A 51,870-nucleotide genomic window follows, 5' to 3' on the forward strand; every position below is an offset into this window, starting at 1 on the left:
GACGGCCTTGAAACGCGATAGCGTGGGATCAGAAGCCCAGACCTTCGTATTTCTTCTTGAATTTCGACACACGGCCGCCCGCGTCCATCAAGCGCGACGAACCGCCGGTCCAAGCCGGGTGCGAGGACGGGTCGATTTCCAGGGCCAGCTGGTCGCCCTCGGCGCCCCAGGTGGATTTCATTTGAACCACGGTGCCGTCGGTCATCTTGACGTCGATGATGTGGTAATCGGGGTGGATGTCTTTTTTCATGGGTCCGCTCCTTACGCTTCGGCCTCGGCGTCAGCCTTGGGCTTGTAGTTGGTGACCTCCGCGATCCGGGCCGATTTGCCGCGGCGCGAGCGCAGGTAGTACAGTTTGGCGCGGCGGACGCGGCCGCGGCGGACAACGGTGATGCTGTCGATATTGGTCGAATACAGCGGGAACACGCGTTCCACGCCTTCGCCGAACGAAATCTTGCGGACGGTGAACGAACCGGCAATGCCATTGCCGTTCTTGCGCGCGATGCAGACGCCTTCGTAGTTTTGCACGCGGGTGCGCGAGCCTTCGGTCACCTTGTAGCCGACACGGATGGTGTCACCGGCTTTGAAATCGGGGATCTCTTTCCCCAGGGCGGCAATCTGTTCCGCCTCAAGCTGTGCGATCAGGTCCATCGCAGGTACTCCTATCTGCTCGTGGTTGGTCCACGAAGTTGGCACGGCCCGAGAGCTCTTGGTCTTCCCCGGGTCCCGCTTGCGCAGCCCGCCAGAGATCAGGTCGACTGTTCCTTCCGTGCGGTTTCGTGTGCAGCTTCCCCGATCCGAAGAAAGCCGGGTGCGATCCTGCGACACAAACCAAAACACCGGAGTCGCCGCAGGGCGCCACCGGATTGCGCCCGTTTAGGCAATTCGCGGAGGTAGATCAAGCCCGATTCACCGGGTTTCACTGGCGCAGCGGTGAAAATCCGCCGCCGTGGAACGCAAATGTTGCGATATTCGGGCACTCAGGCATGCTGGTGATGATCGGGCAACGATATCTGAGGCAGGACGATAGGATGCGCAAAGTCATACTCGGTGTGGCCATCGGCCTGTTGCTGCTGTCTTGCGGACGCCGCACGCCCGCGCCGCAGGTGACCGACCTGCCGGCCGGGTACGACCGCTCGGCGCCGCAGGCCCTGTATCCAGCCTTTGCCGATGCCGATCCGCATGACTGGGACCGCCGCCGACCAGAGCATTATCCCGTTCACGGGCTGGACGTGTCGCGCTGGCAGGGCCAGATCGACTGGCGCCAGGCCAAGGCCGCGGGCATCAGCTTTGTCTTCATCAAGGCGACCGAGGGCGGCGACGTGGCCGACCCGATGTTCGAAAACCACAGCAGCGGCGCGGCGGCGGCGGGTGTGCCCTGGGGCGCCTATCACTACTACTATTTCTGTCGTCCCGCGGCCGAGCAGGCCCGATGGTTCATCCGCAACGTGCCGCGTGGGGCCGACCTGCCGCATGTGCTCGACATGGAGTGGACGCCGCATTCGAAAACCTGCACTTTGCGCCCCGACGGCAAGACCGTCCGGGCCGAGGCGCAGCGGTTCCTTGATATCCTCGAACGTCACTACGGCCGCCGGCCGATCGTCTACACCACGGTCGATTTCTACGCGGACACTAGCATTGGCCGACTGCCCAAGACCGAGTTCTGGCTGCGCTCGGTCGCGGGGCATCCGCGCAATGTCTATCCCCGGGCGGTCTGGCGGTTCTGGCAGTACACGGGCACCGGGCTTGTGCCGGGCGTGCAGGGGCGGGTGGACATCAACGCCTTCAACGGCTCGCCCGATCTGTGGACGCGGTGGAAGACCGGCGGGCCCTAGTCCTCGCCCTGTTCCTTGCGATAGGAGGCCCAAAGATCGGGGCGGCGTTCGCGGGTGATCTGTTCCGACATCTGCTGCCGCCATTCGGCGATGCGGCCGTGATGGCCCGACATCAGGACGTCGGGGATCGGGCGGCCTTTCCATTCGGCCGGGCGGGTATACTGCGGGTGTTCCAGCAGCCCCGAGGCAAAGCTCTCCTCCTCGGCCGAGGCCTGGTTGCCCAGAACGCCGGGAAGCAGCCGGACGGTGGCGTCGATCAGCGCCTGCGCGGCGATCTCGCCGCCGGTCATCACGAAATCGCCCAGCGAGACCTCTTGGATGCCGTAGTGCTCCAGCACCCGTTCATCCACGCCTTCGAACCGGCCGCACAGCAGGGTCAGGCCGTCGCAGCGGGCGAAATTCTGCATCATGCGCTGGTCCATCCGGCGGCCGCGCGGGCTGAGATAGACCAACGGCCAGTTGCCCTGCACGCCGTCCATCGTGTGTTCGATCGCCGCGCCCAGCACGTCGGCGCGCAGCACCATGCCGGCGCCGCCGCCAGCGGGCGTGTCGTCGACATTGCGATGCTTGCCGATGCCGAACTGTCGCAAATCGACGGTTTCCAGCTGCCAAAGCCCGTCTTGCAGGGCCTTGCCGGTCAGGCTTTCGCCCAGAACACCGGGAAAGGCCGAGGGGAACAGCGTGATCACCTTGGCCTTCCACACGCCGTACAGGTCCGGCGTCGGCGTCAACAGCTCGCGCGGCTTCAGGGTGGGGCGGATGGCCTTGCGGCCGTGGGATTTGGCGGGTTTGTCCGTCATGGCTGAGGGGTCAGGCTGTTCCGGGCGTCTTCGACGATGCGGGCCTTCTGCCGGACCAGCGCCGCCTCGTCCAGCCCCGATCGGTTCAGATCCAGCATCGCCTTCAACGTGGCCTCGGGCAGGGCGGGGTTGGACCGGGTCGGCGTGATCAGCTGCGCGGCCTTTTCGCGCGGCAGGATCAGGAATTCGGCGAAGGGCGTGCCGGGGCCAAACGGGCGTTCGCGCAGTTCTTCCAGCCATTCCGTCTGCACGCGGACCGAAGGCAGCCGGTCGCGGATCGCTTCGGCGGTCTGCTGGGGCGAGGGCAGGTCGGCCAGCTTGTCGCGGAAGGCGTCGAAATCCAGAACCAGCCGGGTGCGCTGAAGGTCGTGTGCCCACAGGCTGCGCAGCCAGCTGCCGCGCTGGCGCAGCGACAGATAGACGGTGATGTCCAGCGGATCCCCCGCCAGCCGGTTGCGCACCATGTCCACGATGCAGGCCGCCAGTTCGGGCGCCGCGTCATAGCCCACCGCCGGATTGCGACTAGGCCGAAGCCCGGCGAAATTCTCCTCGCTCAGCACCAGCCCGCGCTTTTCGCCGAAATCCAGCGAGTCGAGAAGGGCATGAAACTGCGAACCGAACTCGGCCAGCGTGCCCACCGTGCCATAGAGCGAATGGCGGGTGGCCGCCTCGGACAACCCGCGCTTGCGGGTGACATAGGGCAGCACCAACGCGTGGTGTGGCCAGATGAGTTCGCGGTTTTCGAACAGAAACGACTGGGCCGCCGTGGTGCCCGTCTTGTGCAGGCCCAGATGCAGCAGGATGCGCCGCATCACAGCAGCCCTTCGGGCGGGTCGGCGACGATGCGGCCGGCCTCAAGGTCAACCGTGGGTACTGCCGCCTTTGTGAAGGGCAGCAGAACGGTGGTTTTCAGCCCCGGCCCGTGCAGTTCCAGCAGGTCGTCGGCGCCGTGGTTCTGCACTGACTTGACCTTGCCCAGCAGGGTGCCGCCGGTGTCATAGACCTCAAGCCCGATCAGGTCGGCGTGATAGAATTCGTCATCCGGCAGCGACGGCAACTGATCGCGCCGGGCAAAAAGGCGCAGCCCCTTCAGGGCGTCAGCCTGCTCCTTGGTCTCGACCCCGCCCAAGCGCGCGGCAAACCCGTTCTTGATTGCGCGCGTGATGATCAGCGGATAGCGCTCGGTGCCGGTCTCGTCGGTCAGGGGGGAGTAGTTCTCAATATCCTCGGGAACCGCGCAATAGCTTTTCAGGCGGACCTCGCCGCGTACGCCGAAGGACCCGGCGATGCTGCCGACACAGATCAGATCAGTCATTGGGCATTTCCGTCGTCACACAAGTTCCGTTCATCCACCGGCCGATTTCGGCGCAGACTTCGCGTTGATTGCTGCGTTCAAAGAACACGCCCACAATAAAGGCGATCAGCAACAGGATGGGAAGGCGTATCAATCCGAACATGGCATCCTACCGCACGTCCACCGGCAGGCTGCCGCGGCGGGACTCCCAGCCCAGAGTTTCCAGCTCGGGCGTGTCCGAGCTTTCCTCGGGCCAGCCCACGCAGAAATAGCCGATCAGCCGCCAGTCGTCGGGCACCGACAGGTCGCGGGCCAGCCGGTCGGGATCGAGGATCGAAACCCAGCCCAACCCCATCCCATGCGCGCGCAGCGCCAGCCAAAACAAAGTGACGGCCGAGACCACCGAATAGCGGCGCATTTCGGGCATGGTGCCCGCGCCCAGCCCCTGGCCCTTGTCGGTGGCGTCATCGCAGAACACCGCCAGCTGCACCGGAGCCTCTTGCATACCCGATAGCTTCAACTGGCTGTACAGATGCGCCCGGTCTCCGAAATAGCCCGCAAGCGCGGCGTCATTGGCGGCCTTGAAATTCTCCAGCGCCGCGGTACGGGCCGCGTCGCTTTCGACGCGGATCACGCGCCAGGGTTCGCTCAGACCCACCGAAGGGGCCAGCTGAAACGCGTCGAGGCAGCGCGTCAGCACTGCCTCGTCCACCGCGTCGGTGCGGAACCGGCGCACGTCGCGCCGGAGCCGCATCAACAGATCGAACTGCGTGCGGAATTCGTCGGTAAAGGCCTGATCCTGCACGCGCCCGCCTGTTTATTCTTCTGCAGCGGCTTCTTCTGCCGGAGCAGCGGCTTCGGCTGCCTTTGCGGCCTTCTCTTCGGCGCGCTCCTGGGCTTTCTTGCCCGGAGTGCCCTTCTTGGGGTTGTTGCGCTCGGTCTTCTCCTTGGCGCCGGCGGCTTCCAGCATGCGGGCGATCCGGTCGGTCGGCTGCGCGCCCTGGTCCAGCCAGTACTGGATGCGCTCCATGTTCATCTTCACGCGCTCTTCGCTGTCTTTCGGCAGCAGCGGGTTGTAGGTGCCCAGCTTCTCGATGAAGCGGCCATCACGCGGCATGCGGCTGTCCGCTGCAACGATGCGGTAGAAGGGGCGCTTTTTCGAGCCGCCACGGGCCAGACGAATTTTCATTGCCATTGTGGTATCTCCTTTGGATGGCGTTGGCCGGATTGCTCCGGCTATTTCTGGTGTTTGCTGAACCTCGGGTTCACTTCTGGTGTTTGTTGAACCTCTGGTTCACTTCTGGTGTTTCTTGTGGTGTCGAATGACTTCCTGAATTATGAAATTCAGGAAAGCCTTGGCAAAATCGGGGTCCAGATCCGCCTCTTTCGCCAGGTCTTCAAGCCGTGCGATCTGCGCGGCCTCGCGCGAGGGATCGGACGGGGGAAGGTCGTGTTCGGCCTTGAGCTTGCCAACGGCCTGGGTGTGCTTGAACCGCTCGGCCAGCGTATAGACCAGGATCGCGTCCAGCCGGTCGATGCTTTCGCGGTGGTCTTTCAGCAAGGCCGCGGCCCGCGTCACGGGATTGTTCATTGGCCGGTCCTTTCGGTGTTCAGATCGGTCGTTGACGTGTCGAGTTTCGGGTGCCGCCAGATCTGTGCGGACTTGCCCAGCACTTCGCCCTCGCGCTCGTAGGTCGCGCCGAGGCGCTGTGCCAGAGCGCGCGAACGGTCATTGGCGTGGGCGATATAGCTGATAACGCCGTTCAGTCCCTGATGGCGCGCCGCGTGGTCGCGGGCGGCCTGCGCGGCCTCAAAGCCCAGCCCCTTGCCCTCGGCCTGTTCCATCAGGGTCCAGCCCAGCTCGGGTTCGTCCCAGCCGGGTACATAGATCATGCCGGTCCAGCCCACGAAAGCGCCGCTGGACTTTTCGGTCAGGTGCCACAGGCCATAGCCACGCAGCGCCCAGTGGCCCAGACGGTTCGCCAGCACGCTCCAGCAGTCTGCCGCATCCCTTGGCCCGCCCACCATGCGGCTGCGCTCGGTCTCGTAGAAGGCGGTCATGGCCGGCAGGTCGTCCAGATGCGGCGCCCGCAGGATCAGGCGCTCGGTCTCAAGGGTCGGGATGGCAAAGGTCGTCATGCGTAGGCCTCCATCCCGCCATCGCCGTCGCCGGGCAGGTGGCGATAGACCAGAACCGGCTCGCCGAACCCGGCCTCGGCCTGCAGGTCGCGCTGGGCGCCCAGACGCTCGGCCACGCGGGCCGAGGCCGCGTTGTCGTGGTCTACATAGCTGACCAGTGACGGCAGGGCCTGCGGACCCAGTGCAAAGTCGCGGGCGGCTTCGGCCGCTTCGGTTGCGATGCCACGCCCTTCGGCGGCTTCGGTCAGCAAATAGCCCAACTCGTGCTCGCGGTCGCCGAATTCCATGCCGATCGACACGAAGCCCAGCACCTGACCGCCTGCACGGTCCTCGATGGCCCACATTCCCGCGCCACGCAGCAGCCAGCCCGCGACGTATTGCGAGAAATCCAGCCAGGCCGCCTGCCGGTCAAACGGGCCGTCCATGTGTTCGGCGCGGTCCGACATCAGGATTTCGGCATAGGTGTCGAAATCCCCGATCCGCGGCGCGCGCAGCACCAGCCGCGCGGTCTCCAGCCGCGGCAAGTCCGCCGCCAGCCGCGCCGACAGGTCGGCAGCGGGGCCGGTGGCCGAAGCCTCCCACGGATATGCGACGGGCGCGGTCACTTACTTCTTCTTTCCGAACCCGCTCAGGCCGGGGGGCAGGGCCATGCCGCCGCCCATGCCGGGCATGCCGCCGGGCATCTTGCCGCCCATCGCCTTGGCCGCGGCTTCCAGCGCCTTAGGGTCCATGCCGGCGGCCATTTCCTCGGGGCTGGGCCCGCCTTTGCCGAACATGCCCTTCATGGCCTGTTTCAGCATCTTGCCTTTGCCCATCTTGCCCATCTTCTTCATCATGTCCGACATCTGTCGGTGCATCTTGAGCAGCTTGTTGACGTCGCTGACCTCCATGCCCGAACCGGCCGCGATGCGTTTCTTGCGGCTGGCCTGCAGCAGCGCGGGGTTGGCGCGTTCCTTCTTGGTCATCGACTGGATCATGGCGATCTGCTGGCGCAGGATCCGGTCGTCCAGCCCGGCCTGATCCATCTGCTTGGCCATCTTTCCCATGCCCGGCATCATGCCCATCAGGCCCTGCATGCCCCCCATCTGGATCATCTGTTCCAGCTGCATCTTCAGGTCGTTCATGTTGAACTGACCCTTCATCATGCGCTTCATCATGCGCTCGGTCTGCTCGAGCTCCATGGTCTCCTGGGCTTTTTCGACCAGGGCCACGATGTCGCCCATGCCCAGAATACGGCCCGCGATGCGGTCGGGCTCGAAGGTTTCCAGCGCATCCATCTTCTCGCCCAGACCGACGAAGCGGATGGGCTTGCCGGTCACTGCGCGCATCGACAGCGCCGCGCCGCCGCGGCCGTCACCGTCCATCCGGGTCAGGACCACGCCCGTGATGCCGACCTTGGCGTCGAACTCCTCGGCGACCTCTACGGCGACCTGACCGGTCAGGCCGTCAACCACCAGCAGGGTCTCGCGCGGGTCGACCACGTTGCGGACCTGCTCGACCTCGTCCATCAGGACTTCGTCGACATGCAGACGGCCCGCGGTATCCAGCATGTAGACGTCATAGCCGCCCAGCGTGGCCTGCTGTTTGGCGCGCTTGGCGATATCCACCGGCTTCTGCCCCGGCACGATCGGCAGGGTGTCCACCCCGATCTGGGTGCCCAGAACCGCCAGCTGGTCCATCGCCGCCGGGCGGTAGACGTCCAGCGAGGCCATCAGGACCTTCTTGCCCTCTTTTTCTTTCAGGCGTTTCGCCAGCTTGCCGGTGGTGGTGGTTTTACCCGAGCCCTGCAGGCCGACCATCAGGATCGGGGCGGGCGGGTTGTCGATTTTCAGCTTGCCGGGGTCTTCCTCTCCGCGCAGGGTATCGACCAGCGCATCATGCACGATCTTGACGACCTGCTGGCCCGGCGTAATCGACTTGGTCACCGCCTGGCCGGTCGCCTGTTCCTGCACCTTCTTGACGAACGCACGCGCCACCGGCAGCGAAACGTCAGCCTCAAGCAGCGCCACGCGAACCTCACGCAGGGCGGTCTTGACGTCTTCCTCGGACAGGGCGCCCTGTTTGGTCAGCCGGTCAAAGACGCCAGAGAGGCGTTCGGATAGATTTTCAAACATGCCTTCGGCCTCCTTCGCCGGTTGTCGGTTGGCGCCCCATAGATAGGGGCGGACGGGTCAATGCACAAACGCCCCCACGGGCGAAACTCGCTGGTGGGGGGCGATCCCTGAACGACTCAAGGGACCGGAAGAACACACGCTTCCGGATGTTGCGTTGGCGTTTAGGCCCATTGGCTGCCCGAGTCAACCATCCGCGCCTGCCGGGTTGCATCGTCTGGCCCCGTCGGCCATCACTGGCGCGATATTCAGGAGAAGACCATGGACGCCTCATCCGCCTTTCAGGACTCATTGCCGCTCAGTTCGGACGCCTTGCTGGCGCTGTTGGACGATTGGGGGCTGCCCTATCGTCTGCACAGCCACGTCCCGCTGCGGACGGTCGAAGAGTCGAAGGCGGTCGAAGATCAGTTCATGGTGCCGGGTGAAAACGCGTTGCGGCTCAAGAACCTGTATCTGCGCGTCAAGAAAAAGCGGAACTACCTGGTGACGCTGGAACAGAGCCGCGAGATCGACCTCAAGGCGCTGGGCGCCGAACTGGGGGTGGGCAACCTGACCTTCGGGTCGGCGGATCGGCTGATGCAGAACCTTGGCATCCGTCCTGGCGCGGTCAGCCCGCTGGCGATGATCAACGGCGTTGGCAACGGTGTACGGTTCTTCATGGACGACGCGGCGCAGCGCGTGGACGTGATCTATATGCATCCGCTGGTCAACGACCGGACGGTGGCCATGGCGCGCGACGACTTGATGGCCTTCTTCGACCGGATCGGGTGCGAGGTCACCTGGCTGCCCTGAAAGGCGCGCCCGTCCGAGCGCGCCTGACGGGGAGTGGAAAACCGGGCGCCACCAGTGGCGCCCGGTCGCATCATGCGGCCAGTTCGGCGACGGCTTTCTGCGCGTTGCTCAGCGCGGCTTCCGGGTCCAGGGCCATGCGGTCGGCGGCCACCACATCCACGTCGTGGATGCCGATGAAGCCCAGAACATGGCGGGCGTATCCGGTTGCAAAGTCGATCTCGGACCCCACGGCGGTACCGCCCGAGGCGATGGCGAGGATGGCGCGCTTGCCCTCCAGCAGGCCCTTGGGGCCATTCTCGGTATATGAGAACGTCAGCCCCGCGCGGGCGACCAGGTCGATCCAGGCCTTGAAGGCGGCGGGGACCGAGAAATTGTAGATCGGCAGCCCGATCACCACCGTGTCGGCCTGCTGCAGTTCCTTGACCAACTCGTCCGACAGGGCCAGCAGGTCGCGCTGGGTGGCGTCGCGTTGATCGGCGGGGGTGAAGTTTGCGGTGATCCAGTCCTCGGTCAGCAAGGGCAGGGGGGTGGCCAGGTCGCGGCGGATGATGCGGTTGGCGCCCAGGTGCTGGACGATGCGGGCCGACAGGTCGCGGGTGGCCGAGCCGGTGCGGCGGGCCGAGGCGTCGATGTGCAGGATGGTCTTTGTCATGGTGTGTGTCCTTCTCAGGCTTCGGATTTTGCGTCTGAACCCAATATGAGTATTGCGTGAGCGAACGAAACTGGGATAATTCAACAGACATTGTTGGAAATTGCACAGAATTGGTTTTGTCATGGACAATTGGGACGAGGTCCGCACCGCCTATCAGGTTGCGCGTATGGGCACGGTCAGCGGCGCGGCCGAGGTTCTGGGGGTGCACCACGCCACGGTGATCCGCCATATCGACGCGATCGAGGCCCGGCTGAAGGTCAAGCTGTTCCAGCGCCACGCGCGCGGCTACACCCCGACCGAGGCGGGCGAGGATCTGCTGCGTGTGGCCCAGGCCACCGAGGATCAGTTCAACCAGCTGGTCGGGCGGCTGAAGGGGCGCGGAGACGATGTCTCGGGCGAGCTGGTGGTGACTTCGCTCGCCTCGCTGGCGCCGCTGGTGGTGCCCACGCTGACCGCGTTCCAGCAGGACCATCCCGACCTGATCGTGCGCTATCTGACCGGCGACCGCCTGTTCCGCCTGGAATATGGCGAGGCGCATGTGGCCATCCGCGCCGGTGCGGCCCCCGACCAGCCGGACAATGTTGTGCAGCCCTTCATGACGCAAGAGGTGGGGCTGTATGCCAGTCAGGACTACATCGCGCGGCGCGGCCTGCCTGCGGGCGTCGAGGATTTCCCCAACCACGCCTTCGTCGGGGCGGATGACGAGAACAGCCGCGCGCCCTTTTCGCGCTGGCTGCGCGCCAATGTCCCGGCCGAGGCGATCACCTTCCGCTGCTCCAACAACTTCACCGTGGCCGAGGCGGTACTGGCCGGGGCGGGGATCGGCTTCATGGCCCGCTGGGAGGCCGCCCGCCATCCGCAGTTGCAGGAGGTGATGGAGCCGCTGCCGGAATGGGCCGGAAATCTGTGGCTGGTGACCCATGTGGATCTGCACCGCACCAACAAGGTGCAGACCTTCCTGAAATTCCTCAAGGAGCAGGCCAAGGACTGGCTGCCATGAGCCCGCAGGCGCGTGGCCATCTGGCCATGCTGGTGTTCTCGGCGCTGGTGGCGGGCAGTTTCTCGCTAGGCTCGATGATTGCCAACGAGATCGCGCCGGCGGCGCTGAACGCCGCGCGGTTCGCGATTGCCGGCGTGGTGATCGGCATCGCGGCGCTGATGACGACCGGCCTGCCGCGCAGCGCGGCGCGCGCGCCTTGGCGGTATCTGGTGCTGGGCGGGCTGTTCTCGGCCTATTTCGTGCTGATGTTCTACGGGCTGAAAACCGCGCCGCCGGTCAGCGCGGCGGCGGTGTTCACCCTGACGCCGATCCTGTCGGCGGTGGCGGGTTGGGTGTTGCTGCGTCAGATCACCACCCCGCACATGGCCCTGGCGTTGAGCGTGGGCGCGGTTGGCGCGCTGTGGGTGGTGTTCCGCGCCGATTGGCTGGCCTTTCGCGCCTTCGAGATCGGGCAGGGCGAGATCATCTATTTCTGGGGCTGCGTGGCCCATGCGATCTATACGCCCATGGTGCGCAAGCTGAACCGGGGCGAGCCGCCGGTCGTGTTCACTTTCGGCACGTTGTTGGCCGGGTGCGCGGTGCTGACGGTGTTCGGCTGGTCCGACATCCGCGCGACCGACTGGGCCAACCTGCCGGCGATCGTCTGGATCGGCCTGCTCTATGTCGCCATCTGCGCCAGCGCGGCCACCTTCGTTCTGTTGCAATATGCAACGCTGCTGCTGCCATCGGCCAAGGTCATGGCCTATACCTACCTGACGCCAAGCTGGGTGATCATCTGGCAGATCGCGCTGGGCCAGCCGGCGCCGGACCTTTTGGTGCTGGTGGGAATCGGGCTGACGATCCTGGCCCTTGTGCTGCTGCTGAAGGGCGACGATCTGCGACGCGCCGACCGGCAGCCCGTGGCGCGCTGACGCCTACCTGTTGAGGCAGATCAAGGGGCAGACCGCGCGGCTCGGCTAGGCTGATACAAGGTCAAGGAGGTGTCCCATGTTCAAGCACATCATGTTTCCCGTCGATCTGCACTTGCCGCCCGAAGTGCGCAAAGCCGCCGAGGTTGCGGCCCAAGTCGCCCGATGGCAGGGGGCCCGGATCACCATCGTCAGTGTCACCAGCAACCAGCCCGGTGACCCGACCCAGACCGAAAGCGCGATCCACGATCATCTGTCCGATCTGGCGGACGAGCTGTCCCAAGCCAGCGGCGGCGGGGTCGATTTCCGCAATATCCATTCGGTGGACGTGGCGGCCGAGGTCGATGGCGATCTGGCCCGCACCGCCGAAGAGATCGGCGCCGACCTGATCGTAATCGGCACCCATGCGCCGCGGATCACCGATTTCATCCTGTCCAGCCATGCCGGATACCTGGCCAAACATGCCAGCATGTCGGTCTTCGTGGTGCGCTAGGCCTCGTCACCCGCGGACAACTGGTTTTCCAGGAACCGCTCGAACGCGTCCAGATTGACCGGTTCGAACTGCCCGAACCCTTGCATCCAGACCGAGGCCGCGCGCAGGGAGTCGGGTTCCAGCTTGCACCATTTCACCCGGCCGCGCTTCTCCTGGCTGATCAGCCCGGCCCGGGTCAGAATCGTCAGGTGTTTCGAGATCGCCGCCAGCGACATCTCGAACGGCTCGGCCACGTCGGTGACGGCCATGTCATCCTCGAGCAGCATCGCCAGAATTGTGCGCCGCGTGGGGTCGGCCAGGGCCGCAAAGACGGTATCGAGGTCATCGGACATGACCCCGCTGAACCACAGCGGGAAAGTTTGGTCAACCATTTGGTTGAATATGCGGATTCAGGGCTTTTGGGGCTGACGCGGACCCGATGCTCAGACGGCGAGACTGGCAGATATGCGAAAAGTCATAAAAAAACAAAGTCTTGAGCTGCGGCAATAGGGGCCATCAAGGCCGTTGACTCTGCGCCGCGTGCCGCTTAGCAACTGCGCCAAGACTGTGCGAGGAAACCGCCCGTGACCGATGACGACCCAAAGCAGCGCCTGACGCAGCTTGAGGCGCGGATCGAAGCGGCGAAAAAGGCCAAGCAACCGCAGGCCCGCGCAGACGCCGACATATCCGGGGGCGAACTGGCCTGGCGGATGGTCATCGAGATGGTATCCGGTCTGGGGATCGGATTTGGCATCGGGTACGGGCTGGACAGCCTGTTCGGGACGATCCCGATCTTCCTGGTGCTGTTTACATTGCTGGGTCTCGTCGCCGGGGTGAAGGTCATGCTCCGCAGCGCACAGGAGGCCCAAGAGAAACAAGCGGCCGCGACAAGGGCCGAGAAGGACGAGAGGGACTGAACGTGGCAAGCGAGACCACCGCAGCACACGGCGCCGCAGGCGCAGAACACGCAGCAGAAGGCAGCAGCCTAGTGTTCCATCCCATGGACCAGTTCATCGTCAAGCCGCTGTTCGGCGGCGACACGATCGCCTGGTACACGCCCACCAACGTGACCCTGTGGCTGTTCTTCGCGGTTCTGGCCATCATCGGTCTGCTGGTGCTGAGCACTTCGAAGCGCGCCATCGTCCCGACCCGCATGCAGTCGATCGCCGAACTGGCCTATGGCTTCATCTACAAGATGCTGGAAGACATCTGCGGTAAGGAAGGCGTCAAGTTCTTCCCCTATGTCATGACCCTGTTCATGTTCATCGTCACCGCGAACTTCCTGGGCCTGCTGCCCATGTCGTTCACAACCACCTCGCATTTCGCTGTGACCGTGGTGCTCGCGCTGGCGGTGTTCCTGACCGTGACCGTGCTGGGCTTTGTCAAGAACGGCGCCGGGTTCCTCAGCCTGTTCTGGGTGTCGAGCGCACCGCTGGCCCTCCGCCCAATCCTGGCGATCATCGAACTGATCTCGTATTTCGTGCGTCCGGTCAGCCACTCGATCCGTCTTGCGGGCAACGTCATGGCGGGCCACGCCGTGATCAAGGTTTTCGCCGGTTTCGCCGCGATTGCCGCGATCTCGCCTGTGTCGGTTCTGGCGATCACCGCGATGTATGGCCTCGAGGTCCTGGTGGCCTTCATCCAGGCCTACGTATTCACCATTCTGACCTGTGTTTACCTGAAGGACGCTCTGCATCCGCATCACTGATCGGGGCGTGACCCCGGCACAGGAACGATAACCCAAAATCGAAACTTCCAATTCGTAAGGAGATACATCATGGAAGGCGATCTCGCACACATCGGCGCAGGCCTGGCAGCAATCGGTTCCGGCGCGGCCGCAATCGGGGTGGGCAACGTGGCTGGCAACTTCCTGGCCGGCGCTCTGCGCAACCCCTCGGCGGCTGCTTCGCAGACCGCAACCCTGTTCATCGGTATCGCATTCGCAGAAGCCCTGGGGATCTTCGCATTCCTGGTCTCGCTGCTGCTGATGTTCGCCGTATAATCTGCGGAACCTGATCCTTACGCGCAGGTGGGCCCAAGCCATAGCGGCCCACCTGTTGTAAAGACAACGTTCCGACGGAGGACATCATGGCGACTGAAACAACCGGAGCAGTAGGAACCTGCGTCGACTCTCATGGCTCTGCCATCGGGATGCCGCAGCTTTGCTTCGACTGGTTCCCGAACCAGATCTTCTGGCTCGTCGTTACGCTGGTCGTCATCTTTCTGGTTCTGTCCCGCGTGGCCCTGCCGCGCATCGCGGCGATCCTGGCCGAGCGTCAGGGGACCATTACCAACGACCTGGCCGCGGCCGAAGACCTGAAGGCCAAAGCGGTCGAGGCCGAAGAAGCCTACAACAAGGCGCTGGCCGATGCCCGTACCGAGGCGCAGCGGATCGCAGCCGAAGCGCGCGCCGAAATCCAGGCGGACCTGGATGACGCGATCGCCAAGGCAGACGCGGAAATCGCGGCCAAGGCGGCCGAGTCCGAAAAGGCGATTGCCGAGATCCGGGCCGGAGCGCTGGAAAGCATTCAAGTGGTTGCCAAGGACGTGGCGGCCGAGCTGGTCACCGCACTGGGCGGCAAGGCGGATGCAGATGCCATCGCAGGTGCCGTCGAAGCACAGCTGAAAGGATAAGTGACATGCGGAACATCCTTGCCCTTGTCCTGACTGCAGGCGCCGCCAGCCCGGCCTTTGCCGCAAGCGGCCCGTTCTTCTCGCTGGGCAACACCGACTTCGTGGTGTTGCTGGGCTTCATCGTCTTCATCGCGGTGCTGTTCTATTTCAAGGTGCCCGGCATGATCGGCGGGGCGCTGGACAATCGCGCCCAGGGCATCCAGGCCGAACTGGACGAAGCCCGCGCCTTGCACGAAGAAGCGCGCGGCCTGCTGGCCTCGTATGAGCGCAAGCAGCGCGAGGTGCAGGCCCAGGCTGATGCCATCGTGGCTGCTGCCAAGGAAGACGCCGTTCTGGCGGCCGAGCAGGCCAAGGCCGACCTCGAGAAGTCGATTGCCCGTCGCCTTGCGGCTGCTCAGGATCAGATCGCCTCGGCTGAGGCCGCAGCGGTCAAAGAGGTTCGCGATCAGGCCGTCGCAGCGGCTGTCGTCGCCGCGCAGTCGGTACTGGCCAAGCAGATGACCGCGGCCCAGGCCAACAAACTGATCGACGAGGCCATCGCGACCGTGGCGCAGAAACTGCATTGATCCGGCGCAGAGGCGGTCTCGGCGCCTGGTGGCGAACGCGTCTCAGACTTCCTCGACGGTTGTAGGAGTTTCGGCGGGGGCAGAATTTGCCCTCGCCGTTTTATCGGATACTGTAGGTTCATCATATTAACACGTTTCAAGGCTTGCCCGATTGAGCCACGAGTAACACATGACACGACTGCCCCGGATCAGCGTTGTGATCCCGAACCTCAATTGCGCCGAGTTTCTCGAACGCACGATTCGGTCTGTCATCGATCAGAATTATCCAGACCTCGAACTGATCCTTTCGGATGGCGGCAGTACGGATGGGTCCCTCGAAATCGTCGAGAGGTACCGCAATTTCTTCTCTACGGTTCTGTCCGAACCGGATGACGGACAAGCCCACGCAATAAATCGGGGCTTTGCGGTGTCGACCGGAGATGTGATGGGATGGATCAACTCGGACGATGTCCTGTTGCCCGGAAGTCTGTCACTTGTGGGCTCGATATTTGCGTTCAATTCCTCGGTAGAATGGTTGACCGGTCGGGTGACCTGTATCGACGAGGCCGATCAGGTTTTGAGCATCCACCGCCCGCGACTTGTGACCCATACGCGGTTTCTTGCGGCCGACTATCAATGGATTCAGCAGGAATCGACTTTCTGGCGCCGCAGCCTGTGGGAAGTCGCAGGCGGTAGGTTGAACGAGTCGCTCCGCCTTGCCGTGGACGGAGAACTGTGGCTGAGGTTTTCGAAGCATACAACGATGTTGTCCGTTCATGACCAAATTGGCGCGTTCAGGTTCCGCAACGGACAACGGTCGGAAGATATCGAGGCCTACCATGCCGAAATGCTCGAGGTGATCGATGCCGAGCGCGCTTCGGTCGTGCCGCAGGATGATCTGGTCCGCCGTATCCTCGACGAACCACTCAAGTTGCGGACCCGCAAAGAGGCCGAAGCGACCTTTCCCGATCTGCGTAAATGCGACCCCAAGCCTTTTGCGCGACGCCAGCTGTGGAAGCACAGACTGATGCGAAAGTTGCATCGGATCTGACAACTGGCGCTTAACGCCCGGCGGTTTCGTGTTCCAGGCGCTGGCGCGCGATACGTTCGTTGCGCTGCGCTTTCTGCTGGTCCTGCATGCAGCGTTCGACGAAGCTCAGGTGCTGTTCCACCGCCTGCCGGGCGGCCTCGGGGTCGCGGGACTGAAGGGATGTGTTGATTGCCCTGTGCTGGTTCAGGATTGCGTCGCGCGTGGTGCGCTGGTGGAACATGATCTGGCGGTTGTAGAACACGCCCTGCCGCAACAGATCGAACATCGACCGCATCATGTGCAGCATCACCACGTTGTGGCTGGCTTCGATGATCGCCATGTGGAATTGCGCGTCCAGATGGGCCTCGTCATCGGCCGCGTTGCGGGCATGGGCGGCCTCCATCTTGTCGAAAATCGCTTGGATCACCTTCAGGTCGCTGTCCGAGCCCAGACGCGCGGCGCGTTCGGCCGCCAAACCTTCCATGTCGCGCCGGAAGGAAAGGTAATCGAACACGGCCTCGTCATGGCTGCTGAACAGACGGATCAGCGCCGGAGAAAAGGCCGAGCCCAGAACCTCGGCCACATAGATGCCCGACCCGGCCTTGGCAGACAGCAGGCCCTGATCCTGCAGTTGCGAGATCGCCTCGCGCAGCGACGGGCGCGATACGCCCAGTCGGTCGGCCAGTTCGCGCTCGGGCGGCAGGCGTTCACCGGGGCGCAGGATCCCGCGCAGGATCAGCAGCTCGATCTGTTTGACGACGGCCAGGGACAGTTTCTCGGTCTGGACTTTCTGAAAGGGCATCGGAACATCGCTGGAAATTGGTCAAATCATATGACCACACAAGCCCGGCCTGCGCAAGAACGGGCGGCGATCACATTGCCTGAAACAATAGGTCAGCATTATTGACTTTAAGCGCGGAGGTCATAGCGTCGGTCCGACCCAGCGGAGGAGGCTCGGCCCATGCATCAGCTATTTGCCACGCGCGCCGCGCGAATGAAGGCGTCTGAAATCCGAGAGCTGCTGAAACTGCTGGATCAACCCGGCATCATTTCCTTTGCCGGCGGTATCCCCGACCCGGCGCTGTTTCCGGCCGAGGCCTTTGCCCAGGCATTCCAACAGGCGTTTAGGGCCGACAGCCGGGCGCAGGCGCTGCAGTATTCCGTGTCCGAAGGGTACCTGCCGTTGCGGGAATGGATCGCCGACCACATGCGTTTGATCGGCATCGACTGCGGCCCCGATGATGTTCTGATCACCTCGGGCTCGCAACAGGCGCTGGACTATCTGGGCAAGCTGTTCCTGTCGCCCGGCGACACGGCGCTGGTCGGATGGCCGACATATCTGGGAGCCTTGGCGGCCTTTAACGCCTATGAGCCTCGCTTTGACCGGTTGCGCGCAGGCGGCAACGCGGGCGCGGCGCAATATCGGGCCGCGGCGGGGCCGGGGGCGGTCAAATACGCCTATCTGTCGCCCGACTTTGCCAACCCGACCGGCGAGACCGTCGATCGGCTGGGGCGTGAGGCCCTTTTGGATTTGGCCGAGGAGTTGGACTGCGCCCTGATCGAGGACGGCGCCTATCAGGCCCTGCGCTATGACGGGCAGGCGATTCCGCCGATCCTTGCGCTGGAACTGGCGCGAAAGGGCGATCTGCAAGCGTGCCGAACCAACTATTGCGGCAGTTTTTCAAAGACTCTGTCGCCCGGGTTGCGAGTTGGCTGGGTCGTGGCGGCGCGGCCCGTCATCTCGCAGCTTGTGTTGATGAAACAGGCCGCCGACCTGCATTCGGCCACCATCAACCAGATGGCCGTGCACCAAGTTGCCCAAACCTGTTTCGACAGCCACATCCCGAAAGTGCGCGCAACCTACCGCGCGCGCCGCGACGCGATGCTGGCGGCGTTGGAACGGCACATGCCCGAAGGCGTGCAATGGACCCGGCCCGAGGGTGGCATGTTCATCTGGCTGACCCTGCTGCCCGGCTCGGATGGCGCACAGCTACTGGCCCGCGCGCTTGAGGCGGTCAAGGTCGCCTTTGTGCCCGGACAGGCCTTTCACCCAGATGGCAGCGGCACCAATACGATCCGGCTGAGTTTCTCCAACTCGGACGAGGTCAGGATTGCCGAGGGCATTGCCCGGTTGGGCACGGTCCTGCGCGGGTAAGTTCGGGAAAGCTTTCGTTAACCATTTTGCCGCTAAGCTGCGGCATGATCCGGTTCCTCGCCTTGCTGTTGCTGGCCGGCTGCTCGGCCGGTACGACCCATTTCCGCGACCTGCCCGCGACTCGTGTGGCCGTGAACGGCAGCGTGTTCGACGTGCGCCTGCGCGGTGACCTCGCCGAGGCGGTCCGCGTCAACAGCCAATATGCCCCGCGGCTGGGGTCGATCCGGGATCGGGCCGCGTTGGCCATGGCGCAGGTCTCGGGCTGTCCGGTCGCCGACGTGCTCGGCGATGCGGCAGTGACCGTGGGCATTCTCGCCTGTGACCGCAGGGCGTCGAACCGGCTGTTGCTGGCTGCGGTCACGCCGACCAACTATGAATGCATCGACTTCGGCACCCATGACAGCGGATCGGACACCGGATACCAGGTGTTCGAGTGTTCGCCTTATTGACTCCGCGCAATTCCGCCCAAATCAGCAAGATATTGTGGATAACTTGGCCCAATATCCCATATCCTGCGCAACTTCGTTGACTCACGGCCATTCCCTTGTCCAGACTTTGAAGGAACGGGAATCATGGAAACCGGCCTTTGCGCTTTACCAAACTCAAACTCACCGGCTTCAAAAGCTTTGTCGATCCGACCGATCTGATCATCGCCGACGGGTTGACCGGTGTTGTGGGGCCCAACGGCTGCGGCAAGTCCAACCTGCTCGAGGCGCTGCGTTGGGTGATGGGCGAGAACCGCCCCAAATCGATGCGCGGCGGTGCGATGGAGGACGTGATCTTTGCCGGTGCCGCCACCCGTCCGGCGCGCAACTTCGCCGAGGTCGTCCTGACCATGGACAACTCGGAACGTCTGGCTCCGGCCGGGTTCAACGACAGCGATCAGATCGAAATCGTGCGCCGCATCACCCGCGACGTGGGCAGCGCCTACAAGGCCAACGGCAAAGACGTGCGCGCCCGCGACGTGCAGATGCTGTTCGCCGATGCTTCGACCGGCGCGCATTCGCCCGCGCTGGTGGGGCAGAACCGGATCGCCGAGCTGATCAACGCCAAACCCCGCGCTCGCCGCCGCATTCTGGAAGAAGCCGCCGGTATCTCGGGCCTATACCAGCGCCGGCATGAGGCCGAACTGAAGCTCAAAGGCACCGAGGCCAACCTGACCCGCGTCGATGACGTTCTGGAACAGTTGGGCACGCAGCTGGCGCAGCTGGCGCGCCAGGCCCGTCAGGCCGCGCGGTATCGCGAGATCGGCGAGCAATTGCGCCAAGCCGAAGGCATGTTGCTGTATCGCCGTTGGAAAGAGGCCGACATGGCCCGCCAGCAGGCCGAAGAGCGTCTGCGTGACCGCATCACAGAAGCCGCGCGCGCCGAGGCCGAGGCCCGCGCCGCCAGCGCGAAACGCGCCGAGATCGAAGAAACCCTGCCGCCGCTGCGCGAGGAGGAGGCCATCGCCGCCGCCGTCCTGCAGCGCCAGCAGGTGCAGCGCGATCAGCTGTCCGATCAGGAAACCCGCGCGCGCCAGACCATCGAAACCCTGACTGCCCGCATCCAGCAACTGGGCCGCGACATTGAGCGTGAAACCGGTTTGAACCGCGACGCCGGCGAGATGATCGAACGGCTGGAATGGGAAGCCCGCGAACTGGCCAAGGCCGCCGAGGGCCATGACGACAAGCTGGCCGAAGCCGCCGAAATTGCCCGAGAGGCCGCCGCGGTTCTGCAGGAGCGCGAGGATCTGCTGGCGCAGGAGACCGAGGACACCGCTCGTCTGGTCGCGCGTCACCAATCGGCGCAGCGCCTGGTCGAGGACAGCCGCAAGACGCTGGCACGCTCAGAGGCCGAAGAGGAAAAGGCCCGCGCGGCCGTTGCCGAGGCCCGCGCCGCGCTGACCCGCGCCGACGAAGCGTTCGAGGCCGCGCAAGCCGCCGAGGAAGAGGCGCGCGAGGCCGCCGAAGCCGCCGAAGAAGCGCTGGCCGCCGCCGACGAACTGCGCGGCGAGACCCAGGCGCGCGAGGCCGAGGCCCGCGCCCAACGGTCTGAGGCCGAGGGCGAGCTGGGGGCGATCCGGGCCGAGACCACTGCGCTGGCCAAGCTGGTCGAGCGCGACACCGCCGAGGGCGGACAGGTGCTGGACTTGCTTCGGGTCGAGCCGGGCTTTGAAAAGGCGCTGGGGGCCGCGCTGGCGGATGACCTCCGCGCCCCGCTGGTCGAAGGCGATGGGCCGTCGGGTTGGGTGCAGGTGCCGGGCTATGACGCCGATCAGCCTTTGCCGGACGGGGCCGAGCCGCTGGCGCTGCACGTATCGGGGCCGGACCGTCTAAGCCGTCGCATCGCACAGATCGGCCTGATCGACGCGGATCAGGGCGCGCGGCTGCAACCTTTGTTGAAACCCGGCCAGCGGCTGGTGTCGCGCTCGGGCGATCTATGGCGCTGGGACGGGTTCCGCGCCTGGGCCGAGGATGCCCCCAGCGCCGCGGCGCTGCGGCTGGAGCAGCTCAACAAGCTCGAGGTGCTGAAACAGCAGCTGGCGCAGGTCGAAGCGCAGGCCGACGGCGCCCGCGCCGCGCACGAGGCCCTGTCGCGGCAACTGGCCGAGGTGACCGAGGCCGACCGTCGCGCCCGCGAGGCCCGCCGCGCCGCCGATCAGCGCATGGCCGAAGCCGCCCGCGCGCTCAGCCGGGCCGAGGCCGACCGCAACTTGGCGCAGGGCAAGCTGGAGAACCTGACGCTTGCGGTCGATCGCCACAAGCAGGATGCGATGGCGGCCCGTGCCCAACTGCGCGAGGCCGAGGCCGCGCTGGCCGAACTGGGCGATCTGGACACCGCCCGCGCCCGGGTCGAGGACATCAAGCAGACGGTCGAGGCCGCGCGGATCACCATGCTGACGCACCGCTCGACCCATGACGAGCTGCGTCGCGAAGGCGAGGCCCGCACCCGCCGCGCGCAGGAGGTGGCCAAGGACCTGAGCGGCTGGAAACACCGCTTGGAAACCGCCGAGAAGCGCATCGCCGAGCTGGCCGAGCGCAAAGCCAGCTCGGAAGAAGAGCTGACCGAGGCGATGGCCGCGCCCGCCGAGATCGCCGAGGCGCGCGAAGAGCTGAACGAGATGATCGAGGCCGCCGAGGCCCGCCGCGCGGAGGCCACCGACAAGCTGGTCCATGCCGAAACCCTGCAACGCGAAGCCGTGCTGGCTGAGCGCGAGGCCGAGCGCAAGGCCTCGGAGGCGCGCGAAGCCCGCGCCGCGGCCGAGGCGCGGTTCGAGGCGGCCAAGGAAAGTGTCGCTGCCGCCGCCGAGCGCATCGCCGAGGATCAACAACTGACACCGAACCAGCTGTTGAACCAGCTGGACGTGAACCCTGACGACATGCCCGCCGCCGATGCCCTGGAAGCAGAGGTGAACCGCCACAAGCGCCAGCGCGACGCGATGGGTGCGGTGAACCTGCGCGCCGAGGAGGATGCCAAGGAGGTTCAGGAGGAGTTCGACACGCTCAACAGCGAGAAATCCGATCTTGAAGAAGCGATCAAGGCGCTGCGCAGCGGTATCGCCAGCCTCAACCGTGAGGGCCGCGAGCGCCTGCTGACCGCATTCGAGCAGGTCAACGCGAACTTCGCCATGCTGTTCAAGCATCTGTTCGGTGGCGGCGAGGCCAACCTGGTGATGGTCGAGAGCGACGACCCGCTGGATGCGGGGCTCGAGATCATGTGCCAACCGCCCGGCAAGAAGCTGTCGACGCTCAGCCTGCTGTCGGGCGGGGAACAGACCCTGACCGCCACCGCACTGATCTTCGGGGTGTTTCTGGCCAACCCGGCGCCGATCTGCGTGCTGGACGAGGTCGACGCGCCGCTGGACGATGCCAACGTGACCCGGTTCTGCGATCTGCTGGACGAGATGTGCCGCCAGACCGACACGCGGTTCCTGATCATCACCCACCACGCGGTGACCATGGCCCGGATGGACCGTCTGTTCGGCGTGACCATGCAGGAACAGGGCGTCAGCCAACTGGTCTCGGTCGATCTGAAGAAGGCCGAGCAGATGGTCGCCTGACCGCTCGCCGCAACGTTATTCCGCGATCGTGCCGGACCGGGCTAGGCTGGCCGCATGAAACATCTGTTGCCGATCGGCGCGGCTTGCGCCGCCTCGCCTCTCTGGGCTGCCGAATGGGCCACCCGCCCCGGCGACGTCCCCTTGAGCCCCGCTGAACTGGATGCGTTGGCAGGCCGCACGCTGACCTTCCATGACGACGGTCAGTCGAAATACTCGGCCGGTGGGTCTTATTCCTACACCTATTCAGCGGCCAACGGCGGCGGAACGGCCTTCGGGACCTACAGCATCGCCGCTGATGGCAGCATCTGTGTGCAGTATCGAAATGGGTTCGACCGCTGCGATCTGTATGTGCGCAACAAAGACCGGCTGATCCTGATCACCGAAAAAGGCGAACGATTCCCGGTGCGGCCTTGATGTCATGGCGTTCAGATCCATCGGGCTCGGCCCCGATGCGTGGAGCCTGGCAGTGCATGGCTTTGGCCGGATGCTAGCGGCACAGCGCCCCCTTGCGGCGCTGAGCCGTGTCGAAGTGGAAGTGATCACGGTGGTACTTGTCCGCCGCCGGGCCGAGCACGGTACCGAACAGCCCGCAGGCTTCACGATGTAGGCGGCGTAGAATGGGGCCGAATTCGAGTGTATTCCACCCATCCCGCACGGACACGATCGTGCCATCCCTGAGTTGAAACGCCGAAATGTCGACGGCCCGACCGCGCGCATGTTCGGACAAAGGCGCATAGCGGTGGTTGTTCTGCGTCCGGCAGGAATAGTGTCCGACAAGCCGGACCTCGTCCAATCCGCCGCCCAGATCTGCAAAGGCCGGTTTGGCCATGGTCTCGATCCATGTATTGAGGGTGATTGCCGTTCGGCAATCCATCAACGCCTTCTGGCTCAGTCGGATGTCCGACATGCTGTGGACCTGAACCGGGCGGCCGATGCCGCAGCCCCGGTACGTTCCGGCGAAGCGTCTCCGAGGTTCGCCAACGATGGTCCAGTCATCGCACAAGGCGCCACGTTCGCGCATGCGCTGGCGGCCCTCTCCGATCTTGGAAAACTTGCACGGTCGTAAGGCAGGGCGGGGCGAGACGGCGACGGGCGTGCGGACAATGTCAGAGGGTACAACGACTGCTGCAGGCTGCGCGGTGTCGCCGGGATCAGGCGGCGCGGGAATGTCAAATCCTTGCAAGTTGGGTACCGGACCCTCGGCGCAGTTGGGGGCGGCGAATGCCGGCCCGACACCAAGACACAGCAGAACACTCAGAACACGGATCACACCAACCTCCAGACAGCCGGGCAGGGTGCTTGCCCGATTTCAGCCGGACCGCACCGAGTGCGGATCGCCGCGTCCGCCCCTGCGATCCGGTCCGGGAAACTTTTCACCTCTGGAAGTTAAGCGGATGCCGCGCCGTCGGATCAACCGTTTTCTGCCGTCGGTCATCGGGCCGCCGGTTCGAGCGGTTGGCTTCGCACTGGCCTTTCCTGTGCCGCGCCCGCTCAGAGCTGGTTCAGCAGATCCACCGTTGGCCAAGCATCTGCGGGCAGGTCCAGCCGGGCCTGCTCGGCCTGAACTGCGGCCCGCGTACCGGCGCCAAGAATACCGTCGATCTTGCCCACGTCGTGCCCGCGCGCCTGCAGCTTGGCCTGCAGCTGCTTCATCTGAGCGCCGGTCAGGCCCGGTTCGGGGTTGCCCGCAGCATAGACTTGTGCGCCTTCGAGACGCGTTCCGAAATAGGCTGCGGTCAGGACATAGACAAAGCTCTGGTTCCACTCGAAATAGACATCGAAATTCGGATAGGCCAGAAAGGCCGGACCCTTGCGCCCCTGCGGCAGGATCAGCGAGGCTGGCAGGTCGGCCAGCGACCCGCTGCGCGCCTGCACGCCCATCGCCCGCCAGTCCGAGACCGGGCGCGGTTTGCCCGGCCCGCTCAGCGACCAGTCCATCTGTGCGGGCACGGTGACCTCCTGCAGCCAGGGCTGACCGGGCTGCCAGCCCAGATGCGACAGCATCTTGCCCCCAGACATCAGCGCGTCGGGGGCCGACGTTTTCAACCGAACATGCCCGTCGCCATCACCGTCCACGCCGTTTTCCAGAATGTCACGGGGCAGCATCTGCACCATGCCGATCTCGCCCGCCCAGGCGCCGGTGGTGCGGTTCGGGTCGAAATCGCCGTTCCGGAACAGCTCGATCGCAGCAAAGATCTGCGGCCGGAACAGCTCGGGGCGGCGGCAATCATGGGCCAGCGTCACCAAAGCATTGCGGGTGTTGAAATCGCCCTGGAAGGCGCCGTAATCCGTCTCGAACGCCCAGAAGGCCAGCAGGACCCCGCGCGACACACCGTATTCGGCTTCGATCCGGTCGAACACGGCGTCGTATTTCTGCGCCATCGCCTGGCCGCGCCTGATCCGGTCCTGCGAGATCAGGCGGCGCGAGAATTCGATGAACGGTTTCTGGAACACGCCCTGCGCGCGGTCGGCCTTCAGCACCTTGGGGTCCTGTTGCACACCGTTGAAGAACGCATCGACCGTGGCCGTATCGAACCCCTGCTGTACCGCTTCGGCCTTCAGCCCGCGAACGAAGGCGCTGAAGCCGCCGCCGCATTGTGCAAGGGCCGGGGCAGCGAACAGGCAAGCGGCCACAAGGCCCGAGACAATGCGCATGACGAAAACCATCCTCAGAAAACTGTGTTCAGAACAACCCACACCGTCAGCCCCGCCAACGCAAGCCCCCAAACCTGCCAAAGGATCCCGCATGCGCGGAAAACCTCCGTTGCGCCGATCGAGCGCCGGGCTTCGCCGTTGACCCAGGCCAGATTGCGCATCTGCCCGTCATAGCTGCGCGGCCCGGCCAGTGCCACGTCCAGCGCGCGGGCCATTGCGGCCTCGGGCCAGCCGGCATTGGGCGAGATGTGGCGCTGCGCGTCCGCGACGATGGCCCGCCATTGCCGCCACTGCCCTGACAGGGCCACGATCATCAGGCAAGTCAGCCGCGCCGGGATCAGGTTCAGCAGATCGTCCAGCCGGGCGGCGGCCCAGCCGAAGTCTCGGTACGTGTCGTTGCGGTACCCGATCATGCTGTCGGCGGTGTTCACCGCCTTGTAGACCAGCAACCCCGGCAGGCCGCCCAGCAAGAACCAGAAGGCGGGGGCGATCACCCCATCACTCAGGTTCTCGGCGGCGCTTTCGATGGCCGAGCGCGCCACCTGTGCCTCGGTCATCTGCGAGGTGTCGCGCGACACGATCATCGCAACCGTGGCGCGGCCCTCGGGCAGGGACTGCCGCAGTGCGACGCCCACGGCGCGGACATGCGCCACCAGAGAGTTCTGCGCCAACAGGATCGCACAGACCACGACCTCGACCACCCAGCCAAGCCACGTCAGCGCCGCACCGACCACCCAGCCGCTCAAGAGCAGCAGAAGGGCGACGAACACGCCCTTGGCCCGTCGATGCGTGCCGTGATTCAGGCGGCGGTCCAACCAGCCGATGGCGTTGCCCATCAGCACCGCCGGGTGCCGCAGACGCGACCACAGCCAATCGGGTTCGCCCAATGCGGCGTCCAGCAGCATCGCCAGGGCCAGCGTCAGAGCGGTGCTCACAGCGCCGCCTCGAGCCGCGACCAGCCATGATCGGGCGGCAGGCCCAGCCGCAGGAATCGATCGGAATAGGGAAAGATGCGGCTCCAGATATGGGCCTGTGCCAGCCGGTCCTGCCAGGCGGCGGCATCGTCCACGTCATACAGGCGGAACAGGGTGGTGCCGCCGACCAAATGCGCGCCCTTGCCAGTCATCAGCGTATCTAGCCGATCCGCATCACGGACCAGCCGGGCGCGTGTGGCCTCGGCCCAGGCCGTGTCATTCAAGGCCTGCGCGCCGATGCGCAGGGCCGGGCCGGACACCGCCCAGGGGCCGATCAGATCGTTCAGACGCGCGATCAGGTTGGGGTCCCCGATGGCAAAGCCCAGTCGCAGGCCCGCAAGACCCCAGAACTTGCCAAAGCTTTTCAGAACGATCACGCCGGAGCGTTCCGACAGGCGGATCAGAGATGCCTCGGGCGTCACGTCGCAAAAGCTTTCGTCGATCACGGTCAGTGGCGCGTCGGCATCCTCGGCCTGCCAAATCCGGCCGTCGGGATTGTTGGGATGCACGATCACCCGTGCCGGCGCCGGACCGTCAGGCTGCACCCTCCAGCCCTGCGCGGCAAAGGCGGCAGCATGTTCGTTGTAGGTAGGCGTGGTGATCTGGACCGCACCAACGGGGGCCAGTGCCGGGATCCGCGCGATCAGGGCCGAGGCGCCCGGCGCGGGCAGGATTGCCGCGCTGTTCGGCACACCCCAGAAGCGACGGGCCGCATCGCTGAGCCGGGCAAAGGCCCCGTGATCCGGCAGGGCGGTCCAGTCTTCAGGCATGAGGTCCGCCATAGGATAAGGATGCGGGTTGATCCCGGTCGACAGGTCGATCCATTCCGCTCGCGCGCCGCCATGGCTGGCGATGGCTTGGTCCAGGCCGCCGCCATGGTCGCGCCGGCTGCGCGGGTTCAAATCCTCGATGCTGTCCGTCATGCGTTTTCTTGCCTGTTCGCGCGATTTACCCAGGTTCAAGCGGATTCACGCCGAATTTACAAGGGAATCCGCCCGTTCTGGAAATGTGGAAGTGACCGTTAACACTTTGTTAACGAAATCGCGGGATCAGGGGCGTAGGGGATGGCACTTCGGACTGTATCAAGTGCCAAGGTTGTTGCAAATGAAAGTTTTGATTGTTGAGAGTAACCCTGACCTCGGTCGGGTGTGGCAGCGGCACCTGGAGCGCCAGGGTGCCGAGGTAACGCTGGTTGACAGCCAGGAGACCGCGATCCTGGCGCTGTATGCGACGCCGTTCGAAGTCATCATTCTGGATTTGGTGCTGGAGTCCGGCAGCGCGCTGGCCGTGGCGGATTTTGCCAACTATCGCCGGCCGGACGCGCGGGTGATCTTTGTCACCAATACCACCTTCTTCTCGGACGGGTCGATCTTTGCGCACAGTTCGAACGCCTGTGCCTATGTCCAGAGCAACACGCCGCCCGAGGATCTGGCGGCCATGGTCGAACACTACGCAGCGGGGCGCTGATCGCGTCCGTGCGGCTGCCAATAGTCCAGAACCGGGTTGATCGGGATGATCCGGTGCGGATTGATGCTGTCGTGGCTGTAGTGATAGTGCCGCACGATGTGATGCAGGTTCACTGTGCTTTCCACCCCCGGCCACTGATACAGCTCGCGCGTGTAGGCCCACAGGTTGGGATAGTCGATCAGCCGTCTGCGGTTGCATTTGAAATGCAGGTGATAGACCGGGTCAAACCGGATCAGGGTCGTGAACAGGCGCCAGTCGGCCTCGGTCAGGCGATCCCCCATCAGATAACGGTTCGTGGACAGCCGGTCCTCCAGCCAGTCCAGCGTGTCGAACAGGGGGTGCACGGCCGTGTCATAGGCCTCTTGCGTGGTTGCAAAGCCCGACTTGTAGACACCGTTGTTCACGTTTGAATAGACCCGCGCGTTGACCTCTTCGATCGCGTCGCGCATTTCGGCGGGCCAGTAGTCGTCGGTGTTGCCGGTGATTTCGTCGAAGGCCGCATTGAACATGCGGATGATCTCGGAGCTTTCGTTCGACACGATGGTCTGTTGCGCCTTGTCCCAAAGGATCGGTACCGTCACCCGGCCCGAATACTGCGGATCGGCGCGGGTATAGACCTGATAGGCATAGTCCAGGCCATAGAGCGTGTCTCCGGTGGCGCCGTGGTCGTCCGTCTGGAAGGTCCAGCCGTGCTCCAGCATGTCGGGATGAACGACCGATACTGTGATCAGGTCCTGCAGCCCCTTGAGCTGACGAAAGATCAGCGTGCGATGCGCCCAGGGGCAGGCCAGACTGACATAAAGGTGATACCGGTCGGCTTCGGCCTTGAACCCGCCCTTGCCCGACGGGCCGGGGCGGCCGTCGGCTGTGATCCAGTTGCGGAACTGGGCGGCCGAGCGTTTGAAGGCCCCACCGGTGGATTTTGTGTCATACCATTTGTCGTGCCACACGCCGTCGATCAAAAGGCCCATCCCGGCTCCTCCACTTTGCGTCTGGCCACAATGATAGGATGCATAGTCCTTCGTTCCTATGAGGTTCAGCGCGCAAGGTCCCTGCGCGGATGCACAACGCCGCCCGCGCTCATGCGACCGAGTTCACTGGATTTTTACGAAAATGAGGTCAGAATGGAATCGGCAACCGGGGGAGTTTTTCATGAGTACCTATGTTTCCAAGGAAATCAGCGCGGAATTGGACGCCGCCCGAATCGCCGCCCTGAAGAAGGCCAGCCGTTTGCGGGTGGAAGTCGGCGACAAAACCTACAGAGTCCTCAGATTGTGGAAGGACGGGTTCACGGTCGAATCTGATACCACGCCGCGCCTGCGCGGGCTGGTCGACATCTATGACGGAGCGCGGCATCTGTATCAATGCCTGATCATTGCGGCAGATACCGAAGGCCCGGAAATGCGGTATGAGTTCAAACGCAGCACGTCCCATGTCGACACTGCGCCACTGGACTATGCGCGTGACCCCGACGCCCCGATTGCCCTGCTCGGGCCGGCGGAGTAGGCCTGCCAAGTCTACTGCAAATCGCTGAAGGCCGCCTTCAACCTCGTGCAGGCCTCTTCGACCCGCGTGCGTTGGGTGGCCAGGTTGAAGCGTTCGAACGTCTCGCCCCCAGTGCCAAAACCTGGCCCGGGTGAGGTGGCGATCCGTGCGTCCTGCCGCAGACGCCGCACGAATTCGGCATGGTCCATTCCGGTGCCCGAGAAATCGACCCAGGCCAAGTAGGTCGCCTGCAGGGGCATCGACCACAGGCCGGGGATCTCGGAAATCGTCTCATCGAACAGCGCACGGTTGCCGTTCAGGTGGTCGATCTGGGCATCCACCCACTCGGCGCCTTCCGGCGTGTAGGCCGCGGTGATCATGGCCACGCCAAGCGCGCTGGGGTCATAGTCCAAAGTGTTCAGCCGGTGGCGCATCTGCGCCCTCAGCCTGTCGTCTGGAATGATCATGTTGCCGGTGCGCTGGCCTGCGATGTTGAAGGTCTTGGACGCCGCTGTCAGCGTCACCGTCCAGGGCCGCGCATCCGGCGCGGCCACGTCCATCGGCACGAATTTGTGGCCCGGATAGACCAGATCGTGATGGATCTCGTCCGAGATCAGGATCAGCCCGTTGCGTTCGGCAAAGGCCGCCACCGCACGCAGCTCTTCCACTGTCCAAACCCGCCCGGACGGGTTCTGCGGCGAACACCAGATCAACATCCGTTCGGACCCGTCCAGCCGCGACTGTGCGTCGTCCAGGTCGATCTCATAGGTATCGCCGGCCCGCACCAGCGGGCATTCCACCACCCGGCGGCCGGTCTTGTTCACCTTGTGCGCAAACTCGTGGTAGACCGGCGTGAAGATCACCACTCCGTCCCCCGGTTCGCTCCACACATCGAGGCTCAGCGCGATGGCGTTGCCCAGACCCTGTGTTGTCAGAACCCAATCGGTCTCGATCGCCCAGTCGTGGCGGTTCTGCATCCACCACTGCACCGCTTGCAAATAGGCCGGGTGCTGCCAGGAATAGCCGAACACCCCGTGATCGGCCGCGCGGCGCACCGCCTCGATCACGCAGGGCGCGGTGGCATAGTCGGAATCGGCGGTCCACATGGCCAGCCCGTCCTCGGGCGAGACGCCGAACAGCTGCTCCATCTTGTCCCATTTCGAGCTGAAGGTGCCCCGGCGGTCGATCAGGTCGTTGAAAGTCATGTCTGCTCCATTTGTTGGCTTGAAAGCTATCGGGAAATTCGCCCGGTGCAAGGGGGGCGTTGCGGCCGCGCCCGCGATGACCTAAATCAGCCCCATGAAACGCAACATCCTGATCCATCCCGATCCCCGCCTGAAAAAGGTCTGTGCGCCCGTGGACGACCTGTCGGACGAGCTGCGCGCGCTGGCCGACGACATGCTGGAAACCATGTATGACGCGCCGGGCATTGGGCTGGCCGCGCCCCAGATCGGCGTGCTGGAACGGTTGATCGTGCTGGATTGCGTCAAGGAGGAAGGCGCCACCCCCCGCCCGCTGGTGATGTTCAACCCCGAGATCATCTCGGCCTCGGATGAGACCAGTGTCTACGAGGAAGGCTGCCTGTCGATCCCCGATCAGTTCGCCGAGGTCACCCGCCCCGCCGAGGTCGAGGTTGCCTGGATGGACAAGAACGGCAAGGCGCAGCGCGAAACCTTCGACGGGCTCTGGGCCACCTGCGTGCAGCACGAGATCGACCACCTGAACGGCAAGCTGTTCATCGACTATCTCAAGCCGCTGAAACGGCAGATGATCACGCGCAAGATGGTCAAGCTCAAGCGTGAGCTGGCCCGCGCATGACCGTCCGTCCCTGCCTGCCGTGGCCCGACAAGCGCCTGCGCACCAAGGCCGAGCCGGTAACCGAGATCACCGATGAGATCCGCGCCATCTGGGACGACATGATCGACACGATGGAGGCAATGCCCGGCGTCGGCCTGGCGGCGCCCCAGATCGGCGTGATGCTGCGGCTGGCGGTCGTGGATGGCTCGACCGAGCGTGGCCGCGCGGTGCGCCTGGCCAACCCCGAAATTCTGCACAGCTCGATCGAGCTGCGCGAGCATGACGAGGCCAGCCCGAACTTGCCGGGCGTGTCGGCCAAGATCAAACGTCCGCGTGCGGTGACGGTCCGATTCCTCAATGAAAAAGGCGAGATCGACCAGCGCGATTTCGTCGGCATCGAAGCCACCAGCGTGCAGCACCAGATCGACCATCTGAACGGTCGGATGTATTTCGACCGTCTCAGCAAGGTCAAACGCGACATGCTGCTGCGCAAGGCGAAAAAAGCGGGGTAGGGCGGCATGCGCGTCATCTTCATGGGAACGCCCGAGTTTTCGGTGCCGGTGCTGGATGCGTTGGTGCAGGCCGGGCATGAGATCGCCGCCGTCTATTGCCAGCCCCCGCGCCCGGCCGGTCGCGGCAAGAAGGACCGGCCCACGCCGGTGCATGCCCGCGCCGAGGCGCTGGGCCTGCCGGTGCGCCATCCCACCTCGCTGAAATCGCCCGAGGAACAGGCAGCCTTTGCCACGCTGAAGGCCGATGTGGCGGTGGTCGTGGCCTATGGGCTGATCCTGCCGCAGCCGATTCTGGACGCGCCCCGGCATGGCTGCCTGAACATCCACGCCAGCCTGCTGCCGCGCTGGCGCGGGGCCGCGCCGATCCACCGGGCGATCATGGCGGGCGATGCCGAGACCGGCATCTGCATCATGCAGATGGAGGCCGGTCTGGACACCGGCCCCGTTCTGCTGCGTCAGGCCACCCCGATCGGAGCCGAGGAAACCACCGCCCAGCTGCATGACCGCCTGTCGGCGATGGGCGCCGATCTGATCGTGCAGGCACTGGACCGCCTGCCCGAGCTAACCCCCGAACCGCAGCCCGAGGTCGGCGTGACCTATGCCGCAAAAATCGACAAGTCCGAGGCCCGCGTGGACTGGTCGCGCCCCGCTGTCGAGGTCGATCGCCAGATCCGTGGCCTGTCGCCCTTTCCCGGCGCCTGGACCGAGATCGAGGGCGAGCGCGTCAAGCTGCTCGCCTCCCGCCTGTCGGACGGGCAGGGCGTGCCGGGCGAGGTACTGGACGACGAGCTGCGCGTGGCCTGCGGCACCGACGCGGTCGAGTTGCTGCGCTTGCAACGGGCGGGCAGGGCGGCGCAGGATAGGGAAACCTTCCTGCGGGGCTGGTCGATCCCGGCCGGAACCCGCCTCAGCTCGGAGACGTCCTGATGTTCATGGTGATGATGGGCACCGTCGTGATTGCCGGCATCGTCGGCTATCTGTCCGAGGTGACGGGCTTTACCCACAACGGTTATCTGCAATCCATCATCATCTGCGTGGGCGGGGCGTTCCTGTTCTACTTTATCCGCATCATGTTCGGCATCAGCTTTGGGCCGCCGGGGCTGGATGCGGTGATCTCGTCGGTGGGGGCCTTGATCATCGTGCCCACGCATTGGAGGAAATGAGATGCCCGTCCTTGCCCTGATCGTCATCGGAGCCGCAGCCGGATTTCTGGCCACCCGCCTGATGCGGATCGAGGCGGACATCCCCACCACCCTGCTGATCGGTATCGCCGGGGCCGTGGTGGGCGGGCTGATCATGCGTGCCTTGCTGACGGTCATGGGTTGGATGCCCGGATTCGTCGGCGCGGTGCTGGGCGCGCTGCTGCTGATCTGGATCTGGAAGACCTATTTCCGGCGCTGACCCGAGGCCCTAGCGCGCGTCATAGATGTCCGCGGATCCAAGGCGCTGAACGGGCTGGGTTGTCATGTCGAACCGGTTCGCTTCGCCCGCAGTCATCCAGTGCATGTCCTCGGCCGAAGCCGCATCCAGAGTGAACCAGTAGAAATCCTCGTCCACGTCGATATCGCGGAAATAGTCCAGATACCTGTCATGCTCGGGGTGATCTTCCGGCAGCTCTGCGGCTATGAACCCACCGCCCGCCCAGCTATGGACCCCGACACAGGCGCCCGGTTGCAGGGTCCGTCGATTGCCCGCCAGAAACAGATCGGTTCCGCCCGATGCCACCAGACCGTTTGACGGAACGACGGTATCGAACCCTTCGGCCCGTACGACGCGGCCGAAGATCACGTTGGCGTCGTCATCCACCGACCCTTCGATGCTCTGCAACACCAGCGTCCTGCAACCCCGGATTATGGGCGATGACCTCCTCGAAGGCGCTGAGCGAGGTGTGGTCGATCGTTCCCGTCACAATGATCTTGTCCCCGAGCGCAACGAAACTCAGCGGCGTGTAGTCCTCGGCGCATCCAGCCAGCAGGGGCAGGCAGATCAGCAACCGTGTCATCGGATGATCATTGCGCCTTTTGCCCTTGTCCGGCGGGCGGTCATTGCCGCGGCGGGCGTGCCTTGTAGACCGGCAACTGCCAGCCGAACAGCAGCGATCCGGCCCGCAGCGCCCAGCAGGACAGCGCGCAAAGGCCCAGCGCCAGCAGCGTCTCCAGCCCCAGACGGGTCGCCATCACCGCCACCAGCGCCCCCGTGAAGGCGCACGAGACATAGAGTTCGCCCTGTTTGAGCACCAGCGGCACCTCGTTGCAGACCACGTCGCGCATCAGCCCGCCCAGGCAGCCGGTGGTCACACCCATCAACACCACGATCACGCCCGACTGGCCAAGCGCCAGCGCCGCGCCGGTTCCCGCGGCCACGGCGATCGACAGCGCGAAACTGTCCAGCCAGACCAGCCAGTTGTAGCGGCTTTCGACCAGATGCGCGGTGAAGAACACGACCACCGCCGCCGCCACCGCGATCAGGATATAGTCGGGCTGACCCACCCAGAAGACCGGGTGCCGATCCAGCAGCAGATCACGCACCGTGCCACCGCCCACCGCCGTCAGACAGGCGATGAAGGCAAACCCCACAAGGTCCAGCTGCGCCCGGCTGGCCACCAGCGCCCCGGTCAGCGCAAAGACCAAAACCGAGGTATAGTCCAGCAGGGCCAGACCACTCATGTGCGGGCCTTTTTCGGCTTGAACGGGGACATGCCCGCGCGTGCCAGTTCGTCGGCGCGTTCGTTTTCGGGGTGGCCGGCATGGCCCTTGACCCATTCCCAGGTCACGTCATGGCGCTGTTGCGCTTCGTCCAGCCGCTGCCACAGGTCCACGTTCTTGACGGGCTTCTTGTTTGCGGTCTTCCAGCCGTTGCGCTTCCACCCGTGGATCCAGCCCGTCACCCCGTTTTTCACATAGGCGCTGTCGGTCACGATGGTGATTTTCGAGGGCCGCTCCAATGTCTCGAGCGCGCTGATCGCAGCCAGCAGCTCCATCCGGTTGTTGGTCGTCTCGGCCTCGCCGCCGCTCAACTCGCGCTCTTTCAGGACGGTTTCGCCATTCATGGCCCGCAGCAGCACGCCCCAGCCTCCGGGGCCGGGATTGCCGGAACAGGCACCATCGGTATAGGCAAACAGATCAGGCATGGGCCAGCACCAGAATGAAACCGTCATACGATCCGGCCAGCCCCTTTCCCATACCGGTGGTGACACGGTCAATGACGAACCCGGCCTCGACCAACGCGGTCTCGATCTCGGGGCGCGTGAAATAGGTGTAGTAGCGGTCAAGTTCGTCGCGATGCTCTCCGGTGCCCAGTTTCAGGCCCAGAAAGAACACACCGCCCGGCTTCAGGGCCTGGTGGATGGCGGTGAGGTGTCGCGGGAAATCGGCGCGCGGGGCGTGCAGCAGGGAAAAGCTGGCATAGACCCCATCGTATTCGGCTGTTTCGGTCACGTCGTCGAACGTGCCCAGATACGCCTCCACGCCATTTGCGCGGGCGTGTTCGACAAAGGCAGGTGTGGCGTCCAGCGCCCGAACCCGAAGCCCCTGGCACAGAAAGAATCCGCTGTCCAAACCCGGACCCGACCCCAGATCCAGCACCAGCCCGTCGCCGACCGCCTGCGCGAATGCTGCGCGCGATTCGATCTGTTCGGGCGGCAGCGGCACTTTCAGATAGTCGTCCACACGGGTTGTGTAGGCGTCGATGGTTCGTTTGTCGCTCACAGGAATACTCCAACGGCCAGGCAGGCCAGAACGGCGGCGCTCAGCAGTAGCCGCAGTTTCATCCACCAGCGCGGGGTCAGGCCCCACGACCAGAACAGCGCGTCCAGCACCAGCAGACCGGCAAAGCCGATCATCAGGTTGGTGCCCGCGTCGACCGGCCCGCCGCCGGTGGTGAAAAACGCCCACAGCGCCGGCAGGACCGACAGCCCATAACACAGCGCCGCCCGGTTGCCCGAGGTCTTGGTGGCAAAACCCCACAGAACGCCGGACATGAAGCTGAGGATCACAGCGCCATAGAACAGCTGCACATAGGGCCCCACGAACCGGGGGCCCAGCGCGCGGCTGCCCCAATCATTCAGGTCTCCGCTCAGGTAGGTCAGCGCGCCCCAGACAAAGGGGATCAGACCGGCCAGGCCCAGAACTAACGGTGCGCGGGGGATGCCGCTCATGCGGGCACGCGCAGAATGCGGGGCACCTTGAACTCGACATTCTCGGTGTCGGTTTCGACGGTTTCGACGGTCACGTCATAGCGGTCGCGGAAGGCGTCGATCACCTCGTTCACAAGGACTTCGGGCGCCGAGGCGCCGGCGGTGATGGCGATGCTGGAAATCCCTTCGAGCGCGCGCCAGTCGATGTCGGTGGCCCGCTGCACCAGCTGGGCATAGGTGCAGCCCGCTTTGGACGCCACTTCAACCAGACGGCGCGAGTTTGAGGAGTTGGGCGCACCCACCACCAGCAGCGCATCCGACTTGGGTGCGACGGTCTTCACCGCCTCCTGACGGTTGGTGGTGGCATAGCAGATGTCTTCCTTGTGCGGGCCGACGATGGCCGGGAAGCGGTCCTGCAGCGCGGCCACGATGTCGCGCGTGTCGTCCACCGAGAGGGTAGTCTGGGTGACAAAGGCCAGTTTTTCGGGGTCGCGGACCTGCACCTTGGCCACATCGTCAACCGTTTCCACCAGCAGAACCTCGCCCTCGGGCAGCTGGCCCATGGTGCCGACGGTTTCGGGGTGGCCCTTGTGCCCGATCATGATCATCTGCAACCCGGCCTCGGCGTGGCGCTGGGCCTCGATATGGACCTTGGATACCAGCGGGCAGGTGGCGTCGACATAGAGCATCTCGCGCGCGGCTGCGGCGGCGGGCACCGACTTGGGCACGCCATGGGCGGAAAAGATCACCGGCCGGTCATCCGGGCATTCGTCCAGCTCTTCGACAAAGACGGCACCCTTGGCGCGCAAGCCGTCCACGACGAACTTGTTGTGCACGATCTCGTGCCGGACATAGACCGGGGCGCCCCATTTCTGCAGGGCCATTTCCACGATCTTGATCGCGCGGTCCACACCAGCGCAGAACCCGCGCGGGGCGGCCAGATACAGGGTCAGGGGGGGCTTGGTCATGCGTCTGTCTCCTTGACAGGGACAGGTAAGGCTTTTCCGCCCTCGGGTCCAGACGGGACGGGTGTCATTTCGCTGACACAAACACATGCCAAGGTGCCGGTGTTTGAGCACAGGTTCTTTTTTGAAGACGCGCGGCTGGGGCTTTCCGTCCCGGCCGCGCCATTGATCCGCAGGTGTGGGCCGTGAGAGACGTTACTTTCCGGCCACCGCCACATTGCGCGGCTCGTCCGACGCCTCGCGCGGCGGGCGCCCGATCACATCTCGCAGATCGTCCAGTTCGATGAAGTTGTCGGCTTGGCGCCGCAGTTCGTCCGAGATCATCGGCGGCTGGCTGCGGATGGTCGAAACCACCGACACGCGCACGCCCTGACGTTGCAGGCTGGCAATCAGCGGGCGGAAATCCCCATCGCCCGAGAACAGCACGATATGATCCACCCGTGGCGCCAGTTCCATGGCATCGACTGTCAGTTCGATATCCATGTTCCCCTTGACCTTACGGCGCCCCATGCTGTCGGTGTATTCCTTGGCCGGTTTGGTCACCATGGTGAAACCGTTGTAGTTCAGCCAGTCGACCAAGGGGCGGATCGGCGAATATTCGTCGTTTTCCAGCAGCGCTGTGTAGTAAAAGGCCCTCAGAAGCTTGCCGCGACGCATGAACTCCTGACGCAGCAACTTGTAATCAATATCAAATCCCAGGGCTTTCGCGGCGGCGTACAGATTCGAGCCGTCGATGAACAGCGCCAGCCGTTCGTCCTTGTAAAACATAAAATCGTCCTTCCGGTATTGACCAGCGCGCGGTGGTGTAAGTGAGTGAGTGATGAGAAATCACACGCCGGCCGCTTTAAAATAAGAGATTCCGAATGTATCGCAAGTGCGCTCAGGTCTGAACATAGGGTTATTTATGGTCAACTCCACGTCAAAAGCGGTCATCGCGCTGGGGGCAAATCTCAAACTGAGATCATATGAACCCAAGGTGACACTTCGCAGGGCTGTCGACGCGTTGGCCGGTGAGGGCTTGGTGATTCGCGCTGTCAGCCGGTTCTTTTCGACCCCGTGTTTTCCGGCGGGCGCCGGACCGGACTATGTCAATGCCGCCGCGCTGGTCGAGACCGAGGCGGCCCCGCAGGAGGTTCTGACCCTTCTGCACAGGGTCGAGGCCGATTTCGGCCGTGCCCGCCAGCAGCGCTGGGGGATGCGCACACTTGACCTGGACCTCGTCTGCTGGGGCGATCGCGTTCTGCCCGATGCTGCCGCGTTCGACCATTGGCTGAACCTGCCGCCCGACCGGCAGCGAGAGGCGGCTCCCGAGCAGTTGATCCTACCGCATCCGCGCCTGCAGGACCGCGCCTTCGTTCTGGTTCCGATGGCGGAGGTGGCGCCGGGCTGGCGGCACCCGGTGCTGGGCCTGACGGTTAATGAAATGATCGAACGCCTGCCGCCGGACGATGTCGCCGCGGTCACGCCGTTGGATGCCACGTGAAAAAGGGCATTTCCCGCTTGTCATGGCGGGGATTCGCGCTTAGATAAGCGTCTTCCTGACATGGATTCATTAGTGGAGAGCGCCTCATGGCCCGCGTGACGGTCGAAGATTGCGTAGACAAGGTTCCGAACCGGTTCGAACTGGTGATGCTCGCTGCCCACCGCGCGCGCGAAATTTCCGCCGGCGCGCCGATCACGATCGACCGCGACAACGACAAAAACCCGGTCGTAGCCCTGCGCGAGATTGCCGAGGAAACCCAGACCTCGGACGAACTGCGCGAGCGTCTGATAGAGGCCAACCAGACCCAGATCGAGGTCGACGAGCCTGAAGAGGATCAGATGGCGTTGCTGATGGGGGCCGAATCGGACAAGCCCGCAGATGACGACATGTCGGAAGAAAAACTCCTGCGCGCCCTGATGGAGGCTCAGGGCCAGGGGTAAGCCCTGAACACGAAGGTGCGGACCGGATGATTTCAGCTGAAGACCTGGTTGCGCTGGTCCGCAACTACAACCCCAAGACAAATGCCGATCGCATCATCCGGGCCTACGAGTTTGGCAAGAAGATGCACGAAGGCCAGTTCCGGCACTCGGGCGAGCCCTATTTCTCGCACCCAGTCGCGGTGGCGGCCATTCTGACCGAACAGCGTCTGGACGATGCGACCATCATCACGGCGCTGCTGCACGACACGATCGAGGACACCAAGGCGAGCTACTCCAAGATCGCCGAGTTGTTCGGTGACGAGGTGGCGATGCTGGTCGACGGTGTCACCAAGCTAACCAATCTCCAGCTTTCCAGCCGCGAAACCAAGCAGGCCGAGAATTTTCGCAAGCTGTTCATGGCCATGTCCAAGGACCTGCGGGTCATTCTGGTCAAGCTGGCCGACCGTCTGCACAACATGCGCACAATCAAGGCGATGCGCCCTGAAAAGCAGGTGCAGAAAGCGCGCGAGACGATGGACATCTTCGCGCCTCTGGCCGGCCGGATGGGCATGCAGTGGATGCGTGAAGAGCTTGAGGATCTGGCCTTCCGTGTCCTCAACCCCGAAGGCCGCCAGTCGATCATCCGTCGTTTCATCACGCTGCAGCGCGAAACCGGTGACGTGATCCACCGCATCACAGGGGACATGCGGCACGAGTTGGAGAAAGCGGGGATCGAGGCTGAGGTGTTCGGCCGCGCCAAGAAACCCTATTCGATCTGGCGCAAGATGCAGGAAAAGGATCAGGGCTTCTCGCGCCTGTCCGACATCTATGGCTTCCGCATCATCACGCAGACCGAGGAAGACTGCTATCGCGCGCTGGGCGCGATCCATCAACGCTGGCGTGCGGTGCCGGGGCGGTTCAAGGATTACATCAGTCAGCCCAAATCGAACGGCTATCGCTCGATCCACACGACCGTTTCCGGGCGTGACGGCAAGCGGGTCGAGGTGCAGATCCGAACCCGGCAGATGCACGATGTTGCCGAATCCGGTGTGGCGGCGCACTGGTCCTACCGGGACGGGGTGCGGACCGAGAACCCCTTTGCGGTGGACCCTGCCAAGTGGATCGCGAGCCTGACCGAACAGTTCAACGCCGAGGAAGACCACGAGGATTTTCTCGAAGCGGTCAAGCTCGAGATGTATTCCGACCAGGTGTTCTGCTTCACGCCCAAGGGCGATGTGGTCAAGCTGCCGCGTGGGGCAACGCCGATCGATTTCGCCTATGCGATCCACACCCGCATCGGCCATGCCTGCGTGGGGGCCAAGGTCGACGGCATCCGGGTGCCGCTGTGGACCCGGCTCAAGAACGGCCAATCGGTCGACATCATCACCGCAGACGGCCAGACGCCGCAGGTGACATGGCTTGAGATTGCCGTGACCGGCAAGGCCCGCACCGCAATCCGCCGCGCCCTGCGCGAGGTCGACCGCGAAAGATTCATCAAGCTGGGCCGCGAATTGGTGCGCGCGGGGTTCGAGCACGTGGGCCGCAAGGCGACCGACAAGGCGCTGGAGACCGCTGCCAAGCAACTGCGGATCAAGGACAGCGACGAGTTGCTGGCCCGGGTCGGCAGTGCCGAACTTACAGCCCATGACGTGGTCGCCGTGGTCTATCCCGAGCTGACCAAGGATGAGGGCGAGGCGATCCCGCTGCGCCGCGCGGTGATTGGCCTGGAACCGGGCCAGAAATTCGAGCGTGCGCCCTGTTGTCAGCCGCTTCCGGGGGAAAGGATCGTGGGCATCACTTCGCGCGGGAAAGGTGTAGTGGTGCATGCCATCGACTGCGGTCGCCTGACCGAATTCGAAGACCAGCCGCAGCGCTGGGTTGATCTGCACTGGCATTCGGGTACGCACCCGGCGGCGTACGGCGCCACGCTGGATCTGACCATCGGCAACGATGCCGGGGTGCTGGGGCGTATTTGCACATTGATCGGCGAGAAAAAGGCCAATATCTCGAACTTGGAATTCGTGGACCGCAAACCGGATTTTTACCGCCTTTTACTCAGTGTCGAGGTGCGCGACCTGCAACAGCTGCATTCGCTGATGCTGATGCTCGAGGCCGAAAGCGATGTCGCGGCGGTCGAACGGTATCGAAACACGCGGGACGCTGCGGTCGCAGCAAGCTGAGAGGGGATACGCAGGAGTGGTATTCAAGCGCCGTGATCGCCGCTCTGCTCTTCAGGCCGCCTCGGAGTTCGTTTATCCGCGCGGCGGTTGGACCCGCGCCTTTCACTATGTCAAACACCGCGTCCGGCGTCTGCCCGATACGCCCGAGCGTATCGCGCGCGGCATTGGCGCCGGAGTGTTCGCCTCGTTCACGCCGTTCTACGGGTTGCATTTCGTGGTGGCTGCGGTGCTGGCCCGGCTGATCAACGGCAACATTCTGGCCGCGCTCAGCGGCACGTTTTTCGGCAACCCGCTGACCTATGTGCCGATCGGGGTGATCTGCCTGCAGACCGGGCATTTCCTGCTGGGCACAAAATATGATGAGGGCGACACCCAGGGGCTGATGCGCAAATTCGCCGATGCGCTTGGGGATCTGAAGAACAATTTCGTGGCTCTGTTCACCGACCGCGTCGCCGACTGGCATGGCTGGGCGCAGTTCTATGACGGCGTATTCTACCCTTACATGATCGGCGGTATCATCCCGGGTATCGTGGCCGGAGTGATCTGCGGCTATATCAGCCTGCCGCTGATCCGCACCTATCAACAGCGCCGCCGGGCCAAGATCAAAGCCAAGTTCGAGGAAATCAAACGCCGCGCCGAAGCAGCCCCTGCCGTTTCGCAAACAAACCCTCTAGGTTCGGCGCGGGCGACCAGAAAGGAATCGAAAGATGTCTGACACTCACCTGCGTCTGGGCGTGAACATCGACCACGTGGCCACCGTGCGCAACGCGCGCGGCGGGGCATATCCCGACCCGCTGCGCGCGGCCAAACTGGCCGAAGAGGCCGGTGCCGATGGCATCACCGCGCATCTGCGCGAAGACCGCCGCCACATTTCCGACGCCGACATCGAAGGCTTGATGCAGGTGCTGTCTGTGCCGCTGAACTTTGAAATGGCTGCCACCCCCGAGATGCAGGCGATTGCCCTGCGCCACAAGCCGCACGCGGTCTGCATCGTCCCCGAAAAGCGCGAGGAACGCACCACAGAGGGCGGGTTGGAAGTCGCGCGCGAGGAAAATCGTCTTGCCCACTTCATCGCGCCGCTGCGTGACGCGGGCTGCCGCGTATCGATCTTCATCGCCGCCGACCGCAAGCAGATCGAGGCCGCCCACCGCATCGGCGCGCAGGTGATCGAGCTGCACACTGGCGCCTATTGCGACGCCCATGCCGAAGGCCGGATGGATGACGCGCGACGAGAACTGGACGCGCTGCGTGAGATGTCCGCCTTTGCTCATGCGCTGGGGCTCGAAGTACACGCCGGCCACGGTCTGACCTATGACACGGTGCAGCCCGTGGCAGCCTTCCCCGAACTGCGCGAACTCAACATCGGCCATTTCCTGATCGGTGAGGCCATCTTCCGCGGTCTGGGTCCGGCCATCCATGAAATGCGCCGCCTGATGGACGAGGCGCGAGCGCCGTCGCATTCAGGAAAGGTCGACGCCTGACATGATCCTCGGCATCGGCACCGATCTGGCGAATATCGACCGTATCCAGGGCACGCTTGACCGGTTCGGCGACCGGTTCCGCAACCGTGTCTTCACCGAGACCGAGCAGCGCAAGGCCGAGCGGCGCGCCGACACCGCCGGCACCTATGCCAAGCGCTGGGCCGCTAAAGAGGCCTGCTCCAAGGCGCTGGGCACTGGCTTGCGCATGGGCATCGCCTGGAAGGACATGGCCGTGACCAACCTGCACACCGGGCAACCCGTGATGCACGTCACCGGCTGGGCGGCTGAGCGGCTGCGCGAGATGACGCCCGATGGGCACGAGGCCATCATCCACGTCACCCTGACTGATGACCACCCCTGGGCCCAGGCTTTCGTTGTGATCGAGGCCCGCCGCGTGGCCGATTCGGACGCGGCCTTGACTTGGCCTCGATCGCCCCGCATGTAGCCCCAACGACGCAAGGACTGGAGAGCAGTATGGCCGAGCAAGCCAAATCCGGAAACGCCATCTGGGAGACGATCAAGACCATCGTCTATGCCCTGCTGATCGCGGGCGTTTTCCGCACTCTGTTCTTTCAGCCTTTCTGGATTCCGTCGGGATCGATGAAACCCACGCTGCTGATCGGCGACTTCCTGTTCGTCAACAAGATGGCCTATGGCTACTCCTACGCCTCGTGCCCCAGCCTGATCATCCCCAGTGTCGGGCTCAACATCGATGCCGAAGACATCTGCGGCTGGATGGGTGGAGACAACACCCGTCTGCTGGGCGGAGAGCCGGAACGCGGCGATGTGATCGTGTTCCGCCACCCGGTCACCGGCCGCGACTACATCAAACGGCTGATCGGCCTGCCGGGCGACCGCATCCAGGTGCGCGGTGGGGTGGTCTACATCAACGGGGTCGAGGTCAAACAGACCCCCGACGGCACCTTCACCGAGATCGCCGAGCCGCAAGGCCCGCAGCGCCTGCGCCCGCGCTGCGAAAACGGCCCGGTCGGTGTCGGCGGCACCTGCGAGAAGTCACGCTTCATCGAAACCCTGCCCAACGGCGTTCAGCACGAAATCCTGAACATCGGCAACCAGGGATCGGACAACACCGGTATCTACCTCGTACCCGAGGGCCACTATTTCTTCATGGGTGACAACCGCGACAACTCGGCCGACTCGCGCCTGCCGCAATCGGCTGGCGGGGTCGGTTACGTGCCTTATGAAAACCTGATCGGTCGCGCCGATCGCATCATGTTCTCGTCTGCGGGCCGGTCGATGCTGTTCTTCTGGACCTGGCGGGGCGACAGGTTCTTCAAGGCAATCCATTGAAGCTGTCGGCTGACATGAAGGCGTTCCAGAAACGCCTCGGGCACCAGTTCGCCAATCCCGAACTGCTGGTGCGGGCGCTGACGCACGGGTCGGTCTCTTCGGCCACACGGCCTGACAACCAGCGGCTCGAATTCCTCGGTGACCGGGTCTTAGGCCTGGTGATGGCCAGCGCACTGCTCGAGGCCGACAAGACCGCCACCGAAGGCCAGTTGGCGCCGCGGTTCAACGCGCTTGTGCGCAAGGAGACCTGTGCCGAGGTCGCCCGTCAGATCGACCTGGGCGCAGTGCTGAAGCTGGGGCGGTCCGAGATGATGTCGGGCGGCCGCCGCAAACAGGCGTTGCTGGGCGACGCGATGGAGGCGGTGATTGCCGCCGTCTATCGCGATGCCGGGTTCGAGGCTGCACGTGACGTGATCCTCAAGCTCTGGGGAGATCGGATCCATACGGTTAAGGCTGATGCCCGCGACGCCAAGACCGCGCTTCAGGAATGGGCCCAGGCCCGCGGTCAGAAACCGCCCAGCTATGTCGAGCTGTCGCGCACAGGGCCTGATCACGCTCCGGTCTTCACCATCGCCGCCCGGCTGGAATCCGGCCCCGAGGCTCAGGCCACTGCGCCCTCCAAGCGTCAGGCCGAACAGGCCGCCGCACGTGCCTTGCTGGACAGTCTGCCCAAATAATCGGCCCGCCTTCATCTGGCTGAAAATATCCCGGGGGGCCCGGGGGCTGGCCCCCCCGGCTCACGACGCAGTCCAGGTCTGGCCCCCGACGCCGTTCTGCGCTAGGGAAACAGACTTGCAACCAGGACCAACGACACCATGACGACACGCGCCGGATTCATCGCCCTGATCGGAGAGCCCAACGCAGGCAAATCCACCCTTCTGAACCGCATGGTCGGGGCCAAGGTCTCGATCGTGACGCACAAGGTGCAGACCACGCGCGCCCGTATCCGCGGCGTTGCGATGGAGGGTGATGCGCAACTGGTCTTCGTCGACACGCCGGGTCTGTTCAAACCCCGCCGCCGACTTGACCGCGCGATGGTCGCGGCGGCCTGGGGCGGGGCGGCCGATGCTGACATCATCGTTCTGATGGTCGAGGCGCATCGCGGTATCACCGAAGGCGTTGAGCGTATCCTGGATGGCCTGTCCGAGATCGCGCAAGGCCGCAAGGTGGCGCTGGCGATCAACAAGATCGACCGGGTCGAGGCCCCCGCGCTGCTGTCACTGACCCGCGAACTGAATGATCGCTTCCCCTTTGCCGAAACCTTCATGATTTCGGCTGAAAAAGGCCACGGCGTCGATGACCTGCGCAAATGGCTGGCGCAGCAATTGCCCGAAGGCCCCTGGCTCTACCCTGAAGACCAGATCGCCGATCTGCCGCTGCGCATGATCGCGGCCGAAATTACGCGCGAGAAGCTGACCCTGCGCCTGCATCAGGAATTGCCCTATCAGCTGACTGTCGAGACCGAGAACTGGGAAGAACGCAAGGATGGTTCGGCCAGGATCGACCAGGTGATCTATGTTATGCGCGACGGCCACAAGGGCATCGTGCTGGGCAAGCGCGGCGAGACGATCAAAGCCATCAGCCAGGCCGCGCGGGCCGAGTTGGAGGATTTCCTTGATCGCAAAGTCCACCTGTTCCTGCAGGTGAAGGTCCGGCCCAACTGGCTGGAAGAGGCCGAGCGCTACTCGGAGATGGGTCTGGATTTCAAAGACGGCAACACATGACCCGCCTGACGGCCGAGTTCTGGGTCCACGCCTACCTGGCCCGGCTGCGCCTGCACGAGATCCCCGCCTTTGTCGTAGCCCATGGCGACGACACTGCCGGCGCGGTTCTGGTCAAGCTCAACACGCTCGACGGCAATGCCACCGTCTTTCAGCGCAGCTTCGACCTGCTCAGCGGCGCACGCAAATGGATCGAGTTGGCCAAAGGTCCCGAGGCTGAGGTGGACGAGGCGATCGCCCGCCAGCGCAGCTTTGACCCCGACCTCTGGGTAATCGAGGTCGAAGACCGGCAAAGCCGGCATCTTTTGAACGAGGAAGGGCTGGACTGAGACCTGGACCTTTCAGGTCAGCCGATACAGCGCGTTGCGCCCGAATTTACCGCGTAATTCATATCCGTTTTGCTCCAAAAGACCCGCAATATCGACCGACCAGAAGCGTTCGTGCTGGAGTTCGAAGAAGATCGATTTGGGTTTCTGGGTGGCCGAAGCTTCGGTGATCAGCGGGGCAAGCACCCGGTCTTCCTGGCCCTCGACATCCACCTTGACCAGGTCGATCGGCGTATCCGGGTCGGATGGCAGAAACTCGGTCAGCGTCCGCACCTGAACCGATATGCCGTTGGCGCCGCGCATCGGTTCGCCCAGTCTGGCCAGCCCCAGGTTTCCCTGCGCTGGCACAAACAGCTCCATCTCGCCGCTATTGTCCGAAATCGCGCAATCATGGACCCGGATGCAGTCAAATGCGTTCAGGTGGATGTTTTCTTCCAGCCGCGCCCGCATGACAGGGTTGGGTTCGAATGCATGGATCACTGATCCGGGTGCCGCGACCGCTGCCAGGCGCAGGGTGTGAGCCCCGGCATTGGCGCCAACGTCATAGGCCACGATCGGGCGGTCTTTGGGCAGGTCTTTCAGAATATGCCGCAAAGCACGTTCTTCCTGGGTGCGCCCCATGCGCCAGATCTGAAATTCCGTGTTGTTGTCGGCGGGATGAATGCGCATCCGGCACCCGCGATAGTCGACCTCGGTGGGTTTCAATTCGCGGCGGATGCGTTTTCTGATCTTGTTGGGGGTGTCCGGGTCATTGAAGATGTCGCGTAGAAGGTCATTCGGCCAGTCCATGGCGGTAGATCCCGTTTTAGTTCCCCGTTCCGAGTGCTTTCTATCAGTGGGATCTGCGCTGAAAAACACTTATTCCTGATCGGGCCTTTCCGCGCCCGTCAGGATGCTCCGGGCATCCACAGGGGCGACAGTGCCAGCCAGACGCCCGCGAACATGCCGACCCCGCCCAGGTTCACCCAGACGTGCCAGATCGCATAGCGGTAGGGCAGCGTCTTGCGGGCATAGAACGCGGTTCCGACTACATAGCAGCCCGACCCGGCCAGAATGCACCAAAGTGTCGCTACGGGTACGCTCCGCAGGTCGGGCAGGGCCAGCAGCCCCAGCGCTCCCAGTCCTAGGTAGGACGCGGTCGACCAGCGCGATTTCACGGTTTCATTGGTTGTCTTGTTCCAGACCGCCACCGCCGTCAGAGCCCAGCACACCACCAGCAGACCCATCGTCCAGGGCGTGCCAGCCAGAACGAAGAACGGCGTGAAGGTGCCGGCGATGCTGGGATAGATCGCCGCGTGGTCCATGCGCCGCAGCAGCGTCCGCCGCTCGTGCAGCGGCAGAAAGTGATAGGTCCAGGACGCCAGGTTCGACGCCAGCGCGCACGCCACATAGACCAAGACCGCAGCCACCAGCGCACCTTGCAGATGGGCCATCGCTTTTGACAGCAGCGTGCCGCCCGCGCCCAAGATCAACGCCAGCCCCAGCGCATGCACCGCCATGTCCGCGCGGCGGAAGGCGGGGGAAATGCTGGGAAAGGTTGCGTCGGTCATGTCTGGCCTCGTGGCTGCCCGTTCCGGGTAATGCCGCTGCGAATTCAAGTCCACAATTCCGGCGCGTCAGTTGGAGTTCTTCGATTGAATTTGCTTCTTTTTGCGCCGCGCCGTACCGTCACGGTTCGACGCGACCTCAAGGCAAACCAAAGGCCCCGCATGGACTGGCGCGACCATGGCATTCTTCTGACCACCCGCCGCCACGGCGAAACTGCGGCCATCATCGAGGTGTTCACCGAAACCCATGGCCGCCATGCGGGCGTGGTGCGCGGGGGTGCCAGCCGCAAGATTGCGCCCATCCTGCAACCCGGCGCGCAGTTGGACGTGCTATGGCGGGCGCGATTGCAGGAACATATCGGCACCTTCCAGGTCGAGCCGCTGCGCTCGCGCGCGGCGGCGGCGTTTTCGGGGCGGTTGGCGTTGTCAGGGCTGAACGTGGTCGTGGCGCTGCTGTCCTTCTGCCTGCCCGAACGCGAACCACACCCCGGCCTCTACCGGCAGACGGAACAGCTGATGGATCTGCTGGGCCAGGATGAGATCTGGCCGCTGGCCTATCTGCGCTGGGAACTGGCCCTGCTTGAAGAGTTGGGCTTTGGGCTGGACCTGACACGCTGCGCCGTGACCGGCACGACCGAGGGGCTGGCCTATGTCTCACCCAAGACAGGTCGGGCGGTCAGTGCCGAAGGCGCCGGGGATTGGGCCGACCGGCTGTTGCCTCTGCCGCCGGTGTTGCGCGGGCAGGGGGTCGCCCCGGATGACGAGGTCGCCGCCGGGCTGCGCACAACCGGCTATTTCCTGGCGCATCGCGTGGCGCCATCGCTGGGTCACACGCCGCTGCCCGAAGCCCGCGCCCGCTTTGTCGATCAGTTCACTCGGCGGCTTTGAACACCATCTCGTGCCCGTCCTCGTTGCGCAGGATCAGCACGTCGCCCGACACCTCGGACTGCGTCATCGCCAGCAGCGCGGCGAAATAGAACCCTTCGGCCTCAAGCCCGGCGCAAGCGGCGCGGGTGGCGGTCAGGTCGGCGATTTCGAACCACGGATAGGGCGCGCTCAATGTGCCCGAGTAGCTGTTGCAGGGCGCGTTGCCGGCAATCTTGCCTTCTTCGGGAAAGCGCAGCAAGGCGCTCGCGTCATAGGACTGGCCGTTCACTTCCTGCAGCACCCAGGTGCGGTCGGCCGCGCCATAGGCGGCGACGCTTTCGTCGCGATCACATTGCAACAGGGCAAGGGCGGGCAGGATCAGGCTCAGGCGCAGCATGAGGGCTTTCTATCCCGACTTGGCGTCATTGCGCCAGCAGTTCGGTGCGCACCTCCATCCGTGGACGCCAGTTGTAGCGCGTATCCTCGCGCACCGGCGCCCAGAACAGGTCACCCCCGTTGCGCCAGCCGTCCAGCACGATCGCGTCATAGGGCCCGTCGCCCTTGGCGCTGATCGCGGCGGAGTGGTGGATGATGCGGAACGGGGTCGGTGGCGAGGTGATCCAGTGCAGGTCCAGCGTGCGGAAGTTCTCTTGCCGCAGCCGCTTCAGGATATCCTCGGCCCAGTCATTGCACAGCCCGCGTTCGCGAAAACCGTTGATGACCTTGGCGTTGTGAATGATCGCCGGATCGGTGACCCGATACTCGGCCCTCAGCTGCAGCGCATAGTCATGAGCGATTCGTGCCGCGCGGGCGGCTTCCTGCGGATCGACATCGGGGCCGAGGTTCTGAATGGCGCGGGTCAGACCGGCAACATCGCCCGAGGGTGTGCCGGACGGCGTGCTGCATCCCGCAAGCAGGAAGCCAAGAACAAGGATCAGAAGGCGCGCCATCGTCACTCCGCAAAGATCAGGTCGGCATCTGCGTAGCCGCGGCGCAGCATGATGCGGTTCGATAGCTACTTAGCTGAAACCTGTACCGGGGCCCAAGCGGGAATTTAGCGCGCCATCGTGTCTGGTGGGTCGAGTTGGGTGAATTGAATACGGCAGATCTGGTCATTCGGCACTACTGGATTGCCACAAAAGAAAAGACCCGGCACCCGGCCGGGTCAAGTTGGGGAAACCGCGACGTACTGGCGCTCAGGCCAGCAGACGCCGCGCGATGACTTGCGCCTGGATCTCGGCGGCGCCTTCAAAGATGTTCAGAATGCGGGCGTCGCACAGAACGCGGCTAATCTTGTATTCCAGCGCGAAACCGTTGCCGCCGTGGATCTGCAACCCGTTGTCGGCCGCCGCCCAGGCAACACGCGCGCCCAGCAGCTTGGCCATCCCGGCCTCCAGGTCGCAGCGGTGGCCGTTGTCCTTCTCCCAGGCGCTGAAATAGGTCAGCTGACGGGCGATCATGATCTCGACCGCCATCATCGCCAGCTTGCCCGACACGCGCGGGAAGTTGATCAGGGCCTTGCCGAACTGCTTGCGCTCCTGCGCGTATTGCATGGCGATGTCCAGCGCGCTTTGGGCCACGCCGATGGCGCGGGCGGCGGTTTGGATGCGCGCGGATTCGAAGGTTTCCATGAGCTGCTTGAAGCCCTTGCCTTCCTCGCCGCCCAGCAGGTTCTCGCCCTTGACGTGGAAGCCGTCGAAGGCCAGCTCGTATTCCTTCATGCCGCGATAGCCCAGCACCTCGATCTCGCCGCCGGTCATACCGGGGGTCGGGAATGGGTTGTCGTCGGTGCCGGGCGTCTTTTCGGCCAGGAACATCGACAATCCGCGATGGTCGGTGGTTTCGGGATCGGTGCGTGCCAGCAGCGTCATCACATGGGTGCGCGCGGCATGGGTGATCCAGGTCTTGTTGCCGGTGATCTTGTAGTCGCCGTTCTCGTCCTTGACCGCGCGGGTGCGCAGGCTGCCGAGGTCCGAGCCGGTGTTCGGTTCGGTGAAGACGGCGGTGGGCAGGATCTCCGCGCTCGCGATCTTGGGCAGCCATTGGGCCTTTTGTGCATCGGTGCCGCCCGCCAGGATCAGTTCGGCCGCGATCTCGGACCGGGTGCCCAAGCTGCCGACGCCGATGTACCCGCGGGACAGTTCCTCGGAAACCACGCACATCGACGCTTTGGACAGGCCGAACCCGCCATATTCCTCGGGGATGGTCAGGCCAAAGACGCCCATCTCGGCCAGTTCCTCGATGATTTCCATCGGGATCAGTTCGTCCTTCAGGTGCCACTCGTGCGCGTTGGGCTCGACCCGATCCAGAGCATAGCGGCGGAACTGCTCGCGGATCATCTCCAGCTCTTCGTCCAGGCCCGAGGCGCCGAACATCGTGGCCCCGGACTGGTCTTGCATCAGCTGAACCAGACGGCTGCGCGCGGCCTGGCTGTTGGCCTGTGCCATCAGCGTCTGCACCTCGGCGCATTGGAAGCCCGACAGCGCATCCCAGCCCAGCCCCAGATCCTGCAGGCGCACGACCTCGCCCTGGTTCATCGGGATGCCGCCGGCGACCTGGTGCAGGTATTCACCAAACGCGATTTGGTGCAGCAACTGCTCCATCTCGCCGAACTTGCCCTGGGCGTCCAGCGCCTCGGCCCATTTCTGCATCTGCTGCAGCGACTGGTTGTAGGTGGCCAGCCAGGCCAGCCCATGCGCGGCGGTCTGGTTCGCTTCGACCAAGGCGCCCGAGACGCGACCCTCGGGCGTGACCATCTCGCGCACTGCATCGCGCGCCCGGTCAAAGACGGACTGAACTGCCGGCAGCGCGGCCCCCGTCAGGGTCAGAAGATCGGGCAGAACCGGCTGAGAAGTCATGTTCGTCATATCTTGTCCGTCATGGGCCATGAATCACGTCCTTTGCTGGGTTGTCTGGTCATATCATGCTGCAAGTGCAGCGCAACAAAAATTCACAAAATGCGTCGAAAAGGTCCAAAAATTACGCAACGATTTTTGCGATGCAGAAGAAATGCAGGGTGTTATTTAAGGGCATGACACTGTTTTCGATGCTGAGTTGGCCCGAGCTCTGCCTTGCCTTCGCGGTGGCCTTTCTGGCCGGTGCGGTCAAAGGCATGGTCGGGTTTGCCATGCCGATGGTTCTTGTTTCGGGGCTGAGCATGATGCTGCCGCCGCAACTGGCCCTGGCCGGGCTCATCCTGCCCACGTTGGTCACGAACGGGTTTCAGGCACTGCGCGAAGGGCGTGCGGCGGCGGTGTCGGCCATTCGGCAGTTCCGGGTGTTCCTGATGGTGGGGCTGGTGTTCCTGCTTGCCAGCGCGCAGTTGGTCAGCCTTGTGCCGGCGCGGGCGTTCTTGTTGCTGGTCGGTCTTCCCGTCACGTTTTTTGCCGCGATGCAGTTGCTGGGGTTCGGGCTGAGCCTGTCCCGGCCTTCGGCGCGGATCGAAGCTGCGATTGGCGCGATGGCCGGGTTCGTCGGGGGCATTTCCGGGGTTTGGGGGCCGCCAACCGTGGCTTATCTGACCGCGCTGAACACGCCCAAGTCCGAGCAGCTGCGGATACAGGGGGTGATTTACGGATTGGGTGCCGTGGCGCTGGCCGTGGCGCATGTGGGATCGGGGGTGCTGCGCGCCGATACGGTGCCGTTTTCCATGGCGCTGACAGTTCCCGCGGTGGCAGGCATGTGGTTGGGGCTGCGCTTGCACGACCGGATCGATCAGGCCACATTTCGCAAGGCAACGCTGCTGGTGCTGATGGTCGCCGGTGCAAACCTGTTGCGGCGCGGTCTGGTCGGGTGATCGGTCAGGTCTGGCGGTCGACTACGCGAAAGGCGAAATACAAGCCGAACATCAAAAACAGCAGCCCTGACATGTCACCAATAAGAAACGCAACATATTCCGAGGTCGAACTGCCGAAGGCCAAGTTGGTCAAGATGGACACCAGAATCGATGTGATCACACCGACCCCCATGATGCAGGCCCAGCACGGGCTGCGGCCAGGGGCGGGAAACAGATCCCACCCCGCCCATTTCAGCAGGTAGAACACCGCCGGTGCCGTCGTGACCGCGATGGCAATCGCCAGCAGTCGGTTTGCCAGAAACACATCCGCGCCGCCCAGCAGTGCGAATACGATGAACAC

The 51,870-nt window shown here is 64.2% G+C and carries 69 protein-coding genes (1 of these 69 cut by a window edge); 34 read left to right on the forward strand and 35 right to left on the reverse strand.

All coding sequences use genetic code 11. From position 1 onward, the window contains the following. Positions 1 to 28: 28 nt before the first annotated feature. Together rpmE and rplS are read right to left on the reverse strand one after the other, a co-directional pair. Positions 29 to 250 (reverse strand): 50S ribosomal protein L31, encoded by a 222-nt coding sequence (gene rpmE / locus AC2FMN_RS13470; protein WP_496679373.1) that lies wholly within the window; start codon positions 248 to 250, stop codon positions 29 to 31. An 11-nt stretch (positions 251 to 261) separates the two neighbouring features. Then, positions 262 to 651 carry a 50S ribosomal protein L19 gene (gene rplS / locus AC2FMN_RS13475; protein WP_496679371.1) on the reverse strand — a complete coding sequence of 130 codons (390 nt, stop codon included), beginning with the start codon at positions 649 to 651 and terminating at the stop codon, positions 262 to 264. A 380-nt stretch (positions 652 to 1,031) separates the two neighbouring features. Here rplS and AC2FMN_RS13480 point away from each other — a divergent pair, with 380 nt between their 5' ends. Further along, entirely contained in the window at positions 1,032 to 1,835 is an 804-nt protein-coding gene (locus AC2FMN_RS13480) for a glycoside hydrolase family 25 protein (RefSeq protein ID WP_496688740.1), read from the forward strand. On the opposite strand, the gene trmD is transcribed toward AC2FMN_RS13480, so the two are convergent. The 10 genes from trmD to ffh all read right to left on the reverse strand — a co-directional run bounded on the left by trmD (position 1,832) and on the right by ffh (position 8,182). Beyond that, complete coding sequence (trmD, locus tag AC2FMN_RS13485; protein WP_496688742.1) at positions 1,832 to 2,635, reverse strand: tRNA (guanosine(37)-N1)-methyltransferase TrmD; 804 nt, start codon at positions 2,633 to 2,635, stop codon at positions 1,832 to 1,834. The genes AC2FMN_RS13480 and trmD overlap by 4 nt on opposite strands. Beyond that, positions 2,632 to 3,447, reverse strand: coding sequence for a hypothetical protein (locus AC2FMN_RS13490; RefSeq protein ID WP_496688744.1), 816 nt, complete (start codon positions 3,445 to 3,447; stop codon positions 2,632 to 2,634). Before AC2FMN_RS13490 ends, trmD begins: the two co-directional genes overlap by 4 nt. After that, positions 3,447 to 3,950: a ribosome maturation factor RimM gene (gene rimM / locus AC2FMN_RS13495; RefSeq protein ID WP_496679364.1), complete on the reverse strand. Its 504-nt coding sequence runs from the start codon at positions 3,948 to 3,950 to the stop codon at positions 3,447 to 3,449. The genes AC2FMN_RS13490 and rimM overlap by 1 nt, the downstream gene beginning before the upstream one ends. Continuing rightward, positions 3,943 to 4,092: a hypothetical protein gene (locus AC2FMN_RS13500; RefSeq protein ID WP_496679363.1), complete on the reverse strand. Its 150-nt coding sequence runs from the start codon at positions 4,090 to 4,092 to the stop codon at positions 3,943 to 3,945. Before AC2FMN_RS13500 ends, rimM begins: the two co-directional genes overlap by 8 nt. A gap of 6 nt (positions 4,093 to 4,098) precedes the next feature. Beyond that, positions 4,099 to 4,734 (reverse strand): 5,6-dimethylbenzimidazole synthase, encoded by a 636-nt coding sequence (gene bluB / locus AC2FMN_RS13505; protein WP_496688746.1) that lies wholly within the window; start codon positions 4,732 to 4,734, stop codon positions 4,099 to 4,101. Positions 4,735 to 4,746: 12 nt separating this feature from the next. Further along, complete coding sequence (rpsP, locus tag AC2FMN_RS13510) at positions 4,747 to 5,124, reverse strand: 30S ribosomal protein S16 (protein WP_496679359.1); 378 nt, start codon at positions 5,122 to 5,124, stop codon at positions 4,747 to 4,749. 99 nt (positions 5,125 to 5,223) lie between these two features. Then, positions 5,224 to 5,520: a chorismate mutase gene (locus AC2FMN_RS13515; protein ID WP_005981236.1), complete on the reverse strand. Its 297-nt coding sequence runs from the start codon at positions 5,518 to 5,520 to the stop codon at positions 5,224 to 5,226. Then, positions 5,517 to 6,068, reverse strand: coding sequence for a GNAT family N-acetyltransferase (locus tag AC2FMN_RS13520; protein ID WP_496688748.1), 552 nt, complete (start codon positions 6,066 to 6,068; stop codon positions 5,517 to 5,519). The genes AC2FMN_RS13515 and AC2FMN_RS13520 overlap by 4 nt, the downstream gene beginning before the upstream one ends. Beyond that, on the reverse strand, positions 6,065 to 6,673 hold the full coding sequence (locus AC2FMN_RS13525) for a GNAT family N-acetyltransferase (RefSeq protein WP_496688750.1): 609 nt from the start codon (positions 6,671 to 6,673) through the stop codon (positions 6,065 to 6,067). Before AC2FMN_RS13525 ends, AC2FMN_RS13520 begins: the two co-directional genes overlap by 4 nt. After that, positions 6,674 to 8,182 carry a signal recognition particle protein gene (ffh, locus tag AC2FMN_RS13530; RefSeq protein WP_496688752.1) on the reverse strand — a complete coding sequence of 503 codons (1,509 nt, stop codon included), beginning with the start codon at positions 8,180 to 8,182 and terminating at the stop codon, positions 6,674 to 6,676. Positions 8,183 to 8,440: 258 nt separating this feature from the next. Here ffh and AC2FMN_RS13535 point away from each other — a divergent pair, with 258 nt between their 5' ends. Continuing rightward, positions 8,441 to 8,971, forward strand: a complete 531-nt coding sequence (locus tag AC2FMN_RS13535; RefSeq protein WP_496688754.1) for a prolyl-tRNA synthetase associated domain-containing protein — start codon at positions 8,441 to 8,443, stop codon at positions 8,969 to 8,971. Positions 8,972 to 9,041: 70 nt separating this feature from the next. Here AC2FMN_RS13535 and AC2FMN_RS13540 read toward each other — a convergent pair whose 3' ends face one another. Beyond that, a complete protein-coding gene (locus AC2FMN_RS13540; protein ID WP_496688756.1) occupies positions 9,042 to 9,623 on the reverse strand; it encodes an FMN-dependent NADH-azoreductase in 582 nt (193 codons plus the stop codon). A gap of 121 nt (positions 9,624 to 9,744) precedes the next feature. On the opposite strand from AC2FMN_RS13540, the gene AC2FMN_RS13545 reads away from it, so the two are divergent. The 3 genes from AC2FMN_RS13545 (at position 9,745) to AC2FMN_RS13555 (ending at position 12,024) form a co-directional block, all read left to right on the forward strand. Continuing rightward, positions 9,745 to 10,623, forward strand: coding sequence for a LysR family transcriptional regulator (locus AC2FMN_RS13545; RefSeq protein WP_170367906.1), 879 nt, complete (start codon positions 9,745 to 9,747; stop codon positions 10,621 to 10,623). Further along, positions 10,620 to 11,534 (forward strand): DMT family transporter, encoded by a 915-nt coding sequence (locus tag AC2FMN_RS13550; protein WP_496688758.1) that lies wholly within the window; start codon positions 10,620 to 10,622, stop codon positions 11,532 to 11,534. The genes AC2FMN_RS13545 and AC2FMN_RS13550 overlap by 4 nt, the downstream gene beginning before the upstream one ends. A gap of 76 nt (positions 11,535 to 11,610) precedes the next feature. After that, a complete protein-coding gene (locus tag AC2FMN_RS13555) occupies positions 11,611 to 12,024 on the forward strand; it encodes a universal stress protein (protein WP_496688760.1) in 414 nt (137 codons plus the stop codon). On the opposite strand, the gene AC2FMN_RS13560 is transcribed toward AC2FMN_RS13555, so the two are convergent. Further along, complete coding sequence (locus tag AC2FMN_RS13560; RefSeq protein WP_496688762.1) at positions 12,021 to 12,356, reverse strand: ArsR/SmtB family transcription factor; 336 nt, start codon at positions 12,354 to 12,356, stop codon at positions 12,021 to 12,023. The genes AC2FMN_RS13555 and AC2FMN_RS13560 overlap by 4 nt on opposite strands. Before the next feature lie 231 nt (positions 12,357 to 12,587). Between AC2FMN_RS13560 and AC2FMN_RS13565 the strand changes: the two genes are divergently transcribed. From AC2FMN_RS13565 to AC2FMN_RS13590, 6 genes are all read left to right on the forward strand, one after another. After that, positions 12,588 to 12,920: an AtpZ/AtpI family protein gene (locus tag AC2FMN_RS13565; protein ID WP_490359927.1), complete on the forward strand. Its 333-nt coding sequence runs from the start codon at positions 12,588 to 12,590 to the stop codon at positions 12,918 to 12,920. A 2-nt stretch (positions 12,921 to 12,922) separates the two neighbouring features. Next, on the forward strand, positions 12,923 to 13,711 hold the full coding sequence (locus AC2FMN_RS13570; protein ID WP_496679342.1) for a F0F1 ATP synthase subunit A: 789 nt from the start codon (positions 12,923 to 12,925) through the stop codon (positions 13,709 to 13,711). A gap of 69 nt (positions 13,712 to 13,780) precedes the next feature. Next, on the forward strand, positions 13,781 to 14,005 hold the full coding sequence (locus AC2FMN_RS13575) for a F0F1 ATP synthase subunit C (protein ID WP_005981269.1): 225 nt from the start codon (positions 13,781 to 13,783) through the stop codon (positions 14,003 to 14,005). A gap of 86 nt (positions 14,006 to 14,091) precedes the next feature. Next, complete coding sequence (locus tag AC2FMN_RS13580; RefSeq protein WP_496688764.1) at positions 14,092 to 14,637, forward strand: F0F1 ATP synthase subunit B'; 546 nt, start codon at positions 14,092 to 14,094, stop codon at positions 14,635 to 14,637. Between the two features lie 5 nt (positions 14,638 to 14,642). Further along, a complete protein-coding gene (locus AC2FMN_RS13585) occupies positions 14,643 to 15,203 on the forward strand; it encodes a F0F1 ATP synthase subunit B (RefSeq protein WP_496688765.1) in 561 nt (186 codons plus the stop codon). Between the two features lie 169 nt (positions 15,204 to 15,372). Beyond that, a complete protein-coding gene (locus AC2FMN_RS13590; RefSeq protein ID WP_496688767.1) occupies positions 15,373 to 16,233 on the forward strand; it encodes a glycosyltransferase family 2 protein in 861 nt (286 codons plus the stop codon). A gap of 10 nt (positions 16,234 to 16,243) precedes the next feature. Here AC2FMN_RS13590 and AC2FMN_RS13595 read toward each other — a convergent pair whose 3' ends face one another. After that, entirely contained in the window at positions 16,244 to 17,014 is a 771-nt protein-coding gene (locus AC2FMN_RS13595) for an FCD domain-containing protein (protein WP_496688769.1), read from the reverse strand. A gap of 159 nt (positions 17,015 to 17,173) precedes the next feature. On the opposite strand from AC2FMN_RS13595, the gene AC2FMN_RS13600 reads away from it, so the two are divergent. The 4 genes from AC2FMN_RS13600 to AC2FMN_RS13615 all read left to right on the forward strand — a co-directional run bounded on the left by AC2FMN_RS13600 (position 17,174) and on the right by AC2FMN_RS13615 (position 22,823). Continuing rightward, the gene (locus AC2FMN_RS13600) at positions 17,174 to 18,367 is read left to right on the forward strand and encodes an aminotransferase-like domain-containing protein (RefSeq protein WP_496688770.1); all 1,194 of its coding nucleotides are present in this window, start codon (positions 17,174 to 17,176) and stop codon (positions 18,365 to 18,367) included. Between the two features lie 44 nt (positions 18,368 to 18,411). Continuing rightward, a complete protein-coding gene (locus AC2FMN_RS13605; protein ID WP_496688771.1) occupies positions 18,412 to 18,816 on the forward strand; it encodes a hypothetical protein in 405 nt (134 codons plus the stop codon). 137 nt (positions 18,817 to 18,953) lie between these two features. Beyond that, on the forward strand, positions 18,954 to 22,409 hold the full coding sequence (locus AC2FMN_RS13610; RefSeq protein ID WP_496688773.1) for a chromosome segregation SMC family protein: 3,456 nt from the start codon (positions 18,954 to 18,956) through the stop codon (positions 22,407 to 22,409). Positions 22,410 to 22,463: 54 nt separating this feature from the next. Beyond that, a complete protein-coding gene (locus AC2FMN_RS13615; RefSeq protein WP_496688775.1) occupies positions 22,464 to 22,823 on the forward strand; it encodes a hypothetical protein in 360 nt (119 codons plus the stop codon). A 73-nt stretch (positions 22,824 to 22,896) separates the two neighbouring features. On the opposite strand, the gene AC2FMN_RS13620 is transcribed toward AC2FMN_RS13615, so the two are convergent. The 4 genes from AC2FMN_RS13620 to cobD form a co-directional block, all read right to left on the reverse strand. Further along, positions 22,897 to 23,430 (reverse strand): extensin-like domain-containing protein, encoded by a 534-nt coding sequence (locus AC2FMN_RS13620; RefSeq protein WP_496679326.1) that lies wholly within the window; start codon positions 23,428 to 23,430, stop codon positions 22,897 to 22,899. A 470-nt stretch (positions 23,431 to 23,900) separates the two neighbouring features. Continuing rightward, positions 23,901 to 25,064 carry a lytic murein transglycosylase gene (locus AC2FMN_RS13625; protein ID WP_496688776.1) on the reverse strand — a complete coding sequence of 388 codons (1,164 nt, stop codon included), beginning with the start codon at positions 25,062 to 25,064 and terminating at the stop codon, positions 23,901 to 23,903. Between the two features lie 14 nt (positions 25,065 to 25,078). Then, positions 25,079 to 25,999: an adenosylcobinamide-phosphate synthase CbiB gene (cbiB, locus tag AC2FMN_RS13630; protein ID WP_496688778.1), complete on the reverse strand. Its 921-nt coding sequence runs from the start codon at positions 25,997 to 25,999 to the stop codon at positions 25,079 to 25,081. After that, a complete protein-coding gene (cobD, locus tag AC2FMN_RS13635) occupies positions 25,996 to 26,961 on the reverse strand; it encodes a threonine-phosphate decarboxylase CobD (RefSeq protein WP_496688780.1) in 966 nt (321 codons plus the stop codon). Before cobD ends, cbiB begins: the two co-directional genes overlap by 4 nt. Before the next feature lie 181 nt (positions 26,962 to 27,142). Between cobD and AC2FMN_RS13640 the strand changes: the two genes are divergently transcribed. Continuing rightward, the gene (locus tag AC2FMN_RS13640; RefSeq protein WP_490359939.1) at positions 27,143 to 27,505 is read left to right on the forward strand and encodes a response regulator; all 363 of its coding nucleotides are present in this window, start codon (positions 27,143 to 27,145) and stop codon (positions 27,503 to 27,505) included. On the opposite strand, the gene AC2FMN_RS13645 is transcribed toward AC2FMN_RS13640, so the two are convergent. Continuing rightward, positions 27,487 to 28,476 (reverse strand): glutathione S-transferase family protein, encoded by a 990-nt coding sequence (locus tag AC2FMN_RS13645; RefSeq protein ID WP_496688782.1) that lies wholly within the window; start codon positions 28,474 to 28,476, stop codon positions 27,487 to 27,489. The two genes, AC2FMN_RS13640 and AC2FMN_RS13645, sit on opposite strands and share 19 nt — an antisense overlap. 181 nt (positions 28,477 to 28,657) lie before the next feature. Here AC2FMN_RS13645 and AC2FMN_RS13650 point away from each other — a divergent pair, with 181 nt between their 5' ends. After that, a complete protein-coding gene (locus AC2FMN_RS13650) occupies positions 28,658 to 29,011 on the forward strand; it encodes a hypothetical protein (protein WP_496688784.1) in 354 nt (117 codons plus the stop codon). An 11-nt stretch (positions 29,012 to 29,022) separates the two neighbouring features. Here AC2FMN_RS13650 and AC2FMN_RS13655 read toward each other — a convergent pair whose 3' ends face one another. After that, positions 29,023 to 30,195 carry a MalY/PatB family protein gene (locus tag AC2FMN_RS13655; protein ID WP_496688786.1) on the reverse strand — a complete coding sequence of 391 codons (1,173 nt, stop codon included), beginning with the start codon at positions 30,193 to 30,195 and terminating at the stop codon, positions 29,023 to 29,025. A gap of 94 nt (positions 30,196 to 30,289) precedes the next feature. Here AC2FMN_RS13655 and def (AC2FMN_RS13660) point away from each other — a divergent pair, with 94 nt between their 5' ends. The 5 genes from def (AC2FMN_RS13660) to AC2FMN_RS13680 are packed head-to-tail and all read left to right on the forward strand — an operon-like array spanning position 30,290 to position 32,700. Further along, on the forward strand, positions 30,290 to 30,808 hold the full coding sequence (gene def, locus AC2FMN_RS13660) for a peptide deformylase (protein ID WP_170361514.1): 519 nt from the start codon (positions 30,290 to 30,292) through the stop codon (positions 30,806 to 30,808). After that, positions 30,805 to 31,299 (forward strand): peptide deformylase, encoded by a 495-nt coding sequence (gene def / locus AC2FMN_RS13665; protein ID WP_496679312.1) that lies wholly within the window; start codon positions 30,805 to 30,807, stop codon positions 31,297 to 31,299. The genes def (AC2FMN_RS13660) and def (AC2FMN_RS13665) overlap by 4 nt, the downstream gene beginning before the upstream one ends. Positions 31,300 to 31,305: 6 nt before the next feature. Continuing rightward, on the forward strand, positions 31,306 to 32,226 hold the full coding sequence (gene fmt / locus AC2FMN_RS13670; RefSeq protein ID WP_496688788.1) for a methionyl-tRNA formyltransferase: 921 nt from the start codon (positions 31,306 to 31,308) through the stop codon (positions 32,224 to 32,226). Continuing rightward, entirely contained in the window at positions 32,226 to 32,462 is a 237-nt protein-coding gene (locus AC2FMN_RS13675) for a hypothetical protein (RefSeq protein WP_005981317.1), read from the forward strand. The genes fmt and AC2FMN_RS13675 overlap by 1 nt, the downstream gene beginning before the upstream one ends. A 1-nt stretch (position 32,463) precedes the next feature. Further along, a complete protein-coding gene (locus AC2FMN_RS13680; protein WP_149776373.1) occupies positions 32,464 to 32,700 on the forward strand; it encodes a GlsB/YeaQ/YmgE family stress response membrane protein in 237 nt (78 codons plus the stop codon). 9 nt (positions 32,701 to 32,709) lie between these two features. Here the strand turns inward: AC2FMN_RS13680 and AC2FMN_RS13685 are convergent, their stop codons facing one another. The 8 genes from AC2FMN_RS13685 to AC2FMN_RS13720 form a co-directional block, all read right to left on the reverse strand. After that, positions 32,710 to 33,126 (reverse strand): hypothetical protein, encoded by a 417-nt coding sequence (locus AC2FMN_RS13685; RefSeq protein WP_496688790.1) that lies wholly within the window; start codon positions 33,124 to 33,126, stop codon positions 32,710 to 32,712. Continuing rightward, a complete protein-coding gene (locus AC2FMN_RS13690) occupies positions 33,098 to 33,301 on the reverse strand; it encodes a hypothetical protein (RefSeq protein WP_496688792.1) in 204 nt (67 codons plus the stop codon). Before AC2FMN_RS13690 ends, AC2FMN_RS13685 begins: the two co-directional genes overlap by 29 nt. Positions 33,302 to 33,341: 40 nt before the next feature. Then, on the reverse strand, positions 33,342 to 33,965 hold the full coding sequence (locus AC2FMN_RS13695) for a trimeric intracellular cation channel family protein (RefSeq protein ID WP_496679303.1): 624 nt from the start codon (positions 33,963 to 33,965) through the stop codon (positions 33,342 to 33,344). Further along, positions 33,962 to 34,429 carry a ribonuclease HI gene (gene rnhA / locus AC2FMN_RS13700; protein ID WP_496679301.1) on the reverse strand — a complete coding sequence of 156 codons (468 nt, stop codon included), beginning with the start codon at positions 34,427 to 34,429 and terminating at the stop codon, positions 33,962 to 33,964. The genes AC2FMN_RS13695 and rnhA overlap by 4 nt, the downstream gene beginning before the upstream one ends. Next, positions 34,422 to 35,006 carry a class I SAM-dependent methyltransferase gene (locus AC2FMN_RS13705; RefSeq protein ID WP_496679298.1) on the reverse strand — a complete coding sequence of 195 codons (585 nt, stop codon included), beginning with the start codon at positions 35,004 to 35,006 and terminating at the stop codon, positions 34,422 to 34,424. Before AC2FMN_RS13705 ends, rnhA begins: the two co-directional genes overlap by 8 nt. Beyond that, on the reverse strand, positions 35,003 to 35,455 hold the full coding sequence (locus tag AC2FMN_RS13710) for a DUF3429 domain-containing protein (protein WP_496688794.1): 453 nt from the start codon (positions 35,453 to 35,455) through the stop codon (positions 35,003 to 35,005). Before AC2FMN_RS13710 ends, AC2FMN_RS13705 begins: the two co-directional genes overlap by 4 nt. Next, complete coding sequence (gene ispH / locus AC2FMN_RS13715) at positions 35,452 to 36,402, reverse strand: 4-hydroxy-3-methylbut-2-enyl diphosphate reductase (RefSeq protein ID WP_496688796.1); 951 nt, start codon at positions 36,400 to 36,402, stop codon at positions 35,452 to 35,454. Before ispH ends, AC2FMN_RS13710 begins: the two co-directional genes overlap by 4 nt. Positions 36,403 to 36,594: 192 nt before the next feature. Next, positions 36,595 to 37,167, reverse strand: coding sequence for a LabA-like NYN domain-containing protein (locus tag AC2FMN_RS13720; protein ID WP_496679293.1), 573 nt, complete (start codon positions 37,165 to 37,167; stop codon positions 36,595 to 36,597). A gap of 136 nt (positions 37,168 to 37,303) precedes the next feature. Here AC2FMN_RS13720 and folK point away from each other — a divergent pair, with 136 nt between their 5' ends. The 10 genes from folK to AC2FMN_RS13770 all read left to right on the forward strand — a co-directional run bounded on the left by folK (position 37,304) and on the right by AC2FMN_RS13770 (position 45,323). Then, positions 37,304 to 37,882, forward strand: coding sequence for a 2-amino-4-hydroxy-6-hydroxymethyldihydropteridine diphosphokinase (gene folK, locus AC2FMN_RS13725; protein ID WP_496688798.1), 579 nt, complete (start codon positions 37,304 to 37,306; stop codon positions 37,880 to 37,882). An 86-nt stretch (positions 37,883 to 37,968) separates the two neighbouring features. Further along, positions 37,969 to 38,322 carry a DNA-directed RNA polymerase subunit omega gene (gene rpoZ / locus AC2FMN_RS13730; RefSeq protein ID WP_496679290.1) on the forward strand — a complete coding sequence of 118 codons (354 nt, stop codon included), beginning with the start codon at positions 37,969 to 37,971 and terminating at the stop codon, positions 38,320 to 38,322. Between the two features lie 26 nt (positions 38,323 to 38,348). Continuing rightward, positions 38,349 to 40,481, forward strand: a complete 2,133-nt coding sequence (locus AC2FMN_RS13735; RefSeq protein WP_496688800.1) for a RelA/SpoT family protein — start codon at positions 38,349 to 38,351, stop codon at positions 40,479 to 40,481. A 16-nt stretch (positions 40,482 to 40,497) separates the two neighbouring features. Next, entirely contained in the window at positions 40,498 to 41,196 is a 699-nt protein-coding gene (locus AC2FMN_RS13740; RefSeq protein WP_496688802.1) for a DUF2062 domain-containing protein, read from the forward strand. After that, a complete protein-coding gene (locus AC2FMN_RS13745) occupies positions 41,189 to 41,962 on the forward strand; it encodes a pyridoxine 5'-phosphate synthase (RefSeq protein WP_496679286.1) in 774 nt (257 codons plus the stop codon). The genes AC2FMN_RS13740 and AC2FMN_RS13745 overlap by 8 nt, the downstream gene beginning before the upstream one ends. A 1-nt stretch (position 41,963) precedes the next feature. Next, positions 41,964 to 42,407, forward strand: a complete 444-nt coding sequence (gene acpS / locus AC2FMN_RS13750; protein ID WP_496688804.1) for a holo-ACP synthase — start codon at positions 41,964 to 41,966, stop codon at positions 42,405 to 42,407. 29 nt (positions 42,408 to 42,436) lie between these two features. Further along, a complete protein-coding gene (gene lepB, locus AC2FMN_RS13755; RefSeq protein ID WP_496679280.1) occupies positions 42,437 to 43,273 on the forward strand; it encodes a signal peptidase I in 837 nt (278 codons plus the stop codon). Next, positions 43,270 to 43,950 (forward strand): ribonuclease III, encoded by a 681-nt coding sequence (gene rnc, locus AC2FMN_RS13760; protein ID WP_496679279.1) that lies wholly within the window; start codon positions 43,270 to 43,272, stop codon positions 43,948 to 43,950. The genes lepB and rnc overlap by 4 nt, the downstream gene beginning before the upstream one ends. A 138-nt stretch (positions 43,951 to 44,088) precedes the next feature. Beyond that, complete coding sequence (era, locus tag AC2FMN_RS13765) at positions 44,089 to 44,997, forward strand: GTPase Era (RefSeq protein ID WP_496688806.1); 909 nt, start codon at positions 44,089 to 44,091, stop codon at positions 44,995 to 44,997. Then, positions 44,994 to 45,323 carry a DUF1491 family protein gene (locus AC2FMN_RS13770; protein ID WP_496688808.1) on the forward strand — a complete coding sequence of 110 codons (330 nt, stop codon included), beginning with the start codon at positions 44,994 to 44,996 and terminating at the stop codon, positions 45,321 to 45,323. Before era ends, AC2FMN_RS13770 begins: the two co-directional genes overlap by 4 nt. 12 nt (positions 45,324 to 45,335) lie before the next feature. On the opposite strand, the gene AC2FMN_RS13775 is transcribed toward AC2FMN_RS13770, so the two are convergent. Both AC2FMN_RS13775 and trhA read right to left on the reverse strand, forming a co-directional pair. Then, positions 45,336 to 46,109 (reverse strand): FkbM family methyltransferase, encoded by a 774-nt coding sequence (locus AC2FMN_RS13775; protein ID WP_496688809.1) that lies wholly within the window; start codon positions 46,107 to 46,109, stop codon positions 45,336 to 45,338. 98 nt (positions 46,110 to 46,207) lie between these two features. After that, positions 46,208 to 46,870, reverse strand: coding sequence for a PAQR family membrane homeostasis protein TrhA (trhA, locus tag AC2FMN_RS13780; RefSeq protein WP_496688811.1), 663 nt, complete (start codon positions 46,868 to 46,870; stop codon positions 46,208 to 46,210). Between the two features lie 159 nt (positions 46,871 to 47,029). On the opposite strand from trhA, the gene recO reads away from it, so the two are divergent. Continuing rightward, positions 47,030 to 47,755 (forward strand): DNA repair protein RecO, encoded by a 726-nt coding sequence (recO, locus tag AC2FMN_RS13785; protein WP_496688813.1) that lies wholly within the window; start codon positions 47,030 to 47,032, stop codon positions 47,753 to 47,755. On the opposite strand, the gene AC2FMN_RS13790 is transcribed toward recO, so the two are convergent. From AC2FMN_RS13790 to AC2FMN_RS13800, 3 genes are all read right to left on the reverse strand, one after another. Further along, on the reverse strand, positions 47,739 to 48,131 hold the full coding sequence (locus AC2FMN_RS13790) for an META domain-containing protein (RefSeq protein ID WP_496679269.1): 393 nt from the start codon (positions 48,129 to 48,131) through the stop codon (positions 47,739 to 47,741). The two genes, recO and AC2FMN_RS13790, sit on opposite strands and share 17 nt — an antisense overlap. A gap of 25 nt (positions 48,132 to 48,156) precedes the next feature. Continuing rightward, entirely contained in the window at positions 48,157 to 48,684 is a 528-nt protein-coding gene (locus AC2FMN_RS13795) for a hypothetical protein (protein WP_496688815.1), read from the reverse strand. Positions 48,685 to 48,930: 246 nt separating this feature from the next. Next, positions 48,931 to 50,622 (reverse strand): acyl-CoA dehydrogenase family protein, encoded by a 1,692-nt coding sequence (locus AC2FMN_RS13800; protein ID WP_496688817.1) that lies wholly within the window; start codon positions 50,620 to 50,622, stop codon positions 48,931 to 48,933. 143 nt (positions 50,623 to 50,765) lie between these two features. Between AC2FMN_RS13800 and AC2FMN_RS13805 the strand changes: the two genes are divergently transcribed. Next, positions 50,766 to 51,530, forward strand: coding sequence for a sulfite exporter TauE/SafE family protein (locus AC2FMN_RS13805; protein ID WP_496679264.1), 765 nt, complete (start codon positions 50,766 to 50,768; stop codon positions 51,528 to 51,530). A 4-nt stretch (positions 51,531 to 51,534) separates the two neighbouring features. Here the strand turns inward: AC2FMN_RS13805 and AC2FMN_RS13810 are convergent, their stop codons facing one another. Beyond that, positions 51,535 to 51,870, reverse strand: partial view of a hypothetical protein gene (locus AC2FMN_RS13810; RefSeq protein WP_496679263.1) — the 3' portion only. 207 nt of this gene lie beyond the right edge of the window; the window shows 336 of its 543 coding nt (coding positions 208-543); the start codon falls outside the window, past its right edge; it ends in the stop codon at positions 51,535 to 51,537.

Source organism: Ruegeria sp. BHSC037, assembly GCF_059613045.1.

Bases quoted from the DNA above. Each gene is read 5' to 3' on its own strand.
- rpmE (WP_496679373.1), bottom strand. From the start codon at position 250: ATGAAAAAAGACATCCACCCCGATTACCACATCATCGACGTCAAGATG.
- rplS (WP_496679371.1), bottom strand. From the start codon at position 651: ATGGACCTGATCGCACAGCTTGAGGCGGAACAGATTGCCGCCCTGGGG.
- AC2FMN_RS13480 (WP_496688740.1), top strand. From the start codon at position 1,032: ATGCGCAAAGTCATACTCGGTGTGGCCATCGGCCTGTTGCTGCTGTCT.
- trmD (WP_496688742.1), bottom strand. From the start codon at position 2,635: ATGACGGACAAACCCGCCAAATCCCACGGCCGCAAGGCCATCCGCCCC.
- AC2FMN_RS13490 (WP_496688744.1), bottom strand. From the start codon at position 3,447: ATGCGGCGCATCCTGCTGCATCTGGGCCTGCACAAGACGGGCACCACG.
- rimM (WP_496679364.1), bottom strand. From the start codon at position 3,950: ATGACTGATCTGATCTGTGTCGGCAGCATCGCCGGGTCCTTCGGCGTA.
- AC2FMN_RS13500 (WP_496679363.1), bottom strand. From the start codon at position 4,092: ATGTTCGGATTGATACGCCTTCCCATCCTGTTGCTGATCGCCTTTATT.
- rpsP (WP_496679359.1), bottom strand. From the start codon at position 5,124: ATGGCAATGAAAATTCGTCTGGCCCGTGGCGGCTCGAAAAAGCGCCCC.
- AC2FMN_RS13515 (WP_005981236.1), bottom strand. From the start codon at position 5,520: ATGAACAATCCCGTGACGCGGGCCGCGGCCTTGCTGAAAGACCACCGC.
- AC2FMN_RS13520 (WP_496688748.1), bottom strand. From the start codon at position 6,068: ATGACGACCTTTGCCATCCCGACCCTTGAGACCGAGCGCCTGATCCTG.
- ffh (WP_496688752.1), bottom strand. From the start codon at position 8,182: ATGTTTGAAAATCTATCCGAACGCCTCTCTGGCGTCTTTGACCGGCTG.
- AC2FMN_RS13535 (WP_496688754.1), top strand. From the start codon at position 8,441: ATGGACGCCTCATCCGCCTTTCAGGACTCATTGCCGCTCAGTTCGGAC.
- AC2FMN_RS13540 (WP_496688756.1), bottom strand. From the start codon at position 9,623: ATGACAAAGACCATCCTGCACATCGACGCCTCGGCCCGCCGCACCGGC.
- AC2FMN_RS13545 (WP_170367906.1), top strand. From the start codon at position 9,745: ATGGACAATTGGGACGAGGTCCGCACCGCCTATCAGGTTGCGCGTATG.
- AC2FMN_RS13550 (WP_496688758.1), top strand. From the start codon at position 10,620: ATGAGCCCGCAGGCGCGTGGCCATCTGGCCATGCTGGTGTTCTCGGCG.
- AC2FMN_RS13555 (WP_496688760.1), top strand. From the start codon at position 11,611: ATGTTCAAGCACATCATGTTTCCCGTCGATCTGCACTTGCCGCCCGAA.
- AC2FMN_RS13560 (WP_496688762.1), bottom strand. From the start codon at position 12,356: ATGTCCGATGACCTCGATACCGTCTTTGCGGCCCTGGCCGACCCCACG.
- AC2FMN_RS13575 (WP_005981269.1), top strand. From the start codon at position 13,781: ATGGAAGGCGATCTCGCACACATCGGCGCAGGCCTGGCAGCAATCGGT.
- AC2FMN_RS13580 (WP_496688764.1), top strand. From the start codon at position 14,092: ATGGCGACTGAAACAACCGGAGCAGTAGGAACCTGCGTCGACTCTCAT.
- AC2FMN_RS13585 (WP_496688765.1), top strand. From the start codon at position 14,643: ATGCGGAACATCCTTGCCCTTGTCCTGACTGCAGGCGCCGCCAGCCCG.
- AC2FMN_RS13590 (WP_496688767.1), top strand. From the start codon at position 15,373: ATGACACGACTGCCCCGGATCAGCGTTGTGATCCCGAACCTCAATTGC.
- AC2FMN_RS13595 (WP_496688769.1), bottom strand. From the start codon at position 17,014: ATGCCCTTTCAGAAAGTCCAGACCGAGAAACTGTCCCTGGCCGTCGTC.
- AC2FMN_RS13600 (WP_496688770.1), top strand. From the start codon at position 17,174: ATGCATCAGCTATTTGCCACGCGCGCCGCGCGAATGAAGGCGTCTGAA.
- AC2FMN_RS13605 (WP_496688771.1), top strand. From the start codon at position 18,412: ATGATCCGGTTCCTCGCCTTGCTGTTGCTGGCCGGCTGCTCGGCCGGT.
- AC2FMN_RS13615 (WP_496688775.1), top strand. From the start codon at position 22,464: ATGAAACATCTGTTGCCGATCGGCGCGGCTTGCGCCGCCTCGCCTCTC.
- AC2FMN_RS13620 (WP_496679326.1), bottom strand. From the start codon at position 23,430: ATGCGCGAACGTGGCGCCTTGTGCGATGACTGGACCATCGTTGGCGAA.
- AC2FMN_RS13625 (WP_496688776.1), bottom strand. From the start codon at position 25,064: ATGCGCATTGTCTCGGGCCTTGTGGCCGCTTGCCTGTTCGCTGCCCCG.
- cobD (WP_496688780.1), bottom strand. From the start codon at position 26,961: ATGACGGACAGCATCGAGGATTTGAACCCGCGCAGCCGGCGCGACCAT.
- AC2FMN_RS13640 (WP_490359939.1), top strand. From the start codon at position 27,143: ATGAAAGTTTTGATTGTTGAGAGTAACCCTGACCTCGGTCGGGTGTGG.
- AC2FMN_RS13645 (WP_496688782.1), bottom strand. From the start codon at position 28,476: ATGGGCCTTTTGATCGACGGCGTGTGGCACGACAAATGGTATGACACA.
- AC2FMN_RS13650 (WP_496688784.1), top strand. From the start codon at position 28,658: ATGAGTACCTATGTTTCCAAGGAAATCAGCGCGGAATTGGACGCCGCC.
- AC2FMN_RS13655 (WP_496688786.1), bottom strand. From the start codon at position 30,195: ATGACTTTCAACGACCTGATCGACCGCCGGGGCACCTTCAGCTCGAAA.
- def (WP_170361514.1), top strand. From the start codon at position 30,290: ATGAAACGCAACATCCTGATCCATCCCGATCCCCGCCTGAAAAAGGTC.
- def (WP_496679312.1), top strand. From the start codon at position 30,805: ATGACCGTCCGTCCCTGCCTGCCGTGGCCCGACAAGCGCCTGCGCACC.
- fmt (WP_496688788.1), top strand. From the start codon at position 31,306: ATGCGCGTCATCTTCATGGGAACGCCCGAGTTTTCGGTGCCGGTGCTG.
- AC2FMN_RS13675 (WP_005981317.1), top strand. From the start codon at position 32,226: ATGTTCATGGTGATGATGGGCACCGTCGTGATTGCCGGCATCGTCGGC.
- AC2FMN_RS13680 (WP_149776373.1), top strand. From the start codon at position 32,464: ATGCCCGTCCTTGCCCTGATCGTCATCGGAGCCGCAGCCGGATTTCTG.
- AC2FMN_RS13690 (WP_496688792.1), bottom strand. From the start codon at position 33,301: ATGACACGGTTGCTGATCTGCCTGCCCCTGCTGGCTGGATGCGCCGAG.
- AC2FMN_RS13695 (WP_496679303.1), bottom strand. From the start codon at position 33,965: ATGAGTGGTCTGGCCCTGCTGGACTATACCTCGGTTTTGGTCTTTGCG.
- rnhA (WP_496679301.1), bottom strand. From the start codon at position 34,429: ATGCCTGATCTGTTTGCCTATACCGATGGTGCCTGTTCCGGCAATCCC.
- AC2FMN_RS13710 (WP_496688794.1), bottom strand. From the start codon at position 35,455: ATGAGCGGCATCCCCCGCGCACCGTTAGTTCTGGGCCTGGCCGGTCTG.
- ispH (WP_496688796.1), bottom strand. From the start codon at position 36,402: ATGACCAAGCCCCCCCTGACCCTGTATCTGGCCGCCCCGCGCGGGTTC.
- AC2FMN_RS13720 (WP_496679293.1), bottom strand. From the start codon at position 37,167: ATGTTTTACAAGGACGAACGGCTGGCGCTGTTCATCGACGGCTCGAAT.
- folK (WP_496688798.1), top strand. From the start codon at position 37,304: ATGGTCAACTCCACGTCAAAAGCGGTCATCGCGCTGGGGGCAAATCTC.
- rpoZ (WP_496679290.1), top strand. From the start codon at position 37,969: ATGGCCCGCGTGACGGTCGAAGATTGCGTAGACAAGGTTCCGAACCGG.
- AC2FMN_RS13735 (WP_496688800.1), top strand. From the start codon at position 38,349: ATGATTTCAGCTGAAGACCTGGTTGCGCTGGTCCGCAACTACAACCCC.
- AC2FMN_RS13745 (WP_496679286.1), top strand. From the start codon at position 41,189: ATGTCTGACACTCACCTGCGTCTGGGCGTGAACATCGACCACGTGGCC.
- acpS (WP_496688804.1), top strand. From the start codon at position 41,964: ATGATCCTCGGCATCGGCACCGATCTGGCGAATATCGACCGTATCCAG.
- lepB (WP_496679280.1), top strand. From the start codon at position 42,437: ATGGCCGAGCAAGCCAAATCCGGAAACGCCATCTGGGAGACGATCAAG.
- era (WP_496688806.1), top strand. From the start codon at position 44,089: ATGACGACACGCGCCGGATTCATCGCCCTGATCGGAGAGCCCAACGCA.
- AC2FMN_RS13770 (WP_496688808.1), top strand. From the start codon at position 44,994: ATGACCCGCCTGACGGCCGAGTTCTGGGTCCACGCCTACCTGGCCCGG.
- AC2FMN_RS13775 (WP_496688809.1), bottom strand. From the start codon at position 46,109: ATGGACTGGCCGAATGACCTTCTACGCGACATCTTCAATGACCCGGAC.
- trhA (WP_496688811.1), bottom strand. From the start codon at position 46,870: ATGACCGACGCAACCTTTCCCAGCATTTCCCCCGCCTTCCGCCGCGCG.
- recO (WP_496688813.1), top strand. From the start codon at position 47,030: ATGGACTGGCGCGACCATGGCATTCTTCTGACCACCCGCCGCCACGGC.
- AC2FMN_RS13790 (WP_496679269.1), bottom strand. From the start codon at position 48,131: ATGCTGCGCCTGAGCCTGATCCTGCCCGCCCTTGCCCTGTTGCAATGT.
- AC2FMN_RS13795 (WP_496688815.1), bottom strand. From the start codon at position 48,684: ATGGCGCGCCTTCTGATCCTTGTTCTTGGCTTCCTGCTTGCGGGATGC.
- AC2FMN_RS13800 (WP_496688817.1), bottom strand. From the start codon at position 50,622: ATGGCCCATGACGGACAAGATATGACGAACATGACTTCTCAGCCGGTT.
- AC2FMN_RS13805 (WP_496679264.1), top strand. From the start codon at position 50,766: ATGACACTGTTTTCGATGCTGAGTTGGCCCGAGCTCTGCCTTGCCTTC.